Raw genomic sequence first — 57,456 nt, 5'->3', positions numbered from 1 at the left:
ATCGGCTCGATCCTCACCGCCACGGCACCCGGGGGAGAGTGAGGGGATGGCGACGAAGCGTATGGCTCAGGGCTTCTCCGACCAGGTGACGGGCCTGGTCAAAACCCTCCGCGCGGACGCCCCCGACTGTGTGGCCGCGGGCGCGGTCGACATGGCGACGGGCATGCTGCTGTCGTACGAGACCGTGGACAACCACCCGCCGGAGGTGCTCGACCTCCTCGCGGGCGCCACCCTCGACCTGTTCCAGGGGCGCACGGTGGTGATGATCGAGGACGTGTTCAAGGAGCGCCGAGGGGTCAGCGGCGACAACCACTTCTTCCAGGAGATCCTCGTCAACAGCGACCACCTCACCCATCTGTTCGTGCGCATGAACGAGCAGCAGGACGTCGTCGCCGTGGTCGTGTGCCGCAAGTCGGTGAACGTCGGCATGCTCTTCGCCCAGGTCCGCCGGGTGGTGAAGGACTACAGCCTGTGAAGCCGTGAACGGGTGCGGGTCCCCTCCCACCGGGGAGGGGACCCGCACGCCCGGCCCGCGGGTCACTCGGTCCGCAGACCGTCCGCCCGCATCAGCCGCAGCAGCGGCGGCAGGCTGAGCACCGTCACCAGCAGCACGACCGCCGCGCCGAAGCCGGTCATCGCCAGCAGGCTCGCCCAGTCCACGCTCACCGTGGTGCCGACCATCTTCAGCAGGACCGCGCCCAGCGTGAGACCCACGACCGCGGCCAGCAGCAGGCCCAGCGTGATCGGGATCGCGGTCTGCCACAGCACCGACAGGCTCAGCGTGCGGCGCCGGGTGCCGAAGGCGACCAGCGACGACAGCAGCTTCTTGCGCTCGCGCAACTGCTCCAGCTGCGAGACCAGCAGACTCGCCCCGATCAGCGCCAGCACACAGGCCGCGCCCACGGACAGCCCGGTGCGGATGGAGGCGAAGCGCACGGACTCCCGGGAGGTCGCCCAGGTGTTGGGCATGGAGAGCGGAGCGATGCGTGCCGCGGTGTTCCGCACATGGTCCCGGGCGTCGGGCACCGAGGAGTCCACCCCGATGTACAACTGCCCCTCGAACGCCGGCGCCGCCTTCGCGGACAGGGCGCCGCGGGTGACCAGGAAACCGCCGCGCTCCGACCCGGTCGGGTCCTCGCCCGCCCGGACCTGCTTCAGCGTCCGCGGTACCGTCCAGGCGACCTCCTCGCCCTTGTCGCTCTCGGTGTAGGACGGATCGAGGTACAGGGTCCGGCCGGGCTTGGCCAGCTCCGCCGTGCTGGTGTCGAGCTCGGCACCCTGCGCGACGAAGACGTCGCCCTCGTGACACGAAGGGAGCGTCAGCGTCTCGCGGAGGTCCGCGCAGGTTCCCACCGTGACCTGGGTGGTGTTGTCCGGATCCTTGGCCCGGTCACCGACGTAGGATTCCGAGAGCGCTATGACCCGGCTCACGCCCTTGGTGTTCCGCATCTCCCGGGCGGCCGGGTCGAGCGGGGCGCCGCTCGGCAGGGAGACCTGCATCTGGGCCCGCGTCAGGTCGTATCCCGTCGACTTCGTGTAGTCGGCCTCCACACCGGCGAACAGCATCTGCAGCGCGATGGCACCGGCCACCGCCACCGCGACGCCGTTGACCATGCGCGCCGCGGTGCCGCTGCTCAGCTGGAGCCTGCGGACGGCCAGTTGCCACGACACCCCGCCGGCGTCGAGCCGGGCGACGACCGCTTCGACGACCCAGGGCAGCAGTGCGGTGATGCCGACGAGCAGGAACATGACGCCGCCGACGACCAGGTACTGGTTGAAGTTCCCGTTGTCGTTGCCCTGGCCGATCATCGGGTAGAGCATGCCGAGCCCGGCCAGCGGCAGCAGCAGCCGCCACCACAGCCGACGCCGTGCGGGCTTGGCCGTGCGGACCACGCCGAGCGGCTCGATGACCACACCGCGCAGCGCGAGCAGGGTGACGAGCACCGCGGCCGTGGGGACGGCCACCGCGACCAGCAGCGCCAGCGCGGGCGTCGGGTTCAGGTAGCTGGGGAAGACGCTGATGCCGAAGACTTCCACCTGCGCGACGAGCTGCCGTCCGATCAGGAAGAAGCCGGCGCCCAGCAGCAGCCCGAGCAGGGACCCGGCGAGTGCCTCCCCGGCGGCGATCCGCCGGGTCATGCCGCTGTCGGAGCCGACCAGGCGCAGCGCGGCCAGCCGCCGGTCGCGCCGCTCGCCGCCGAACCGCACGGCCGCCGCGATGAAGACCCCGACGGGCATGAGCAGCACCACGAAGACGACCATGACCAGCAGGAGCAGAATGGGATCCCACGGCTCGGAGCCGGGGTCGGCGCCGCCGAAGCTGTTGATACGGGCCACGTACGGGGGCGCGATGTGCGCCGCCAGTCCCTCGGCGCCCGCGTAGTAGGCGAGTTCCTGGGAACCGATGAGGCCGCTCTCCCCGATGGTCCCGGCGATCCGGTACGGCAGCCGCTCCCGCAGCAGCTTCCCGTCTCCGGACGTGAGCAGCTCCTTCAGGGCGGGGGAGACCACCATCTCGCCCGGCGCCGGGAACGATGTCAGCCCCGGCGGCAGGGGTGCCCGGGCGCCCTCCCGCTCCATCATCCGCCCGCGGACGTTCTTCCCGCGGTAGTCGGTGTCGACGTCCGCGATCACCAGGGTGTTGTCCGCTCTGGGCCGCTGCGACTGGGTGAAGGTGTGGTCCGCGCGCGCCTCCTGGTGCACGTCGCGCTGGGACAGGACGTTAGGCAGGGCGGTCGTCAGCAGCAGCAGCGCCACGCCGAGTCCGACGCCGACGGCGGTCAGCAGGACCCGGACCCACCCCTCGCGCCCGCCGGTGAACGCGAACTTGGTCCCCAGGGCCAGGTCCCGGGCCCACCCCCAGGCTCTCGAGTCCGCTCGAGCAGGGAGGTGCCCCCGTGCCGCACTCATACGATGCGCTCCATGTCCCGGGACTTCCCGTCCCGTACGACGATCTCGCGGTCGGAGTACGCGGCCACCCGCGCCTCGTGCGTGACCAGCACGACGGCCGCGTTGGTGGAGCGGGCCGCCTCGGTGAGCAGTTCCATCACGCGCTCGCCGTTGAGGGAGTCGAGGGCGCCGGTGGGCTCGTCGGCGAACAGCACGCGCGGCGAGGTGACCAGCGAGCGGGCGACGGCGACGCGCTGCCCCTGACCGCCGGATATCTCGCCGGGCCGCTTCTTCGCGAGGTCGTCGACCTCGAGCCGCTCCATCCAGGACAGCGCGGTCCGCTCGGCGGTCTTGCGGGGCGTCCCGCCCAGCCGCAGCGGAAGGGCCACGTTCTCGACGCAGGTCAGCTCGGGCACGAGCTGGCCGAACTGGAACACGAAGCCGAACTCGGACCTCCTCAGGAGGCTGCGCTCGGCGTCGCCCATGCCGGCCATCTCACGGCCGTCGTAGAGGATCGAGCCCGAGTCGGGCGGCACGATCCCGGCGAGACAGTGCAGCAGCGTCGACTTGCCGGAGCCGGAGGGGCCCATCACGGCGACGATCTCGCCCGGGTGGATGGAGAACGAGGCGCCGTCGAGGGCGAGGGTCGGCCCGTAGGCCTTGCGCAGGTTCTCGGCGGCGAGCAGGGAGCCGGGAGGATGCGTCATGGGGTCACCGCCTCGGCGAGCCGGTCGAGGCGCGCGGCGGTCAGCTCCAGCCAGCGCAGGTCGGCCTCGAGATGGAAGAGCGCGTGGTCGCAGATCAGCTGGTCGGCCAGGTCGCCCTTGCGCTTGCGGTCGGTGAGGATCCGCATCATGCGCAGGTGCTCGGCGCGCTGGGTGTCGAGGATGTCGGCCGCGTCACGGTGGGTGAGGAGCGCGAGGACGACCTTGGTGTAGAGGGTCGACTGGAGGTACGGCTCGGGCTTCTCGGGCGTCGCGAGCCACCGCTGCACGTCGGTGATCCCGGCCTCGGTGATGGCGTACCGCTTGCGCTCGGGCCCGCCGCCCGCCTCGATGCCGTCGACTTCGACGAGCCCGTTCTTCAGCAGGCGGGACATCGTCGAGTAGACCTGGCCGTAGTGCAGCGGCCGGTCGTGACCGAACTTCTCGTCGAAGGCCCGCTTCAGGTCGTAACCATGTCGGGGCCCGGACTCCAGGAGTCCTAGGAGGGTGTGACCGATGGACATGCCCTCACTCTACACAGGGCGTATACACCCCGCGTATACATGCCGCGTATAGGTCGTGCCGGAAGGTGACTCCTCGCAGGTGAGGCACCTTTGTCACGGTTCTGCTACACGCCAGGGCCCGGCGGTCGAGGGCGGGGACGCCCAGCCCCGCGGGGCTCCCGGGCGCCCCGGCCGGGGGTTTGCCGCGGCAGGAAAATCGGCCGGTCCGACAACCATCCGCCGCCCTCGGGCGTCGGTTCCGGTGGGACAGGTGCTCGATCTCACGTCCGTACAAGGCGTGATCGGCAACCCTTTGTCATACCGTGCGGTGTTAGCTTGCTGAGCTGACCCGAGCCACGAACCTGTGTGACCCACGAGACCGAAGCGGATTGGATCGAGCCATGGGACGAGCGGAAGAGAGACGAGCGCGGCAGCGCGGTGGCCGCCGCGCGGCGCCCAAGCGCTCGCCCGGGACGGCCGGATCCGCGTCGGTGGGCGCGCCGCCCGGCTCCCGGGCCGCCGCGCGGGGCAAGGGCGGCGGCAAGGCCAAGAAGAGCGGCATACGCAGGTTCTTCACCTGGAAGACGGTCCTGGGCTCGATCTTCGGCTTCGTGCTGCTCGGCATGGGCGCCTTCATCGTGCTGTACATGATGATCGGCATTCCCGAGGGCAACGCCGCCGCCAAGCTGCAGAGCAACGTCTACAAGTACAGCGACGGCACGATCCTGGCCCGCACCGGTGAGGTCAACCGGGAGAACGTCGACCTCGCCGAGGTCCCCAAGAACGTCCGGCTCACCTTCGTCGCCGCCGAGAACAAGACCTTCTACCAGGACGCGGGCGTCGACCTGAAGGGCACGGCCCGCGGTCTGATCAACACCCTGTCCGGCAAGGGCAAGCAGGGCGGTTCGGGGATCACCCAGCAGTACGTCAAGAACTACTACCTGAGCCAGGACCAGACCGTCACGCGCAAGCTGAAGGAACTGGTCATCTCGCTGAAGCTGGACCGCCAGAAGTCCAAGGACTACATCCTCGCGGGCTACATCAACACCAGCTACTACGGGCGCGGCGCCTACGGCATCCAGGCCGCCGCACAGGCGTACTACCGCAAGGACGCCAAGGACCTCACGGTCCGGGAGGGCGCGTACCTGGCCGCGCTGCTCCAGGCGCCGAACCAGTACGACTGGGCGATCGCCACCGACACCGGCAAGAGGCTGGCGAAGAACCGCTGGAACTACGTCCTGGACAACATGGTCGAGCAGCACTGGCTGGACGCGGGCAAGCGCCAGGGCATGACGTTCCCGGTGCCGAAGGCACCCAAGGCGGCGCCCGGCATGGAGGGACAGACCGGCTACCTGGTGGACGCGGCCAACGCGGCGCTGGAGAAGCAACTGGTCGCCCAGGGCACCGCCGCCTCCCTCGGTGACGCGGAGGCGCTGGTGAAGCAGGGTGGCTGGACCATCACGCTGACCGTCGACAAGAAGAAGCAGGACCAGCTGGAGCAGGCCGTCAAGGACCGGCTCACCAGCATGCTGAACCCGAAGAAGCGGCCCGTCGACGGCGACGTCCAGGCCGGTGCCGCGTCCGTGGACCCGAGGACGGGCAACGTCCTCGCGCTCTACGGCGGTCAGAACTACACCCAGCACTATGTGAACAACGCGACGCGGCGCGACTACCAGCCCGCCTCCACCTTCAAGCCGTTGATCCTCGCCGCCGCCATGGACAAGGGCGCCCAGACCCAGGACGGCCGGGCGATCGACGCGAACACGATCTACGACGGCACGAGCCGCCGCCCGGTCAAGGGCAGCGCGGTCCCCTTCGCCCCGCCGAACGAGGACGAGCAGGACTACGGCGACATCACCGTCCAGACGGCGATGAACAAGTCCGTGAACTCGGTCTTCGCCCAGATGGGCGTCGACGTCGGCATGGACGAGGTCCTGAAGACCGCGAACTCCCTCGGCATGGACACCAAGGGCCTGCAGGCCGTGCCCGCGCAGACCCTCGGCTCCATGGGCGCGAGCCCGCTGGAGATGGCGGGCGTCTACGCGACCCTCGACAACCACGGCAAGAAGGTCACCCCCGCGATCATCAAGTCGGCCGAGCACAAGGACCGCACGGTCACCCTCCCGGACCCGATCGGCGACCAGGTGATCAGCCGCGAGGCCGCGGACACGGTCACCTCGGTGCTCACCGGCGTGGTCGACGACGGTACGGCCAAGACCTCGGTGCGGGACAACCCGGCCCGCCGCGGCCAGCAGGTCGCCGGCAAGACGGGCACCTCCGACAGCAACAAGTCGGCCTGGTTCACCGGCTACACGCCGAACCTGGTCACCTCGGTCGGCCTGTTCGGCGAGGACGCCAAGACCCACGCCCAGGTGACGCTGAAGGGGGCGACGGGCCGCATCCCGGGCAGCGGACGCATCAACGGCGGTGGCTACCCGGCGCAGATCTGGGCCGCGTACACCTTCGAGGCGATGGACGGCGTCAGCCGGTTCGACCTGGAGACCACGCAGGGCGCGGCCGTCCAGACCAGCGCGCCGCCGACGACCAGCCAGTCGCCCACCGGCACCCCGTCGTCGACGCCGACCAGCCAGCGGCCCACCTCCGCGCCGCCGACGTCCTCGGCCCCGCCGACGCAGTCGCAGACGCCCACCCAGACGCCTCCGACGACGAACCCGCCGACGACGCCGGCCACCACACCCCCGTCGACGCCCAACAACCCGCTGAACCCCAACAACGGCGGGACATGACCGCGAACGCGTAGAACGACAGGGCCGAGGGGTGCCCGGTGTTCCGGGCGCCCCTCGGCGCGTCACGCGGAGCCGCCCGGCCGGCCGGCCGCCCGGCATCAGGCGCCGTTGACGTGGTGGGCGATGCGGTCGCCGATCTCCTTGTCGATGTTGCGCCAGTACTGCAGCGCGCGGTCCAGGACCGGGCGGCTGACGCCGGCCTTCAGATGACCGGTGACGTTGGACACCAGCCGGTCGCGGGCCGCGTCGTCCAGCACGGTGCGGACCAGGGTGCCCGGCTGGCCGAAGTCGTCGTCCTCGGAGTGCAGCCGGTACGCCTCGCGGACCATCTCGCCCGCCGTCTGCCAGCCCGCGATGTCGCCGAACTGCGTCACCGCCGCGGCCGGGCCGCCGTAGGAGTTGGGGGCGTACGGCCTGGCGGTGTCGGCGGGCTCGTAGCGCATCGGCCCGTCCTTGGCGTAGGAGCTGACCCGCGAGCGCGGCCGGTTGGGCGGCAGCTGCGCGTAGTTGGGGCCGATGCGGTAGCGGTGCGTGTCCGGGTAGGAGAAGAGCCGGCCGAGCAGCATCTTGTCCGGCGACGGGCCGATGCCCGGCACCATGTTGGAGGGCTCGAACGCGGCCTGCTCGATGTGGACGAAGTAGTCCTCGGGGTTCTTGTCGAGGGTCATGCGGCCGACCTCGATCAGCGGGTAGTCGCCGTGCGGCCACACCTTGGTCAGGTCGAACGGGTTGAACCGGTAGTCCGGGGCGTCCTCGAACGGCATCACCTGCACATGGACCGTCCAGGACGGGTGCTCGCCGCGCTCGATCGCCTCGTACAGATCGCGGCGGTGCACGTCGGCGTCCTCGCCGGCGAGGCGGTCCGCGTCGGCCTGGGTGAGGAAGTCGATGCCCTGGTCGGTCTTGATGTGGTACTTGACCCAGAACTTCTCGCCGCCACCGTTGATCCACATGTAGGTGTGCGAGGAGTACCCGTTCATGTGGCGGTACGTCTTCGGGACGCCGCGGTCGCCCATGAGCCACGTCACCATGTGTGCGGACTCGGGGGAGAGGGTCCAGAAGTCCCACTGCATGTCGTTGTTGCGCAGCCCGGTGACCGGGTGGCGCTTCTGCGAGCGGATGAAGTCCTGGAACTTCTGCGGGTCCCGGACGAAGAAGACCGGGGTGTTGTTGCCGACCAGGTCGTAGTTGCCGTGCTCCGTGTAGAACTTCAGCGCGAAGCCGCGCGGGTCGCGCCATGTGTCGGGGGAGCCCAGTTCGCCCGCGACCGTCGAGAAGCGTGCGAGCATCTCGGTGCGCCTGCCCGGCTGGAAGAGGGCGGCCTTGGTGAACTGGCTCACGTCGTTGGTCACTTCGAAGGTTCCGTACGCGCCGCTGCCCTTGGCGTGCACCACCCGCTCGGGAACCCGCTCCCGGTTGAACTGGGCCATCTTCTCGATGAGGTAGTGGTCCTGGAGAAGGATCGGGCCGTCGGGTCCCACGGTCAGCGAGTGTTCGTCGCTCTCCACCGGAATGCCGGCGTTCGTCGTGGTGTACGGAACCGACTGGGATGCCTGAGTCACGAGCGTCCCTCCTGTCGAACGAGGTCGTCAGGTCGCTTGGCTCACCTCAGCAGTCAACTCCGCCGACGGGATGTCGGCAACATCTGGACCGAATCCAGGTCCGGTCCTGGTCCAGCTCTGGCCTCGACCGAGGCTGGACCAGGACCGGGGCCGGACAGGGCCGGACAGGGCCGGACCGGGGTCGTCCTTGATCGGGCCGGACCGGGGCCGCGGCCTCGACCGGGGACGCCGGCCGGACCGCTCAGCCCCTGTTCAGCTCGAACCAGACGACCTTCCCCGTGCTCAGCCGGGTCGCCCCCCAGCGCCGGGCCAGCCGGTTGACCAGGTAGAGGCCCCGGCCGCCCTCGTCCGTGGCCCGCGCCTGCCGCAGCCGCGGCAGCTGCGGCACGTCGTCACCGACCTCGCAGCGCAGCACATCGGTGCGTAGCAGCCGCAGCGTGACCGGCCGTGACGCATAGCGCACGGCATTCGTCACCACCTCGCTGACCAGCAGCTCCACCGAGTCCGTCAGTTCGTCCAGGTCCCAGCGGGCGAGCGCCCGGCGCACCAGCCGCCGGGCCCGGCTCGGGGCCGAGTCCTCGGGCTCCAGGAACCAGTAGGCGACGTCCGTCGGCGCGATCCCGTCGAAGCGGGCGGCGAGCAGCGCGATGTCGTCGTCGCGGTCGCCGGGACCGAGCATGTCGAGCACCTCGTCGCACAGCGCCTCCAGCGGCGGCGGGTGATCCGCGCCGGTGAGCTGGGCGGTCGCGGCGAGCTTCTCCCGCAGCTGCTCTATGCCGGTCCACACGTCCCGCAGCCGCGACTCGACCAGACCGTCGGTGTACAGCAGCAGCGTCGCGCCGGCCGGGGCGTCCAGTTCGACCGCCTCGAAGTCCACGCCGCCCACGCCGATGGGAGCGCCCGCGGGCACCCGCAGCACCTCGGCCCGCCCGCCCAGGTGCAGCAGCACCGGCGGCGGATGGCCCGCGTTGGCGATGGTGATCCGGTGCGCGACCGGGTCGTACACCGCGTACAGGCAGGTCGCCATGCGGTCGGTGCCCAGCCGCTGGGCCTGCTCGTCGAGGTGGTGCAGCACCTCCTGAGGCGGCAGGTCGAGCCCGGCGAGCGTCTGCGCCGTGGTGCGCAGCTGACCCATGATCGCCGCGGACGTCATGGAGTGACCCATGACGTCGCCCACGACCAGCGCCACCCGGCTGCCCGGCAGCGGAATGGCGTCGTACCAGTCACCGCCGACCCGCGCGGTCTCCGCGGCCGGCAGATACCGGGACGCCAGCCGCACCCCCGTCGGGTTCGGCAGGGTCTCCGGCAGCATGGTCCGCTGCAGTTCGTCGGCGATGTACGCCTCGCGGCCGTACAGCACCGCCTTGTCGATGCCGAGCGCGCTGTGCGTGGCGAGCTGGGCGGCGACCAGCAGATCGTCCGTCTCGAACGCCATGCGCTCCGGCCGGCGCAGGAACAGGGTGGCGCCGATGACCCGTCGGCGGCCGCGCAGCGGCGCGAGGATCGCACGCTGGCCGGCGGGGATCACGAGATCGTCGCCGAGCAGCTCCGGCAGCGCGGCCCGGGCCGCGGGCGCGTCCGCGAACACGGGGCGCACCCCGCGCAGCACCTCGGCGAGCGGGCCGCCCGGCCGCACCTGGCACAGCTCGTTGCTCAGCGCGGCCATACCCGAGTTCTCCGGCGCCGGAACCGGCAGGATGCCGTCCTCCAGGTCCCGCTCCTGCGGGATCCGGTCGGTACGCCGCAGCCGCAGCACCAGGGGTCCGGTGGGCCGCTCGTCGCCCACGGGCAGGGGGTCGCGCAGATAGACCAGGATCGCGTCCGCGAAGGTCGGCACGGTGGCCCGGCACAGACCCATCACGATCTCGTCGAGGTCGATGCCGCGGGCGATCCGCCGGGTCGCGGCGCCCACGAAGCGCAGCCGGTCCCCGTCGCGCCGCATGGGCATGGGCCCGTTCGGCGGCGACTGGCCGGTGCGCCGGTCCTTGCCCGCCGGCAACGCGGCGGCACGGTCCTGGTCGGCGCCGGGCTGGGCCGGGATGCTCTCCGGAGCGGGGCGCGGCCGGTGCGCGTCGGGCTCCCCGGCGGCCGGCTGGGAGTGTTCGGTGCCGCTCGTCGCCGACGGCGGGGCGGGGGTGCCGCCCGGGGTGCCCGACGGCCCGTGCTGGGCGCAGGGCATCGGCAGCACCGGTGCGTCGCCGGGCCGGGTCTGTGCGGGTAACGCCGAGGCCGGCGGTGCGGACAGCGGCTCCGGGGTACGCAGGAGCGCCCCGCGGGGCTCCGCGGGGCCGACGCCCGGCTGCGGGCGCTCCTGGGAGGTCGGGTGCTCCGTCACGCGTGTCGAATCCATCCGTCCGGGGCTGCACGCCGTGCGTGCAGTTCGTCCCGCAGAAATGCCGATACCCGGAATACGTGCCCCGGGAACGGAATTCCCGCACGGTCACGGGCCGTCCATGGTCCACCGCCCGGGTGGCCCGGAGCCGTCCCGGTGTGGCCCTCGTACCCCTCGCTCACGTCCTGCCGCCCCTCGGTGACGTTCGGTCAAGCCCAGCACATCCTGCGGGAGTTGCTCTTGCATGCCCTTGCGGAGGACGATCCTACGGTTGTACCGCGGGGGCGCAACAAGGGTCTCATGAGGTCATGTACGCGGGGGTACGGTCCCAGTCCTCCGGCAGCGGCGGTACCGGCCAGGACGGATCCGGGCGCCAGTGCTGCCAGCCGTCCGAGAACGGCGGCCCCCAGGTGCGGATCACCTCCTCCGCCGAGCGCCCCGCCTCCCGTACCCGGTCGGCGAGCCGGGCGTCCATGAGGCCGTCCCGCTGGGCCTGCGCGAACTCGTCCTCGTCACGCCAGCCCCAACTGCGGTCCGGGTAGACGCAGATGTCCAGGAAATGGTCCTCGGAGTCGACCCCGCCGCTCCAGCGGACCAGCGGCGCCTCCAGGTTGACGTACCAGTTCTTGAACCGCCAGCCCGGATCCCAGAACAGCCACACCGACCAGGGCACGCCGGGCCGGGCCAGCTTGAGCACCCCGGTGCCGGACCAGCGGTCGAGCTGCACGGTCCGCGGCTTGGTGTAGCGCGACTCCAGCGGCTCCGCGTGCAGCGGAGTGCCGTCGGCGAGGACGGGCCGCACACACGGGGTGCCGGGCGCCATCCACACGGCCAGCACCTCGTCGTCGTCCCGGACGACGGTGACCGGACGGGCGATGTGGAATCGCTCGCCGGCGTTCTCCCGGTACCGCCAGAGGATCCGCTCCCCCGAAGTCCAGTACGCCGTCGGCCCGCCCGCTTCCACTCGTCTCACCGTCCCGTCGTCCGCCATGCACAGATATTAGGTGCCACAGGCATAGGACGCCGTGGCACCCGTCGTGGTTCGCGTCACGAGCGGGCCCCGGGACGGGAGTGGTCACGGATGCGTCATGCGCAGGACGTCGAGTGCCTCGTCCAACTGCTCCGGTGTGAGGTCGCCGCGGTCCACGTACCCCGATTCCAGGACGACCTGACGGATCGTCTTGCGTTCGGCGAGTGCCTTCTTGGCGACCTTGGCGGCCTCCTCGTACCCGATGTACTTGTTGAGCGGGGTGACGACGGAGGGCGACGACTCGGCGTACTCACGGGCGCGTTCGCGGTGGGCGACGATGCCGTCGACGGCGCGGTCGGCCAGCAGCCGCGCGACGTTGGCGAGCAGCCGGACGGACTCCAGGACGTTCTTGGCCATGACCGGCAGCATGACGTTCAGCTCGAAGGTGCCCGAGGCGCCGGCGGTGGCGATGGCCGCGTCGTTCCCGATGACCTGTGCGGCGACCATCAGGACCGCCTCCGGGATGACGGGATTGACCTTGCCGGGCATGATCGAGGACCCCGGCTGCAGATCGGGGAGGCTGATCTCGGCGAGCCCCGTCCGCGGCCCCGAGGCCATCCACCGCAGATCGTTGGCGATCTTGGTCAGTCCCACGGCGATGGTCCTGAGCTGTCCGCTGATCTCGACGACGCCGTCCCGGGCGCCCTGCGCCTCGAAGTGGTTGCGGGCCTCCGTGAAGGGCAGGCCCGTGACCCGGGCGACCTCCGCGATGACGGCGGCGGAGAAGCCCGGCGGGGTGTTGATGCCGGTCCCCACCGCGGTGCCGCCCAGCGGCAGTTCGGCGAGCCGCGGCAGCGAGGCGTGCAGGCGCTCGACGCCGTGGTGCACCTGGGCGGCGTATCCGCCGAACTCCTGACCGAGCGTCACGGGAGTGGCGTCCATGAGATGGGTCCGCCCCGCCTTCACCACGTCGGCGAAGGCCTCCGCCTTGCGTTCGAGCGATGCGGCGAGGTGCTCCAGGGCGGGGACGAGGTCCCGGGTGACGGCGGCGGTCGCGGCGATGTGCAGGGAGGACGGGAAGACGTCGTTGGAGGACTGCGACGCGTTCACGTGGTCGTTGGGATGCACGTCCCGGCCGAGCCGCTCGCTCGCGAGGGTGGCGATGACCTCGTTGGCGTTCATGTTGGACGAGGTCCCGGAGCCGGTCTGGAAGACATCGACCGGGAAGTGCTCGTCCCACCGCCCCTCGGCGACCTCCGCGGCCGCCTCCCGGACGGCCTCGGCGATGTCCTCGGGGAGCACGCCGAGTTCGGCGTTGACCTTGGCGGCGGCGCCCTTGATCCGCGCGAGCGCCTCGATGTGCGCCCGCTCGATCCGCTGCCCGGAGACGGGGAAGTTCTCCACGGCCCGCTGCGTCTGCGCCCGCCACTTGGCGTCGGCGGGGACCCGTACCTCGCCCATGGAGTCGTGCTCGATGCGGTAGTCGCTCATAGGCGGTACAGCGATCGGGGCGACGGGGATGTTCCGGGGTTTGGGCCATGCGGGTGGGCACGTGCGACGACGGTGAGTGGTCGGCCGATTGCGCGGAAGGGTGCCGGACGGACGGTCGCGTACCTTCTGCGCCTGGACGAGTTCGGCCACCTCCGCGGACCGCACAGCCACTCCGCCCGGGAACTACGGGCTCGAACCGTCGGCGATCGCATGGCCGAGCCTGAAAGGCCGGCCCGGGTGCGACGGCTGCCAACCCCGCTCCAAGGCGGTCCGGACAGCGCGCCCGACCACGGCCGGGACAACAGGGGATGCGTGGATCACATCCGCGATCAACAGGGCCCCTTGGGGCTCGACCTGCTGAACCACGAATGCCCTGCCCATCCAGCAGACCGGGCACTCGCTCCTCCCCACCTGCCAGCGGTAGGCAGCACCATCCACGGTCATCGGCCGTGAATGCTTCCTCGACAGCGCCATACGCTCCCTCGCGGACAGCGGGCATCCCTGTTCCCCGCCTTCGCGAAGAGCAGGCAACGGAACAGCAGCAGGCCCCCCGGCGACGCCGGGGGGCCTGCAAGGCTCTCACGGGTGGCTCAGGACAGGCCCGGCCCCCGCACCGGGATGCTGGTGAACGTCGGCTGGGGCGCCGGGTCCTGGAAGAAGTCGTTGCCCTTGTCGTCGACCACGATGAACGCGGGGAAGTCCTCGACCTCGATCTTCCAGACCGCCTCCATGCCGAGCTCCTCGTACTCCACGACCTCGACCTTCTTGATGCAGTCCTGGGCGAGGCGCGCGGCCGGGCCGCCGATGGAGCCGAGGTAGAAGCCGCCGTGGGCCGCGCACGCGTCCGTGACCTGCTTGCTCCGGTTGCCCTTCGCCAGCATGACCTTGGAGCCGCCCGCCGCCTGGAACTGCTCGACGTAGGAGTCCATGCGGCCGGCCGTCGTCGGGCCGAAGGAGCCGGACGCGTACCCCTCGGGAGTCTTGGCGGGGCCCGCGTAGTAGACCGGGTGGTCCTTCAGGTACTGCGGCATCTCCTCGCCGCGGTCCAGCCGCTCCTTGATCTTGGCGTGCGCGATGTCACGCGCCACGACCAGCGGGCCGGACAGCGACAGCCGCGTCTTCACCGGGTGCTCGGCGAGCTCGGCGAGGATCTCGTCCATCGGCTGGTTCAGGTCGATGCGGACGACGTTCCCGTCCTGCTCCAGGTGCTCGTCCGTGGTCTCCGGCAGGAACCGCGCCGGGTCCGTCTCCAGCTGCTCCAGGAACACGCCCTCGGCCGTGATCTTGGCGACCGCCTGCCGGTCCGCGGAGCACGACACGGCGATGGCGACCGGGCAGGACGCCCCGTGCCGCGGCAGCCGGACCACCCGCACGTCGTGGCAGAAGTACTTGCCGCCGAACTGCGCCCCGATCCCGATCTTCTGGGTCAGCTCGAAGACCTTCTCCTCCAGCTCCTTGTCACGGAAGCCGTGCCCCAGTTCGGAGCCCTCGGCCGGCAGCTCGTCCAGGTAGTGCGCGGAGGCGTACTTCGCGGTCTTCAGCGCGTACTCGGCGCTGGTGCCGCCGACGACGATCGCCAGGTGGTACGGCGGGCAGGCGGCCGTGCCCAGCGAACGGATCTTCTCCTCCAGGAACCTCATCATGGAGGACTCGTTCAGAACGGCCTTCGTCTCCTGGTACAGGAAGGACTTGTTGGCGCTTCCGCCGCCCTTCGCCATGAACAGGAACTTGTAGGCGCCGCCGTCCGTCGCGTACAGCTCGATCTGCGCCGGCAGGTTCGAGCCGGTGTTCTTCTCCTCCCACATGGTGAGCGGAGCCATCTGCGAGTACCGCAGGTTGAGCTTCGTGTACGCGTCGTAGATGCCGCGGGAGAGCGCCTTCTCGTCCTGGCCTTCGGTGAGGACGTTCTGGCCGCGCTTGCCCATGACGATCGCCGTGCCGGTGTCCTGGCACATGGGCAGCACGCCCGCCGCCGCGATGTTCGCGTTCTTCAGCAGGTCCAGGGCGACGAACTTGTCGTTCGCCGAGGCCTCCGGGTCGTCGATGATGCGCCGCAGCTGGGCGAGGTGCGCGGGCCGCAGATAGTGCTGGATGTCGTGGATCGCCTCTTCGGCGAGCTTGCGCAGCGCCTCCGGCTCCACCTTGAGGAACGTCCGCCCGTCGGCCTCGAAGGTGGAGACACCCTCGGAGGTCACCAACCGGTAGGGGGTGGTGTCCTCTCCCGTGGGGAGCAGATCGGTGTACGCGAACTCAGGCATCTCGCCCATTCCTCACTCGACAGACAGCGGCTGGCCTCCGTTGGCAGCGCTCACCAGCGTAGAACCTGGCGCGGACGGCGGGTCTGTGAGGTAGGGCTCAGTTCGGGCCCGGTCGTCGTCCTCCGGTCGTCCTCCGATCGTTCTCCGGCCGGCTTCCGGCCGGCTTCCGGCCGTCCTCCGACCGTCTCCCGGTCGTCCACAGGCCCGATCGAGGGGTAGTCGCGATCTATCGCGTTTCGGTACGCTGCTGCCGTGGACCTTCACAAGAGCCCCGCCCCGACGGACCGGCAGCCCGTGACCCCCGCCGAGCTGCGCTGCTCCGACGCCGACCGCGACCGCGTCGCCGACATCCTGCGCGACGCCCTGGCCGAGGGCCGGCTGACCGCGGAGGAGCACGCCGAGCGCGTCGAGGGGGTGCTGAGCGCCAAGACCGTCGGCGATCTGGAGCGGTTCCTCCGTGATCTGCCCATGGGTCATCCGAGCCGCACGGCGGCGGCGTACATGCCCGCGCCCCCTCGCCCCACCCCGGGGGCGATACCGGGCGAAGCCGACGAGAACGTGGTGGCGGTCTTCAGCGGCGCCCTGCGCAGGGGCCGCTGGCGCCCCGGCCGGCGGCTGCACGCCTACGCGGTCTTCGGGTCCGTGGAGATCGACCTCAGCGAGGCGGTGTTCGAGTACCAGCAGGTCCTGATCAAGGCGGTCGCGATCTTCGGCAGCGTGGACATCCGCGTCCCCGAGAACGTCACCCTGCGCGGCACCGGAGGCGGTGTGCTGGGCTCCTTCGAGGTGAGCACGCGGGACTCGGACGAACAGGACGCACCCGTGATCTACGTCGACGGACTGGCCGTCCTCGGAAGCGTCGAGGCACGACCGAAGCGCGGCAAGCTCGTCGCGGACATCCTCGACCGGGTGTCGGACAGGGTGGACAGGGCTTTGCGCAAACACCTGGATCGTTGACGCTCGTGAATTCGGCCGTGCCCAAGTGCACCCCGTGCGCACCGTTGACACCAACAGCCTCTGGAATTCCGGCGGTTCGGGACGCAGCGCATAGGCACGCGCACAGCGGGTAGACCTTGCTGCATCGTCTCTCGCTCGCGAAGCCGTCGTCAGGAGTAGACCGTGCTGCAACCGCCGCATTCGTCCCTGCAGGTCGCTGACGTTCCGCATCAGCGGGTGCCAGTGCGCGACAGGGAACAGGACGCCCCGTGGCACACGGAGGCGGTGTGCCGGCGTGACGAGGCCGGCCTGTTCTTCGCACCCTCGAAGGAGCCCACCGCGGCCCGGTTGTCCCGGGAGGAGGCGGCCAAGCGCGTCTGCGCGCGCTGCCCGGTGATGGTCGAGTGCCGCGAACACGCACTGCTGCAACCGGAGCCGTACGGCGTGTGGGGCGGCCTCACCGCCGCCGAGCGCCGCGTGGTGCTGGCCCGGCGCCGCCGCCGCGACCTGGAGCTCAAGAAGGCCGCGCGGGGGACGATAGCGGCGGCCGGCTGACCGGTGCACACGGGAAGGGGCGCGCTCTCCGCACCGAGGACGCCCCTTACCGGAACGAGTCGTGAGGCGGACCCGCGGGGCGCCCGCCTCGACGCGCGCCCCTCGGATCCACGAAGACCTCGTGGCGCCGTCTACTTGGCGCGTTCGAAATCGATCGTGCTGTACGCACGCAGCTTGCTCAGCCGGTGCACCGAGTCGATCCGCCGGACCGTGCCGGACTTCGAGCGCATGACGATCGAGTCGGTGGTGGCGGTCTCGGAGCGGTAGCGCACCCCGCGCAGCAGCTCGCCGTCGGTGATGCCGGTCGCGACGAAGAAGACGTTCTCGCCGGAGACCAGGTCGTCCGTCATCAGGACGCGGTCGAGGTCGTGGCCCGCGTCGATGGCCCGCTGCCGCTCCGCGGCGTCCTTCGGCCACAGCTTGCCCTGGATGGTGCCGCCGAGGCACTTCACGGCACAGGCGGAGATGATGCCCTCGGGCGTGCCCCCGATGCCGAGCAGCAGGTCGATGCCCGTGCCCTCGCGCAGCGCGAGGATCGAGCCGGCGACGTCGCCGTCCGAGATCAGCTTGATGCGCGCCCCGGTCTCCCGGATCTCCTTGATCAGTCCGTCGTGGCGGGGCCGGTCGAGGATGACGACGGTGACGTCCTCGGGCGCGGAGTTCTTGGCCTTCGCGACACGTCGGATGTTCACGGAGACCGGCGCGTCGATGTCCACGAAGTCGGCGGCCTCGGGGCCGGTGACCAGCTTGTCCATGTAGAAGACGGCGGACGGGTCGAACATGGTGCCGCGGTCGGCGGCGGCCAGCACCGCGATCGCGTTCGGCATGCCCTTGGCGGTGAGCGTGGTGCCGTCGATCGGGTCCACGGCGATGTCGCACTCCGGGCCGGTCCCGTCGCCGATCCGCTCTCCGTTGAAGAGCATCGGGGCTTCGTCCTTCTCCCCTTCCCCGATGACGACGACGCCGTTCATCGACACGGTCGAGACGAGGGTCCGCATGGCGCGTACCGCCGCGCCGTCCGCGCCGTTCTTGTCCCCGCGGCCGACCCAGCGGCCCGCCGCCATCGCGGCGGCCTCGGTGACACGGACCAGCTCCAGGGCGAGGTTGCGGTCGGGAGCCTCCGAGGGGACTTCGAGCTCGGACGGCAGGTGATGATGATTCTCGGTCATCGGAGCGCACCTTTCTGATACGACGACGGCCGGACGAGGGTGATAGCCCCTGACTCTATCCCCGGACAGACAAAATGAGCAGCGGGCCCCACGGATGAGCAGATCCCTGCACCTGCGACGATAGGGGCGTGGCAGGTACGAAAGGCAAGCAGAAGACGGTCCGGGACATGATCCTCTCCCTGGGCCTGATCGGGCTGATGGCGGGCGTCATCTACCTCTTCATCCCGCATGACGACCATGCTCCCGACCTCAAGAGGGTCGACTACCGCGTCGAGTTGCTCACCGCGCGCCGCGCGGCGGGCTACCCGGTGGCGGCGCCCGAGGGGCTGCCCGACACGTGGAAGGCGACGTCGGTGCGCTTCCGGGGCGACCACTTCGACGCCTGGCACCTCGGCTTCCACGACCCCGAGGGCCAGTACGTGGCGATCGAGCAGTCCACTCAGAAGGCGTCCGTCCTCATCGACGAGGCCAGCCAGGGCGCCGAAGCGACGAAGGTCACCCAGCGCATCGGCGGCCGGACGTGGCAGCGCTACACCGGCGGCCGCTACGACGCGCTCGTGCTCGAGGACAAGGGCTCCACGACCGTGGTGACCGGCACGGCGTCGTTCGCACGGCTGACGACGATGGCGGAGGCCCTCAAGACGCGGTGACCCCGGTCACCGCGAGGGCTCCGCGCCCTTCCCGTCCTCCCCCTCCTCCTCGGCCAGCGCGGCGTCGAGCCGCCTGCGCGCGCCCTCCAGCCAGGTGCGGCACACCCGGGCCAGCTCCTCGCCCCGCTCCCACAGCGCCAGGGACTCCTCGAGCGTCGTGCCCCCGGCCTCCAGGCGCCGTACCACCTCGATCAACTCGTCCCGCGCCTGCTCGTACCCGAGTGCCTCGTCCGCCTTGCCGGTCATGCGCCCACCCTAGATCTCGACCCGTACCGTGAACTCGCCCTCGGCGACCCGCGCCCGCAGCGTCTCGTCCGCCGACACCTCCTCCGGCGCGCGGACGACATGCCCGTCGGCCTTCTGCAGCACCGCGTACCCCCGCTGCAGCGTGGCCGCCGGCGACAGGGCCACCACGCGTGCGTGCGTGTGCGTGAGCTCCGACTCGGCGCGGTCGAGCAGATGCCCCAGCGTGCGCCGAGCGCGGTCCACCAGCGCGTCGACCTGGCCGGCCCGCTCGTCGATCATGCGGTGCGGATCCTCTATCGAGGGCCGCGCCAACGCGTGCGCGAGCCCCCGCTCCTCGCGCTCGACGAACGCCAGCACACAGCGCCGCGCCCGGTCCCGCAGCGCCCGCACCCGCTGCAACTCCTCACCGACGTCCGGCACCACCTTCTTGGCGGCGTCCGTCGGGGTGGAGGCGCGCAGATCGGCGACGAGGTCGAGCAGCGGATTGTCCGGCTCGTGGCCGATGGCCGACACCACCGGCGTGCGGCAGGCCGCCACGGCCCGTACGAGCTGCTCGTCCGAGAACGGCAGCAGATCCTCCACGCTGCCGCCGCCGCGCGCGACGATGATCACGTCGACGTCGTCCAGCGCGTCCAGCTCCTTCACGGCCTGGACGACCTGGGGCACGGCGTGCACACCCTGCACCGCGACGTTGCGCACCTCGAAGCGGACGGCGGGCCAGCGATGCCGCGCGTTCTCCAGCACGTCCCGCTCGGCCGCCGAGGCCCGGCCGCAGACGAGTCCGACGAGCTGCGGCAGGAACGGCAGCGGCTTCTTGCGCTCGGGCGCGAACAGCCCCTCGGCGGCCAGGGACTTCTTCAACTGCTCCAGCCGCGCGAGCAGTTCCCCGACCCCCACGGGCCGTATCTCGGCGGCCCGCAGCGACAGCTGCCCCCTGGGCGCGTACCACTCCGGCTTGGCGTGCACCACCACCCGCGCGCCCTCGCTCACGACGCCGGCGACGGCGTCGAACACCTGGCGGTAGCAGGTGACGCCGACGGAGATGTCGTACGACGGATCGCGCAGCGTCAGGAAGACGACGCCGGCGCCGGGCCGCCGCGACAGCTGCGTGATCTGCCCCTCGACCCACACGGCCCCGAGCCGGTCGATCCACCCCCCGATGAGCCGCGACACCTCGCCGACGGGCAGCGGGTTCTCCGCGGACGTGTTCACAGCCATGCGCCCGAGAGTAACGGCCGGTACCGACAGTGCCGTCCAGGCCGGCACGCCACCGGGTGCCGGGGGCCGCGCGGGACCCGCCGTCGCCGCGAGCCGTCCCCGCCCGCCGGGCCCGCCGTCGGCCGGGAAGGCGATCCCGGGGCCGCCCGACGCGGCCTTACGATGGTGCCCATGACCGCTTCGCCTGGCCGCCGTGTTCTGCTCGCCGCCCCCAGGGGCTACTGCGCGGGCGTCGACCGTGCCGTGATCGCCGTCGAGAAGGCCCTGGAGCAGTACGGGGCCCCGATCTACGTCCGCCACGAGATCGTCCACAACAAGTACGTCGTGCAGACCCTGGAGAAGAAGGGCGCGATCTTCGTCGAGCGGACGGAGGAGGTGCCGCCGGGGAACATCGTCATGTTCTCCGCGCACGGTGTCGCACCCGCGGTCCACGGCGAGGCCGAGCGGGGCCGGCTCGCCACCATCGACGCGACCTGCCCGCTGGTCACCAAGGTCCACAAGGAGGCCGTCCGGTTCGCCAAGGAGGACTACGACATCCTCCTGATCGGTCACGAGGGCCATGAGGAGGTCATCGGGACCTCCGGCGAGGCCCCGGACCACATCCAGCTCGTCGACGGCCCCGAGGACGTCGCGGGCGTCGAGGTGCGCGACCAGTCGAAGGTCGTCTGGCTCTCCCAGACCACCCTCTCGGTCGACGAGACCATGGAGACGGTCGACGCCCTCAAGGAGCGGTTCCCGCGGCTGGTCTCCCCGCCCAGCGACGACATCTGCTACGCCACGCAGAACCGCCAGCTCGCCGTGAAGCAGATGGGCGCCGAGGCGGACCTGGTGATCGTGGTCGGCTCGCGGAACTCCTCCAACTCCAAGCGGCTGGTCGAGGTCGCCAAGCTCGCGGGGGCGCGGGAGGCGTACCTCGTGGACTTCGCCGACGAGATCGACGAGGCGTGGCTGGAGGGCGTGTCGACGGTCGGTGTGACCTCCGGCGCCTCCGTCCCCGAGATCCTGGTCGAGCAGGTCCTGGAGTGGCTGGCGCGGCACGGCTTCGAGGACGTGGAGATCGTCAAGGCGGCCGAGGAGTCCATCACCTTCTCACTCCCCAAGGAACTGCGCCGCGACCTGCGCGCCGAGGCGGCGGCACTCGTGGCGGAGCGCACCGGCGGGAAGTGACGCCCCGTCCGGGAGGTGGCGTCCGTCCCGGGGGGTGGCGTTCCGTCCGGCACATGGCCCCAGGGCGTACGTCGTACCGTGGTGCCCATGCAGATCTTCGGCGTGGACATCGGCGGATCCGGAATCAAGGGCGCTCCCGTGGACCTCGACCGGGGCGCCCTGGCGGAGGAGCGCTTCAAGGTGCTCACCCCGCATCCGGCGACGCCCGACCGCGTGGCCGACGGGGTGAGGGACGTCGTTACCCACTTCGGCTGGACGGGGCCGGTCGGCATCACCTTCCCCGGCGTGGTCACCGGCGGCTCCACGATCCGCACCGCGGCGAACGTCGACAGCGGCTGGATCGACACGGACGCCCGCGCCCTGCTCGGCGAGCGCCTGGGCGGCCTCCCGGTGACCGTGGTGAACGACGCGGACGCGGCGGGGGTGGCCGAAATGCAGTTCGGGGCGGGCCGCGACCGCCGCGGCACGGTCATCCTGCTCACCTTCGGCACCGGGATCGGCAGCGCCCTCTTCAGTGACGGTGTCCTGGTCCCGAACACGGAGCTGGGCCATCTGGAGCTGAACGGCCACGACGCGGAGAAGCGCGCCTCCTCCAAGGCCAAGGAGGACGAGGACCTGACGTGGGAGCACTGGGCCCGTCGGGTGCAGAAGTACCTGGCCCATGTGGAGATGCTGTTCTCCCCGGAGCTGTTCATCGTCGGCGGGGGAGTCAGCCGCAAGTCGCACAAGTTCCTGCCGCTGATCCGGGGCATCGAGGCGGAGATCGTCCCGGCCCGGCTGCAGAACAACGCGGGGATCGTCGGGGCGGCGATGAGGGCGGTACAGGCCGGGTAGTGCCCACGACGCACGGCCCACGGCCCACGACGTACAACCCACAACACACGACGTACAACACACGACGTACAACGCACGACGTACAACGCACGACGCACGACGCACGACGCACGACGCACGACGCACGACGCACGACGCACGACGCACGGCACATGGCACACGCCCCACGGCGATGGCCATCCTGGCCGTGCGCCGTAGTGCCGTCCGCGCCGCGACGCACCGCTCAGAGCGCGCCGCGCCGCCGCGCCGCCCGCTCGCGCATCATCCGCACCCTGCGCATGGTGGCGATGGCGCCCGCGACGAGCGTGCCGCCGTACAGCCAGCCCGCCTGGGTGGCGAGCGCGGTGAACAACCCCACCAGACGCCCGGCGAGCCCGCCGTCGCCGTCGGTCACGGTCAGCAGACCGGTGGCGAAGGCGATCGGCACCACCACGGGCGGGGCCACCAGGTCCCCACGCCGCACCCACAGCGCGGTCAGCGCGCACACGGGCAGGAACAGCACCCCGTAGACCGTGAGGGACCCCTCGAACAGCAACCGGTCGAGGCAGCCGAGCACCGCCATGGCGGCGATGCCGAACAGCCCGCCGCCGAGGCCGGTGAGCCGGGGGTTGGGCAGCCGCCGCGCCACGGGGGCGGACGGTGAGGAGGGCGCGCGCTGAGCCGGCGGACGCCGCCGGGGGCCGGTGCTCCCCGCTCTGGCCTGCCGTGCCCCGTCGGCGCCGTCCCGCGCCCCGGGCCGCTCGGGGTCACCGGGCCGGGCGGCCGCACCGGACCGCCCCGCCGCGGCCGCGTCCCTCCGACCCTGCGGGGGAAGGGGCGCACCGCGTCGCTGTCCGTGGTGCGGAAGTCGCGTCCTGTGTTCCTCCACTGGACCAACTTAGGTCGGTTTATGTGCGGAATGACCTCTGAGACACGCCGTTGTTCGCGAGCTTGGCCAAGCGTTCGACACCGCGCGGGTGACCGGGCGCGCACGCCGTAGACTGGGGGATCGGCCCGCACATACTCCTGACGGACCCGGGCCCGCGCAGCCCAGTCCTCCAACCTCATGTACGGGAAGTCGCAACGTGTCGCTCACGATCGGAATCGTCGGTCTGCCCAATGTCGGCAAGTCGACCCTGTTCAACGCCCTGACCAAGAACGACGTACTGGCGGCCAACTACCCGTTCGCCACGATCGAGCCGAACGTCGGCGTCGTCGGCGTCCCCGACGCCCGTCTCACCAAGCTGGCCGAAATCTTCGGCTCGCAGCGGATCCTCCCGGCGACGGTCGACTTCGTCGACATCGCCGGCATCGTGCGCGGCGCGAGCGAGGGCGAGGGCCTGGGCAACAAGTTCCTCGCGCACATCCGTGAGTCCGACGCGATCTGCCAGGTCATCCGCGCCTTCAAGGACGAGAACGTCGTGCACGTGGACGGCAGGGTCTCGCCCAAGGAGGACATCGAGACGATCAACACCGAGCTGATCCTCGCGGACCTGCAGACGATCGAGAAGGTGCTGCCGCGCCTCCAGAAGGAGTCTCGGATCAAGAAGGACGTCGCCCCGAAGGTGAAGGCCGTCGAGGAGGCGAAGGAGATCCTGGAGAAGGGCGACACCCTCTTCGCGCACGGCATCGTCCAGGGCACCGAGCGTGCGGATCCCCTGCACGACCTGCACCTGCTGACCACGAAGCCCTTCCTCTACGTCTTCAACGTCGACGAGGACGAGCTGACGGACGACGCCTTCAAGGACGAGCAGCGCGCCCTGGTCGCCCCCGCCGAGGCGATCTTCCTCAACGCCAAGCTGGAGGCGGACCTCGCCGAGCTGGACGAGGACGAGGCCCTCGAGCTCCTGCAGTCGGTCGGCCAGGACGAGCCGGGCCTGGCGACCCTGGCCCGCGTCGGCTTCGTCACCCTGGGCCTGCAGACGTACCTCACGGCGGGCCCGAAGGAGGCCCGCGCCTGGACGATCAAGAAGGGCGCCACCGCCCCCGAGGCCGCCGGAGTCATCCACACCGACTTCCAGAAGGGCTTCATCAAGGCGGAGGTCATCTCCTTCGAGGACCTGGTCGCCACGGGCTCGGTCGCCGAGGCCCGCGCCAAGGGCAAGGCGCGCATGGAGGGCAAGGAGTACGTGATGCAGGACGGCGATGTGGTGGAGTTCCGCTTCAACGTCTAGCGGGTTCTCCCGCATCGGCGTAGCCGATGTGGCACATGCGCAGGTCAGACGGGGTCGACTTCCTTCGGGGTCGGCCCCGTCGCCGTATTCGGCTCCTAGCCTCCCCGTTTCAGTCGGCTCGGGTTGAGCTGGGCTGGTCGTAATGGCCGCGGCTGTCAGCTGTTTCTCGTCCGGTGGGCATGGGTGGGGCCCGGCGCGTGGTCGGGTGCTCCAGGTCCTCATGTAGGGGGCGGTCAGGGACGAAGCCAATGGTCAGGTGGCCGGTCTGGGCAGGGCCGCGAGGCAGGCGAAAGCGTTCGCCGGTTCGTGCCGCCATGGCCAGGTGGCGGCGATTCGCAGGTGGAGGCGGCGGCCTCCGCGGGTGAGGCGGGCGGCTGCGTGCAGCAGCCGGTAGCGGAGCTTCTTGGGCTCGGCATCGGCGAGTTCGCCGTGCAGGAGCAGGGTGCGGGTCCAGGCGAGCAGGTCGATCGCGGTCAGGGACACCTCCAGCCAGGCCGCATTGATGTGGAAGTGGCGGGAGGGGAAGCGGCCGAAGCCGGTGGTCTTGCCGCAGCGGATGCGGTCTTCGACCCGGGCGTGTGCGCGGTGGCGGACCTCCAGATGCTGCACGGAGCCCTCGCCGTAGGGGGTGTCGGTAAGGAAGACCTGATGGCGCATGCCTTCATCGAGGTCGAACAGGGAGAGCTGGGCGCCGGGGTGCGGTCGCTCGCGGCGGACGATGATCCGGGTGCCGTCGGGATGTCCGGTCAGGTCGACCATGCCGGTCAGCTCGGCGACCTCGGCCGTGCCGCGCAGGGAGCCGTCCTGTTCCAGGGCCGGGTGCCAGACCTGCCGGGGCAGGGCCCGGATCGCGCGGCGGACCGGTTCGGTGACGGGGTGTCCGACAGAGAACCGCGTCTGGATGCCCTGTTGGCGCAGGTTGCGCAGGTGGGTCAGGAATGCTTTGGCGCCGCCTGCGCTGTCGGTGCGGATGAGGATGTCGGTGCCGTGGCGGTGGGCATCCGGGATCTGGGCGAGCGCGGCGTCCAGGACGGTGATGTGGTCGCTCGCCGTGTTCGCGCCGGCGTTGCCCGGCCGCAGCAGGCCGGCCAGAGCCTCGCCGGTGTTGTCCAGGAAGCACAGCAGCGGATGGAAGCCGAAGCCGTGTTTGTAGGTGGCGGCTGCCTGTTCCTTCTCGGAGTGGCAGGTGACGAGGGTGGCGTCGAGGTCCAGGACCAGGCCGGGCAGGTCACGCCCGCCCGCGCGGGAGGTCGGTATCCCGCTCCGGGTCTCGGCGGCCTGCAGCCAGGCGGTCTCCCGGGCAGCGGCGCGGGCCGTGCGCAGTGCCGCGAGTGTGGTGGTGCCGATGTCAGCCAGGAGACGCCAAGCGGTGGGAGTGGAGGCCACTGGACCGAACACCTCGCGCTGATCGCGCAGGAGGGCCAGGTCGGCGATTGCCTCGCCGCCGTCGGCGAGCATCACCGCCGGGTCGACCGCCACCCGGCCCGGATCGTGGCCGGTGCCACGCGGCCGCAGCAGGCGCAGCGCGTCGGTGAAGGAGCTGGTCAGGCCCGTGGCGTCGGCGAGATCGGCCAGCAGGCGGGATCCGGCGTGGCTGACCACTCCGCGACCGTCGGACGAGACGACGAGCTTGGGACGCGACCCGGTAGTGTGCACGCAGAAAGTGCCTTCCTGCTGTGGTGACGGAAGCCCTAGACAAGCCTCATCATCCCAGCTCAGAAGGCACTTTCGTCTTTCCGCTCAAGATCCGGACACCGACCCAACTGAAACGCGCAGGCTAGCGCCCGCCTGCAGTCAGCCCTGGCAGCCGGGAACAGGGCCGGCACTGCCCTCGCAGTTCGTGTCGTTGTTGTTTCGCACGTCGCTGTCGACGAGGGACACGGTACTTGCCGGCGTGTTCCCGTTGTCGATACCACCGGGTGCGGCGAGGGACCTGTTGTCCATCACCTTGGTCCTGGTGAGCTGAAGGGTGGCGAAGTTCCTGATGCCGCCGGCGCTCGTACCGGATCCCTCGCTCGTGTTGTTGCTCACGGAGCTGTCCTCGGCCCGCACCGCGCCACCGCTGAAGTTGAAGAGCCCGCCACCGCCGCTGAAAACGCCAAGGCCGACACCGAGGACGTTGTTGAAACGGACCTCGCTGTTGTACATCCGCAGACTTCCGGTGTTCGGCCCGACGCCCAGGTTGACGATGCCGCCGCCGTAATCCTGTGCGTTGTTGCCCCGGACGTCGGCCTTCTTGAGGGTCAGGCTTCCGCCGCTGTTGAGGATGCCTCCGCCGGCGTCCGCGGTATTGAAGGTGATCCGGCTGTCGGTGACGGTCGTGGACCGGCCCTCGGCTGCCAGACCTCCTGCAACGCCGGTGGTGGTGTTGCCGCTGATCTTGCTCTGCTCGATGGACGCAGTGCCGTTCTCCGCGATCGTGACACCGCCACCGCCTCCGCGTCCGGCGGTGTTGCCGGTCACGGTGACGTGTTCGAGCCCCAGATGTCCGGCGGAATAGATGCCTCCGCCACTTGAGAAGGCAGGTGCCCCGCCGCCGTTGGCGTCACCTTTGGTGATGGTGAGGTTCTGCAGTTGGAGATTTCCGGAGTTCTCGACATAAAAGATGCGGAAATTGATGCTGCCCTCTGACCGGGCGATGGTGGCGTCGTGTCCATGGATGACGATCGTGTTGCTGATCGGTGGAAGACCAACCGTGTCGGAGGACGCCTCGGTGAGTACATAGCGACAGCGAGGAGCCAGGTCGAGAACTCCCCCTTCGTTGTTGGCTCTGCTGATCGCGGCTGTCAGAGCGTCGGCGCTGCACCGCACGTGGGTGACGGGAGCGGCAGCGACGGCGGGGATCGGAACGGCTGTGATGCCGGCGGCGAGGGCGGCCGTGCCGGCCGAGGCCCGCAGCATGGGAATACGTCGCATGACGCCTCCTTGCGGATTGTGGCGCGCTCCCTGAGTCGGACGGGGCGGCACCCTGCAAACGAATGGACTGCATTCAAATCGGTACGTTGCCCGGAAAGGGTCGGCTCGCTGGTGGTTCACTCGAAAGCCGTGGGGGTTCGGCCCGATGGGTCACGCCTGTGAGCCGCTCCGCCGGGGAGTGCGGTGTCACCCCGCCGTCGAAGGGGATCCGTCACGCAGTACCGGGGTTCACCGTGATCGTTCGGCCGCGGCGACCCGGGCGCGACGGGTGACCAGGAACTCGGCGAACTCGGCAAGCAGGTCGAGCCGTTCGGCCTCGACCGCCGGTTCGGGGACCACCGACCGGGAGATGACCTCTCCGTCGAAGAGGTTACGGACGGTCGAGACCAGCAGGTGCCGGTCCTCGTCGGACAGCCCGCGCAGGGCCGGGACGTCTCGCGCGACCGTGGAGATCGTTTCGAAGAACCGTTCGGCGACGGGGGTCAACTGCTTGCGAAGGTCGGAGTCGGTGCGCGCTGCCACCAGCAGTTCGAACCAGACGACGTTGGCCTCGTGGCGGTGCCGCTCCCGCATCAGCAGAAGGGTTTCGCGCAGGTCCCGCTCGGGCTCTTGGGCCAGCCGCCGCCGCACTACCGCCAAGTGCTGTACGGCCACCTCCTCGGCCGCGGCGACGACCAGGCTCAGCCGTGAGTCGAAGTGGCGGAACAGGCCCCCGCGCGACACCCCGGACCGTCGGCAGATCTCCCCGACCGAGGTGTTCGCATAGCCGACCTCGGCGATGGAATCGATCGTCGATTCGATCAGCCGTGCGATGGTCGACTGCTTGCGCTCCTGCTGCGTCCGCCGTTTCGGGGGTGCCGGTTCCTTGCTCACTCAGGCAAGCGTAGTCTCGCGCCCGCCGATGGTGCCGGGGTCGACCGTCCCGCGCGCCTCTCCGACCCGCAGGAACCGTCCGGTGCGCCGTCGGCCGAAGTCGGCGCCGAAGCGTCCCGCGCCGTAGACCGGGTTGCCCGCGACGAAGGTGGCAAGAACGGTGGCGTCATTGCGGTTGACCATGCGCCGCATACCGCCGAACGCCTCGACCGGCGCCTCGTCGATCCGGTCCAGGGAGGAGTCGAGCCGGTCGGGATCGATGATGACGAGGTCGGCGCGGTCGCCCTCGCCCAGGAAGCCTGCGTCGATGTCGTACCAGGCGGCCAGTTCTCCGGTCAGGCGGTGGACAGCGCGCTCCACGGTCATGAAGCCCTCCCGGCGGGCGCGGCGGAGCAGGCGCAGCGGGAAGTTGTAGAAGGCCATGTTGCGCAGGTGGGCGCCGGCGTCGGAGAAGCCCATCTGCACCTCGGGCAGTGAGCTGAGCTTGTTCAGCGCCTCGGGGCGGTGTCCGGAGATGGTGGTGTGCCAGCGCACCGCGGGCCCGTAGGCGACGACCATGTCGAGGAACGCGTCGACGGGGTGGAGCCCACGCTCGTCGCCGACCTGGCCGAACGTCTTGCCGACGACCGAGGGGTCCGGGCATGCCACGATGTGGGCGTCATAGAAGTCGCGGTGCCAGATCCTGGGCGACCACTTGCGCTCGTAGTCGCGGCGGAACCGGCGACGGTACGCCTCGTCCTGGAGCAGCGCGTTGCGTTCGACCTGGTCCTTCAGGTGCAGGGCGGCGGCGCCCGCGCCGAACTCCTCGAAGATCACCAGGTCGATGCCGTCGGCGAAGACCTGGAACGGCACCGGCAGGTGCTGCCACCGGAAGTCGCCGCCGAGCAGGTTCGCCATCCGCGCCAGTGGGCCCATGAGGTGCATGAGGAGGGGGTTGGCCTTGACGTCCGCCGCGGTGAGGTAGCTGGTCTTCAACGGTTTGCGGCCCCGCAGGCCGACCGACTCCCACAGGGCGGGGAACAGTGCGATCGGCACGGTGAGGTCGGGGATGGACTGCACGACCCGGCCGGCGCTGCGGACGAGACGGTGCAGCCTGCGCCGTTCGGTGCGGGTCGCGAAGGTCGAGGGGAGCGTGCGTGACCGGTACCGCTCCCCGTCGAGCTTGTCCCAGGGGTTGAGCATCTCCGACAGTCCGAGCATCCCGGCCCGCAAGGCGTCGGCGAGCAGCAGCTCCATCTGCCGCAACTCGTCCTCGCTCGGCTTGACCCGCCTGTCCGTCGCCCTGCCCAGCCCCATCACAGCGGCCCGCAGGTCCGACTGCCCCAGGAACATGGCGACGTTCGGTCCGAGCGGGAGCCGCTCCAGCGCGTCGACATACTCCTCTGCGGTGGACCAGGACTTCCTCTGCTCCAGCACCCCGATGACGTGCTCGCGTGGAATGGCCTCGACCCGGCTGAACAGATCGGCGGCGTCCAGCGGATCCACGTGCACGGTGCTCAGCGAGCACGACCCGAAGATCGCGGTGGTCACTCCGTGCCGTACGGACTCCCCGAGCCCCGGCGCCGCCAGGACCTCCACGTCGTAGTGCGTGTGGATGTCGATGAATCCCGGCATCACCCAGGCGCCGGCGGCGTCGAAGAGCTGTGCCCCGTCCGTGTCGAGTTCGGCCGCCGAGACGATGGCCACCCGGCCGTCCCGCAGACCCAGGTGCCGGATTGCCGAAGGCCCGCCTGTCCCGTCGAACCAGCGACCGTTGGTGATGACGATGTCGAAGGCCATGCCGCGCAACATAGAGACCGTTCGGTCTCTATGTCAACGGTTCGCACCGCGTAGGCCGACGGGGCCGAGGCGCAACCGTGGGCGGGGTGAAGCTCGGGAGGTCTGGCGGCCGTGCGTCGGTCACGCGGACGGCAGGGCTTCCCTCTCCGCTGTCCTTCTGTTAGAAACGAGTGGTCTACACCAGTAGTGGTGTAGACCATAGGATGTCTGGGAGATCCCTGGGTCGCACGGTGCGGCAGCGGCGGCCCGACGTCGGGGAGCCCGTGCGGTCGGCTCGTCGATCCATCAAGTCTGGAAGGCTTCACATGACCACCATCGTCACGTCCCCGCTGGCAGGACGCGCCGTCGGACTGGCAGCCGTGCCGGATCCGGTCTTCTCCCAGGCCATGGTCGGCCCGGGCACCGCGATCGACCCGGTGCGCGAGCCGTCCGAGGCGGTGTCCCCCGTGGACGGAGTCATTGTCTCCCTCCATCCCCACGCCTTCGTCGTCGTCGACGACCACGGGCACGGTGTGCTGACCCACCTCGGCATCGACACCGTCGAACTCCACGGCGACGGCTTCGAGTTGCTCGTGAACAAGGGCGACACCGTGACGCGCGGTCAGGCCGTCGTGCGCTGGAATCCCGCCGCGGTCGAAGCGGCCGGCAAGTCTCCGGTCTGCCCGATCGTGGCCCTCGAAGCCACGGCAGAGGCGCTTTCCGAACTGCGCGACGACGGCGAAGTGAAGGCGGGCGACAGCCTCTTCCTCGTGAAGTGACCTCGCTGCCGTCGAGTGACGGCGAGCGGAACCACCACTGCGGCGGTGCCTGCCGCACGATTCGGAGACGGGTGAGATGGAGAAAACGCTGCGTGGCGTGGGTGTGAGTCATGGTGTGGCGATCGGCGTGGTTCGGCACATGGGTGCTGCGGTGCTCGAGCCGCCTGCGAGGCGGATCCCTGCGGAGGATGCGGAGGGTGAGCAGGAGCGTGCGCGTAAGGCGGTGGAGGTGGTGGCGGCGGATCTGGTGGCGCGTGGTGGTCTGGCGGGGGGTGAGGCGCAGGCGGTGTTGGAGGCTCAGGCGTTGATGGCTCGGGATCCTGAGTTGATGGTGGATGTGGAGCGGCGGATCGCTGTGGGGAGTTCGGCTGAGCGGGCGGTGTTCGACGCGTTTGCTGCTTATCGGGAGTTGCTTGCGGGGGCGGGTGGGTATCTGGCGGGTCGGGTGGCGGATCTCGATGATGTGCGGAATCGGATCGTTGCCCGTCTGTTGGGGGTGTCGATGCCGGGGGTGCCGGACAGTGAGGTGCCGTTTGTGCTGGTGGCGCGTGATCTGGCGCCTGCGGACACGGCGTTGCTTGATCCGTCGCTGGTGTTGGGGTTGGTGACGCAGGAGGGTGGTCCGACCAGTCACAGTGCGATTTTGGCGCGGGCTCTTGGTGTTCCTGCTGTGGTGGCGTTGGCGGGTGCGGGTGGGCTTGCCGAGGGCACGGTGATCGCTGTGGACGGCAGCACGGGTGAGGTGTTCGTGGATCCGGGTGAGGAGAGGAAGGCGCGGCTGGTGGCTGCGGGGGTCGAGCGCAGGAGCGCTCTTGCCGCTTCCAGCGGGCCGGGGGCCACGGCTGACGGGCACAGGGTGCCGCTGCTGGCGAATGTGGGTGGTCCGTGCGATGTCCCGGCTGCTGTGGAGGCGGGGGCCGAGGGTGTGGGTTTGTTTCGTACGGAGTTCTTGTTCCTGGACGGTGGTGGGCGGGCGCCGTCGGTGGAGGGTCAGGTTGCGGCGTACCGGGAGGTGTTGGGGGCTTTTCCGGGGGGTCGGGTGGTGGTGCGGGTGCTGGATGCGGGTGCGGACAAGCCGCTGGAGTTCCTGACGCCCGGCGATGAGCCGAATCCGGCGTTGGGGGTGCGTGGTCTGCGGGCGTTGCTGGAGCATCCGGAGGTGCTGGGTGTCCAGCTGAGCGCGTTGGCGCAGGCGGCCGAGGGGGTGCCGGTCCATCTGGAGGTGATGGCGCCGATGGTGGCGGACCGGGGTGATGCGAAGGCGTTCGCGGACGCCTGCCGTCGGGCGGGGCTGCGGGCCGGGGTCGGTGCCATGGTGGAGATCCCCTCGGCCGCGCTGCGGGCGCGTTCGATCCTGCGGGAGGTCGATTTCCTGTCGCTGGGGACGAACGATCTGGCGCAGTACACGTTCGCGGCGGACCGTCAGGTCGGTGCCCTCTCGCGTTTTCAGGATCCGTGGCAGCCGGCGCTGCTGGACCTGGTTGCGCTGGCCGCCGAGGCGGCCGGCGCCGAGGGCAAGAGCTGCGGCGTCTGCGGCGAGGCGGCCTCCGACCCGCTCCTGGCCTGCGTACTGACCGGCCTGGGCGTCACCTCCCTGTCCATGGCAGCCGCATCGATCCCCTACGTCCGGGCCGCACTGGCCAAGCACACGCTCGCGCAGTGCCGACGCGCCGCCGCCGCCGCACGCACCACCGACACCGCCCACGACGCCCGCACGGCGGCACAGACGGTGCTCGGGTGTGAGCAGGCGTAGGCGGTCTGGTCGGTGGTGACGTGGAACTCGCGGCAGCGGCCTGCCGCGCAGGCGGAGCGAGCGGTGATCAGTTACCGGCCGGCATCACCTGAACGGTGTCTCCCACCGCCCGCTCGCCGGAAGGTTCGGACGGCTGGTTGATCAGCTTTCCCCCGACTGCCATCGCCGTGGAACCGCCGCCGTCGAGGTTCATCGCCTGCACTGCGCCGAGGGACTTCATGAATGCGGCGGCCTCGTAGATGGTGAACCCTTCGCTGCCGCCCTTCAGCCTGCCGTCGACCGTGGCAAGTATGAGCCTGCCGTCGCTGTCGACGCCCGCCATGGTGCGGGGCTGGCGGACGTTGGCCCATGCGTAGCCGAAGTGCGGGTACTCGGTATCGACGATTCCCTCGGCGGCGGCGTCGATGTCGATACGTCCGTCCTTCACCAGGGTCGGTGCGGCACTGACGACGGAGTCGCCGCGATCGAGGTCGACGTCTCTTCCCTCGCTGTCGCGGACGGTCTCGGTCACCTTGATCCGCCGGCCCGGCTTCGCGTGGTCCCTCAGCCAGTTCGCGGCGCGGTCGATGCCCTGCAGCACATGCCCGTTCGCCGGGACGCGACCGCCGCGGGCTCCGGCTGTGACGACTCGGCCGGACGCGTCCAGGACCACCTGAGTGCCCGGCCCGGTGGGCAGGGCCGCCTTGAAGGCGGGCGTGAACTCGACCATGTCGTCGGCCAGTCGGCACGTCACGTCCTGCCAGGGAAGCTCACTCGGTCTGGCGCCCGGCCGGCCGCAGTCGCGGACCGTCCCGGGCGTGCGGTTGATGCCCTGAACGGAGAAGGAGACATTGTCGGCCTGCACGGTGACGCCGGTCGTCAGATCCGCGGTCCGGAACGTGCGCCCGTCGTCGATGATCAGCGCCGACCGCGCGCCGACCGCCATCGACTCGAGTTCGCCGTCATAGGCACCGACGCCGGACATCGTGCCCTGCACACCGTCGCCCGGTGAGAGGACGAAGAAGCCACCGTTGACGCCGACCAGAGATGCGAGCTTCTTGGACACGGCGGATGTCGTTTCCCGGTCGGTGACGTTGCCGTTGTGCGTGGCCTCGACCGTGCCGCTGAACTTCTTGGGGTCGACGACCGCGACATGGACGTTCTCGCGGTCGGCCTCCTCCTGAACGTCGTAGCCGGTCCAGGAGAGAGTGGCGTGGAGGCCGAGCGCATTGATCGCCGACAGTGTGCTCTGTGCCTTGTCCTGCGCCGCGAAGTGCCCGACGCGAACCCGGTACCCCATGAGTCCACGAGGGGCGTCGGCGTACCCGGGCCAGTCGACGCCCTCGACTCGCGGCTGCAGACCGGCCGCCGTCAGCTTCTGCGCCGTGGCGTCGGCCCAATCCCGGTCGGAGACCTCGGACCAGCTGGAGGGGGCGTCGGGATCGTTCGTGGTCAGTCTCAGCACGCTCGGCACTTGAACCGTGACGGTCCACGAGTGGGTGACATCCGTGGTCAGGACGCCGGTACGGACGGTGACGCCGGGAGCGAGGGTCTGTGTCGACCAGCGCTCCGTGACGGCGGGGTTCGGTGTGCGGGGCGAGCCGGCCTCGGCCGCGGCGGGCACAAGCGCGGGGGCTGTGACCGCGAGCAGGGCGGTGACGGCGAGTCGGGCACGGCGGTGCGGGAGGCGTGGAGCAATGCCTCGGCTGCGAACGAGAAGCATGGAGTTCCACCTCATGGGGGGTTGGGCGGCAACTGGCCCGGCGCACCGGTTCAGCCGCCTGACCCGCGACATGGTAGTAGTGGTCTACTCCAGTTGACAGGTCTGGAAGTTATTGCCTTCAGGTGAATTCAGGTGCAGGGCCCCGGAGTTGCGGTGCTGGTCGAGGCTCGCCTCCGGTGGTCTGAACCTTTCGGTGGCGTCTGGAGCGTAGAGTCGGGTCATGCCCGAGCTGAAGCAGCTGCACATCAGCCATGCCTCGGCGGTGTGGGACTTCGAGCTGGCGAACCGCGCCTACTTCGCCGCCTCGATCACCGACCGCGGCGACGACTTCTTCGACCGGTTCACCGAGCGGTACCACGCCTTGCCGGCCGAGCAGGAGGCCGGCATCTGCGCCTTCCATGTGCTCGTCGCCGAGGACGGCTCGGTCCTGGGGAGGTTCAACCTGGTCGACATCGAGGACGGCACCGCACAGCTCGGCTACCGGGTCGCGCAGCACGTCGCCGGCCGCGGCGTGGCGACCGCGACCGTCCGGGAGCTCTGCCGGCTGGCGCCGGCGCGGCACGGACTGCGCACACTGCGGGCGGCCACCGCCCGCGAGAACCTCGCGTCCCAGAAGGTGCTGACCAAGGCCGGGTTCGTCCTGGTCGGCCCGGCCGACCCGGCCGATCTCGGCGGTAGGCCAGGTGCCTGGTACCAGCGCGATGTCACACTCCATCGGTAGGCCGCGACCTCCCCCTGGCCCGGCACCGGGTGAGGGACCGGGTGCCGGGGCCGCTGTCGGGGGCACCTGCTACGCGGCGGGGTCGGCGGGGTCGGCGAGGTCGGCGGACAGGAGCCTGGCGAGCCAGTCGGTGCGGGTCCGGCGGGCCGTGGCCGATATGGGGGCCTGCGGGAACAGGGCGTCGAACCCGTGGAAGCCGCCCGCCCAGACGTGGAGTTCGGCCTGGCCGCCGGCCGCCCAGATGCGGGTGGCGTAGTCGGTGTCCTCGTCGCGGAAGACTTCGGCGGAGCCGGTGTCGATGTAGGTGGTCGGCAGGCCCGAGAGGTCGTCGGCCAGCGCCGGTGAGACATATGCGGGCACCTCGTCCGCGGTGAGGTCGCCGAGGACGGCGCGCCATCCGAACGCGTTCATCTCACCGGTCCACACCCCGGGCACGCCGGAGTACTGGCGGCTGGAGGTACTGGTGTTGCGGTGGTCCAGCATCGGGCAGATCAGCATCTGACCGGCGATCGCCGGCATGCCGCGGTCGCGCGCCAGCAGGGTGACGCCGGCCGCCAGGCCGCCGCCCGCGCTGGCCCCGGCGACGACGATCCGGGCGGGGTCGATGCCCAGTTCCTCGGCGTGTTCGGCGATCCGGAGCAGGCCCTGGTAGCAGTCGTCGACGAGGGCGGTGCCGGTGGCCTCGGGAGCGAGCCGGTAGTCCACGGAGACCACGACCGCGCCGAACTCGTCCAGCCATTCCAGTGGGATGTCGATCTGCGAGAACCGGTCGCCCATGACCATCCCGCCGCCGTGCATCCAGTAGACGCAGGGTGCGGCGGCAGCGCGGTCGGTGCGCGCGGGGCCGAAGACCGACAGGGGGATCGCGGTGCCGTCCCCGGCGGGCACCGTGATCTCGCGCCGGTCGACCGGGCGGTGTGCGAGCAGGGACTCGACGGGCGTCGGGGGGAGGCGGCGCAGGTGCGCGAGTATCTCCGGGCTGAGCCGGGACATCAGGGGCATGTCGGCGAGGAGTTCACGAAGTCCGGGGTCCAGGGCGGGGCGTGCCGTGGGCATGGTCGCTGCCTTTCGTGGGTGGTGTTCGGCGTCGGACGAGGGCGGGGTCGGCCCATGGCCTCAGGAAGCGGCCTCAGAAAGCGGCCTTGCCGCGGACCGGGACGTAGTCGGTGTACTCGGGCTCCTTGGCCAGCAGTCCGTCGATCTGCCCCACGATGGCCTGGGCGGCCTCGCCGGCGAAGATCCGGTGGTGGTCCTCCTCGCTGGTCCAGCCCTCGGTGACGTGGACGACGTCGGGGTCGGACGCGGAGCGGGAGACCAGATAGACGACGCAGTGTTCGCTCGCGCCGGGGCTGCCGTCGTCGAGACCGGTCAGCAGCAGGGCGACCAGTCGGTCGCCCATTCCCGGCCCGGCGGTCAGGGTGGCGTTGAAGCCGTAGGTCACGGTCATGGATTCCTTCTTCTCGGTGGGGGAGTGAAGTGTTTCCATTCAACTGGTCTGACCTGCGGCAACGTTAGAACGATGCTCGCTTGTACTTGCATGATCCTCGCAAGCTCGGGAGCCGTGGCGTCGCACGGTGCTGCAATGGACGCATGTACCTCGACGAGTTGCGCACCCTGCTGGCCCGGCACGCGCGTCCCGACGGGACCACGGCCGTCGACGGCGTCCTCATCTCGAGGGTCGACCGGCCGGATCCGCCGGAGCCCTCCATGTCCGGCACGGTGCTCGCGGTCATCGCCCAGGGCGCCAAACGGCTCGCCCTGGGCGACCGCGTCTACGCGTACGGTCCTGGGCAGTACCTGGTCGCCTCCGTCGACCTGCCCGTCACCGGACAGTTCACCCAGGCCGCCCCCGAGCAGCCCGCCCTCGGCTTCGGTCTCACGCTGGAACCGTCCGCCGTCGCCGAACTGCTGCTCCAGGCCGGTCCCGGCGACACGCCCCGCGCGGGCGGCGGCACACCGTCGGGCATCGCCGTCAGCGACGCCCCGCCCGCACTGCTCGACGCGGCGGTCCGGCTGCTGCGCCTCCTCGACGAACCCCGCGACCGGACCGTGCTGGCGCCTCTGATCAAGCGCGAGATCCTGTGGCGCCTGATCACCGGCGAACAGGGCGCCGCGGTAAGCCAGTTGGGTCTGGCCGACAGTGGGCTCAGCCATGTCTCCCGGGCCGTGCGCTGGATCCGCGAGCACTACGCGGAATCCTTCCGGGTCGAGGACGTGGCGCGGATGTCCGGCATGAGCGTCTCCGCCTTCTACCGCAACTTCCAGGCGGTGACCGCGATGAGCCCGATCCAGTTCCAGAAGCAGATCCGGCTCCAGGAGGCCCGGCTGCTCCTCGCCACCCACCCCGGCGACGTCACCGGGGTCGGCCACCGCGTCGGCTACGACAACCCGTCGCAGTTCAGCCGGGAGTACCGCCGCCAGTTCGGCGCACCCCCGAGCCAGGACGCGGCCCGCCTGCGGAGCACCGTGCGCACTCCCGCGGACGGCAAAAGGAAAAGGCAAGGAGACCCACTCCCTGCCACTCTCAACCTATAGCGCACCCGGGGGCTTGCGGCAAGACCCGGGCCGTGCCGCAAGATGGGCGGCCGACACCAGAACCTGGGGAAACGAGGGCTTTGCGGCATGCGTGTGCTGTTGTCGACATGGGGATCGCGCGGGGACGTCGAACCGCTGGCGGGACTCGCGGTGCGGTTACGGGAACGGGGCGCGGAGGTGCAGGTGTGCGCGCCGCCGGACGAGGAGTTCGCCGCGCTGCTGGCCGGTGTGGGGGTGCCGCTGGTGCCGCTCGGCCCGTCGGTGCGTTCGGTGGTGACCGGCGGGAGGGCGCCGACGACGGCGGACGCGTTCCGGGTCGCGGCCGAGTTGGTCGCCGCACGGTTCGAGACCCTCACCGCGGCGGCCGAGGGATGTGATGTGCTGCTGGCGACCGGCTTGATGCCGGCAGGTGCCCGCTCGGTGGCCGAGAAACTGGGCGTCCACTACAGGCTCGCCTGCTTCCACACGTTCGGACTGCCCTCGCGGCACTTCCCTCCGGGAGCGCGGCCGGGCAAGCAGTCCTCGCCGGAGGAGACCGACCTCAAGGTGCTGTGGGACGAGGACGCCCGGCGTGTGAACGCGTTGTACGGCGAGGCGCTCAACCGCCACCGGGCGGCGATCGGCCTGCCACCGGTGGACAACGTCCGCGACCACGTCCTCACCGACCGGGCGTTGCTCGCGGCGGATCCCGTCCTGGCACCGTGGCGGAGCCTGACGAATCTCGACCTCGTGCAGACCGGGGCGTGGATCCTGCCGGACGAACGCCCGCTCCCGGAAGAGCTGGAGGCGTTCCTGGACGCCGGCCCACCGCCGGTGTACGTGGGCTTCGGCAGCGTGGCCATGCGCCTCTCGCCGGACCTCGCCAGGGTGGTCGTCGAGGCGGTCCGGGCGCACGGCCGCCGTGTCCTGCTCTCCCGTGGCTGGGCCGACCTGGCCCTGATCGACGACCGGGACGACTGCTTCGCCGTCGGCGAGACCAACCATCAGGCGCTGTTCGGCCGGGTGGCCGCCGTCGTGCACCACGGTGGTGCCGGCACCACGACGAAGGCCGCCCTGGCCGGTGTGCCCCAGGTGGTGGTACCCCAGTTCGTGGACCAGCCGCACTGGGCCGCCCGGGTGGACGAACTGGGCATCGGCGCCGCCCACGAGGGCCCGAGCCCGACCGTCGAGTCCCTGTCGGCCGCGCTCGGCAGGGCCCTGACCCCCGAGACCCGCGCACGGGCGAGGGCCGTGGCCGGTGCCATCCGCACCGACGGGGCGGACGTGGCCGCGCGACTGCTGCTCGACGAGGCCGACCGGGAAGGGCGGCCCGTGCCGGCGTGAACCGCGGGCGCGGGCGCGGGCGGGGCGTCGGGCCGGGCGTTGTCCCGGGCGCGGCCCGGCCAGGGGCGGATGGTCCCGGGCCGGGGCGGACGCGTCCGTCGGTCAGTCGAGGGCGGCGGCGAACATGCCGGGCTCGTAGGAGCCTCCCTTCTGGCGCACGATCACGGCGAGCCGGTTGGCCGCGTTGATGAGGGCGACCAGGGCGACCAGCGCGCCGATCCCTTCGTCGTCGTAGTGCTTGCGCACCTCGGCCCAGGTCTCGTCGGACACGCCGTCGTGGGCGTCGGCGAGCCGGGTGCCCTCCTCCGCGAGTGCCAGCGCCGCCCGCTCGGCCTCGGTGAACACGGTGGACTCGCGCCAGGCGGCGACCAGGTTGAGCCGGACCGAGGTCTCACCGGCGGCCGCGGCGTCCTTGGTGTGCATGTCGACGCACCAGCCGCAGCCGTTGATCTGGCTGGCGCGCAGCGACACCAGCTCCTGCGTGGACCGGGGCAGCGACGACTGGTGGATCACCAGGGCGGCGTTGGCGAACCGCTTGGCGAACCTGGTGGCGGTCTCGTCGGCGAACATGTCGAATCGGGCGTCCATGACGTCGTCCTCACTCACTCGGGGTCGTGCAGGTGACGACCACGAGATGCCGGCGCCCCGCCCCCCGTGACGGGACGGCCGTGTGACGTGCGCCACCGCTCGCGTGTGTCACAAGGCCGCGGGGACCGGCGTCTTGTGCGCGTGGCATCGTCGGGAGCGGACAGGCAGGAGCAGCCGGTGAAGAGCCAGCGCAGCGATCGCACACGGGACACGGCCGGTCGACGTGCCGACGCCGACGCCGACGCCGGCGCCGACCCCGACCTCGACCTCGGCGCCGGGCACACGGACCCCGCCACCCAGACGTTCGTCCTGCACCGCAACCTGCTGTTCACCGTCGCCTACGAGATGCTCGGCTCGGCCGCCGACGCGGAGGACGTCCTGCAGGAGACCTGGTTGCGGTGGGCGGCCGTCGACCTCGGCACGGTGCGGGACCGGCGTGCGTACCTGGTCCGGATCGCCACGCGCCAGGCGCTGAGCCGACTGCGTACGCTCGGCCGCCGCAGGGAGTCGTACGTCGGTTCCTGGTTGCCCGAGCCGTTGCTGACCACCCCGGACGTGGCCGAGGACGTCGAACTGGCCGACAGCGTGTCGATGGCGATGCTGCTGGTGCTGGAGACGCTCACCCCCACCGAGCGGGCGGTGTTCGTGCTGCGCGACGTGTTCGACCTCGGGTACGGCGAGATCGCCGAAGCGGTCGGCAAGAGCCCGGCCGCGGTGCGGCAGATCGCGCACCGGGCACGGGCGCACGTCGCCGCGCGCCGGCCGCGTGGAGCCGTTTCGCCGGGCGAGACGCAGGACGCGCTCGACGCGTTCCGGCGGGCGGTCGAAACGGGCGATCTGCAGAGCCTGCTCGACATCCTCGCACCGGACGTCGTCCTCCTGGGTGACGGCGGCGGAGTCAAGCAGGCGGTCCTGCGGCCCGTCGTGGGGGCCGACAAGGTCGCCCGCCTGCTGGCCGCCGGGCTGGGCCGGGTGAGCGCCGCGCTGTCCCTGCGGACGGCGCAGGTCAACGGCCACCCGGCGCTGATGCTCCGGCTCGACGGCGCGCTCGACACCGTCGTGGCCGTGCACGTCGACGACGGCCTCATCACCGGGCTCTACGCCGTGCGCAACCCCGAGAAGCTCTCGCACATGCGGCACGAGACGGCCCTGCGCCGCTGACGCCCGTGCCCCCGGAAGCGCGCCGCCGTCCCTGGTCAGCCGACCTTGCCGACCGGGCCGGCGGTGTCGCGGCGAGGCCCGGCGGCGGTTCCTGACCTTCCTGGAGCTCGCCCGCCGACACGGCCTGCGGGTGCACGTCACCCAGGTGCTGTGGCAACTCGCGGCGATCGCCGAGGAGACGGGCGACCCCGGCGAGGCCCGATGCCCGGCGACGGATGCCCGGCGAGGGACGTCCGGCGAGGGACGCCCGGCGAGGGACGTCCGGCGACGGTGCCGCCGCCGGGCGCGAGCGGGCCCGCTTCAGCGGCAGTTGACCCACTTGTTCGACTGGACGGGGTAGCCGGCCACGTTCCCGTCGATGGCGCCGCGCTTCGCGATGCCGATGTAGGAGCGGTAGTTGGTCTTGCGGTAGAGCGCGGCGTCGCAGCTGCGGCCGTGGTTCACGCCCGACCGGACACCGTTCCTGAAGGCCCCGCCGTACTGGGCGAGGTTGCGGTTGTTGGCCTTGACCTTCTGCATGTGGCCCTTGAAGTTCTTCTTCGGCCACACGCACAGGTAACCCGCCGGGCAGCCGTGCCAGTTGGTGGCCCGGGTGCCGACGGCACCCTGGTCGGCCGCCGCCGCGATGCCGCTCGTCGTTCCGCCCAGCAGGGCGAGGGTTGCGATGCCGATGCCGATGCGCCTGCGTGCGTTCATGAGGTGTCGTCTCCGTCGGTCCTGGGAGCGGCCCGGTGCTCTGCCGTACCGCCCGGCCTGCGCTGTCGTGCACCAGGGTGCGGACGGCGAGAGGGCCGGTACAGGACCACCGGCGGAGTGACGACATCGCGGGACGTCCCACGCTCTGACGTGCGGGAACGCCGGTCGCGCTGAGGCGCTGCGGGGACGGCCCGGTGGGCGGTCCCCGCAGCAGCGGTGCGGCTCAGTGTCCGGCGCGCAGAGCCTTGCCCGAGACGGGCCGGCCCGCCAGCCCGGCGATCAGACAGACGTCCAGGACGGCCGTCGCCAGCGGAAGCAGGCCCACCGCCGCCAGGGCCCACCAGGCCCCGCCGAGCGTGGCGCCGATGACGATGAAGGCCACGCCCAGGATCGCCCGCACCGCGCGGCCGTTCTGGCTGCCGAGGAAATTCAGCATGCTCGTCTCACTCTCCCTGTCACAACGGGCGTCGGATCCCCCTCGGCCACCGGAAGCACATGGCCGCAGCCGCTCCATCAGCCTCGTGGGACACGCTCCCTCCTCGGCAGGGCGGACGACAGGGGCCGGACGGCCCCACTCCGAGGACATCGGTCCCGGACGCACCGGCCGTGCCCCGGTCCTCCCCTGGTTGATTGCGCACCGGCCCGGGGCGACGCTGGAGTGATGAAGGAGCCCCACGTCGCGCCGCCGGGCGAGGCGGACCGGCGCGGCGCGAGTCCGGTCACGCCGCTGGCCGTGGCGGACGCGCGGGGGTACGTCGTGGCGTGGAGCGCCGCCGCGGCCCTGCTCACCGGCTGCGATGCCACGGGGGCCGTCGGCCGCCCGGCCGCCGATCTGCTGGGGGTGCGGGCCGACTGGTCGGCCGGCCCGGAGGAGTGGCACGGCAGTGCCGAGGTGCGGGACCGGGACGGCCGGCGTCTGCGGGTGCCGGTCATGGCCTGCCGATGCACGGGCGGTGACCGCTCGGGACCGCTGTGGCTGCTGTTCCGGGAGCGCGACGAGCGGGGTGCGACGGAGCGGGCACTGGCCGACTGGGTCCTGTCCGGGTGCCCCGTGGCCGTGACGGTCTACGACACGGGCCTGCGGTTCGTACGGCAGAACGAGACGATGCGGCGCATGACCGGCGTGCCCGACGAGGAGCGGATCGGGCGGGGCCTGTCCGCCGTTCTCAGCGGGGACGACGTCCCGGAGTGGGAGGCGCGGATGCGCCGGGTGCTGGAGACGGGGCGGGCGGAGGAGGGCGTCCCCGTCCGTGGGCGTACCAAGGGCGATCCCGAGCACGACCGGTGCTTCACCGCCTCCGCCTCGCCGCTGCGCGACGGTTCCGGCCGGCTGGTCGGCCTGTGCAACACGGTGATCGACGCGACCGAGCAGTACAGCGCCCGGGAGCGGCTGGCCCTGCTGAACGAGGCCAGCACCCGCATCGGCAGCACCTTGGACGTCAGGCGCACCGGACAGGAACTGGCCGACCTGGCCGTGCCCCGCCTCGCCGACTTCGTGAGCGTCGACCTCGTGGAGGCGCTGCTCAGCGGTGAGGTGCCGCCGCCGGGGCCGGTCACCGGGGCCGTGCTGCGCCGGGTGGCGCACCGGTCCGTGCGGACGGGCGAGCCGGAGGCCGTGGTCAGGGTCGGCGACGTGGACACCTGCACGGTGAACTCGGCGCAGGCCCGCTGCCTGGCCACCGGGCGTTCCGAGCTGTACCGGACCATGTCCGAGGCCAGGTCCTGGGTGGCCGAGGATCCGATGCGCCTCGCCAAGGCGGAGGAGTACGGATTCCACTCCTGGATCGTCGTTCCGGTGAACGCCCGCGGCACGACGCTGGGCGTGGTGGTCTTCATCCGGTCCCGGCACCCCGAGCCCTTCGAGAGGGAGGACCTGTCCCTCGCCGAGGAACTGGTCGCCCGGGCCGCCGTCTGCCTGGACAACGCCCGGCGCTTCACGCGCGAGCACACGGCGGCCCTGACGCTGCAGCGCACCCTCCTGCCGCAGCGGCTGCCCGACCAGTCCGCGGTGCAGGCCGCCTTCCGCTACCTCCCGGGCGCCCCGGCGCTCGGCGTGGGCGGCGACTGGTTCGACGTGATACCGCTGTCGGGGGCGCGGGTGGCGCTCGTCGTGGGCGACGTGGTCGGCCACGGTCTCCAGGCATCGGCGACCATGGGCCGGCTGCGCAGCGCGGTCCGGACCCTCGCGGACGTCGATCTGGCTCCCGACGAGCTGCTCACCCGGCTCGACGACCTCGTCATCAGGCTGACCTTCGAGTCGGAGACCGGCGCGGAGGCGATCGCGCCGGGGGACCTCGGCGCCACCTGCCTGTACGCGGTCTACGACCCGGTCACCGGCCTCTGCTGCCTCGCCCGTGCCGGGCACCCGCCCCCCGCGGTGGTCCGGCCGGACGGGACGGCGGCCTTCCTGGAGCTGCCCCCGGGGCCCCCGCTGGGACTGGGCGGACTGCCGTTCGAGTCACTCGAGGTGGAGCTGCCGGAGGGCAGCCTCCTCGCGCTCTACACCGACGGCCTGATCCAGTCCCGGGAGCACGACATGGGTGTGGGGCTCAAGCGGCTGCTGCACGAGCTGGCGGGCGGGGAGGCATCGCCCGACGCCCTGAGCGACCGGGTGATCGAGGCGCTGCTGCCCGGTCGTCCGGACCAGCCGGCCGACGACGCCGCCCTGCTCCTGGCCCGGGTCCGGCGTCTCGACTCCGACCAGGTCGCCACCTGGGACGTGCCCGCCGACCCCGAGGCGGTGTCCGGGATCCGCGCGCAGGCCGTGAGCCGGCTGCGCCAGTGGGGACTGGAGGGGGCGTCGTTCGTCACCGAGCTGGTGGTCAGCGAGCTGGTCACCAACGCCGTCCGCTACGGCGACGCCCCGATCCGGCTGCGGCTCGTCCGGGACCGGACGCTGATCTGCGAGGTGTTCGACGGCTGCGGCACCGCGCCGCACATGCGTCGGGCCCGGGTGTTCGACGAGGGGGGCCGCGGCCTGCTGCTCGTCGCACAGCTCACCCAGCGCTGGGGCACCCGGCAGACCCCGGGCGGCAAGGTCATCTGGTGCGAGCAGGCACTCCCGGGGCCGTCCGGAGAGCCCGGACGGATCTGACGCGCAGGGTCCGAGGAACCTGATAGGCCGTCAACTTCCATGGCCGCAGAGGTGTTGACCATCAGGATTGTGGCAGTCCCGCGCGGGGCGCGGACCTCGGGACAAAGGAATAAAATAGATCAAAACACCCTGAGAGGCCGTCTGGAGGAGGGAACGAGATGTCGCTCTTCGGGCACCTGGCTCCTGCCATGGGCAACAACAGGCGCAACACGGACACGACGCGCAGAGGAACGAACACCGACCACCACAACCGCGGTAACCGCCGTACCGACACCAGGTCGGACCACCGGTGACACCAGCGCCTCCGGGCCCGGAGGGCCGGTCGGTCTCCGGCCGCCCGGGGGCCCGGGGCGTGCGGTCCGCCGTGCGACGGCTTCTCGTCGTCGCCGAAGTGGCGGACGAACAGCTCGTCGCCGCCGCACCGCCCGTGCCACCGCGGGAGGTGTTCCGGCGTTTCTGGCCCTACACCCGCGGCGGGCGGCGCTGGCTCGTGCTGATCCTGGCCTTCTGCGTGATCGGCCCTGCCGTCGACGCCGCCGAGATCTGGCTGTTCAAGGTGGTGGTGGACGACGTACTCGTCCCGCGCGACCTGGGCCCCTTCCTGCCCATCGCGGCGGCATACGTGGGGCTCAGCCTCGTGTCGGGCCTCCTCTCGTTCGCCGACGACGTGACGACCACCTGGGTCGGTGAGCGTTTCCTGCTCTCCTTGCGGTCGGACGTGTTCCGGCACGTCCAGGGCCTCCCGCTGGGCTTCTTCGAGCGGCGGCGGCTCGGCGACGTGCTCTCCCGGGTCACCGGCGACGTCGACACCGTGGAGACCTTCCTGCTCTCGGGGGTGTCCAGGGCCCTCTGGTACGTCATGCGGCTCGTCGTCTTCTTGGGGCTGTTGTTCTATCTGAGCTGGGAGCTGACGCTCTACGCCCTCGTCGTCGTGCCCTTGTTCTGGTGGGCGGCCCGGCACTTCGCCCGGCTCGCCAAGGCCGCGTCCCGCGAACGCCGCCGGCGCAGCGGCGCGGTCAGCGCGGTCGCGGAGGAGACGCTCGGCAATGTCGCGCTCGTGCAGGCGTACAACCAACAGGAGCGGGAGCACCACCGGTTCCACCAGGAGAACCTCGGTCGCTACCACGCCACCATGGCCTCGACCAGGATCCGGGCCGTGTTCGGGCCGCTGGTCGACTTCATCGAGGTGGCCGGAGCCCTGTCGGTCCTGGGCCTGGGCACCTGGGAGCTCACGCGGGGCCGCCTGACCCTCGGCGGACTGCTGGTCTTCGTGGGACTGCTGAGCAAGCTCTACGGACCGATCCGTGGCATCTCCCGCTTGAACAACACCTTCTACTCGGCGTCCGCCTCCGCGGAACGCATCATCGAACTGCTCGACCAGCGTCCGCAGGTGGTCGAACCCGTCGCCGCCGTGCCGTTGGAACGCGCCCGTGGCGAGGTGGAGTTCGACCGGATCGGCTTCAGCTATCCGGAAAGCGACCGGCCCGCGCTGTGCGACGTGTCGTTCCGCGTGTCGCCCGGCCAGGTCCTCGCGGTGGTCGGGGCCAGCGGAGCGGGAAAGACCACGGCCGTGAAACTGCTGCTGCGCTTCTACGACCCGGCACGCGGCACCGTCCGGCTCGACGGCACGGACCTGAGGGAGCTGCGGTCGGCCGATGTCCGCGCCAACGTGGCCGTGGTGCTGCAGGAGACGCTCGTCCTGCACGGCACTGTGCGGGAGAACATCCTCTACGGCCGTCCCGACGCGAGCGAGGACGAGATGATCGCGGCGGCCCGGGCCGCGGACGCACACGACTTCGTCACCCGACTCTCGGACGGCTACGACACCGTCGTGGGCCAGCGCGGCCGACTGCTGTCCGGTGGCCAGCGCCAGCGTCTGGCGATCGCCCGGGCCATGATCCGCGACGCGCCCGTGCTCGTCCTCGACGAGCCGACCACCGGGCTGGACGCCGAGTCGGGCCGACGCGTCATGGAGCCGCTGCGCCGGCTGATGAACGGACGCACCACGATCGTCATCTCCCACAACCTGCTCACGGCCCGGGACGCCACCGAGATCCTGGTGCTGGATCACGGCCGGGTCGTCGAGCGCGGAACGCACGACGAACTGCTGGCCCGGGGTGCCGCCTACGCCCAGCTGTACCGGTTGCAGGCCGTCACGGCCGGGACACCCGCGGTGGAGGCCGTCCCGTGAGCCGACCGCGTCCGAGGGCGGCCCCGTCCCCGCCCCTGCCCCCGGGGCCGGCCCCCGCCCCCGGCTACGACGTCCTGGCGCACCTCACCCGGACCGGCTGGCTCGACGTGTACGACGCATGGAGCCATGAACGCGAGTGCCGGTGCGTGGTCAAGGTGCTGCGCCCGGACCGCCGGCACGAACGGCGGCTGCGGGAACGGTTGCTGCGCGAGGGCCGCTGGCTCCAGTCGTTCACCCACCCGCACCTGGTCCGCGCCTACGAAACCGTCGAGGCCCCCGAGCCGCTGGTGGTCCTGGAGACCCTGGCCGGAGAGACCGTCGCGCACCTCATCGACCGCCTGCGGCACCGGCTGTCCGCCACCGACCTCGCGTTCCTCGGCCTCCACCTGTGCTCCGCACTGCACTACCTGCACGGCCGCGGCCTGCTGCACCTGGATGTGAAGCCGTCCAACGTCGTCGTCGACTGCCGGCGGGCCAAGCTGCTCGACCTCAGCGTCGCCCGTCCGCCCGGCCCCGCGAACGCCGGGATCGGCACGCCCTGCTACCTCGCCCCCGAGCAGGCGCGGGGCGGGACGCTCTCCGCCGCCGCAGACGTGTGGGGCCTGGGCGTGACCCTGTACGAGGCCGCCACCGGCGGCATTCCCTTCTCCATCGGTGGCGCGTACGGCTCCACGGATTCTGCGAGTCGCCGCGGCACCCCCGGTGGCGTGCGCCGGTACCCGCAGCTGGAGGGCCGCGCCCCGCGCGTGGGCACCCGGCGTCGGCTGCCGGATGCGCTCGCCGCCGTCATCGACGCCTGCCTCGAACCCGACCCGGCCGCCCGGCCGGCGATCGGCCGCATCGCCGAGATCTTCGACTCGCTGCTGCCCGCGCGCCGCCGGTGAGCGCCCCGCCGAACGCCGGGCCCGCCGTGGCCGTCTCGCGGTCGGCGTTCCAGAAGCGGAAGAAAGCGATAGAAAGGGAGCATGAGGGGAGATTCAGGTCGATTCGGGCGCCCGGTGTCCGGTGCGCCGGGGGAGACCCGGCGGCGCCTGCGCTTCCTGCTGAGCATGCGCACCCTCGCCGGCCAGGTCTTCCTGCTCCAGCTGGCGGTCGTGGCGCTGATCGTCACCGCGGCGCTGGTGGCCCTGGTGGTGCAGGCCCGGCGGGACACCATGGCGGACGCCCGGAGCCGGACGCTCGCCGCGGCGCAGACGTTCGCGAACGCCCCGGGAATCGTGGCGGCGCTGCGCGGCCCCGATCCGAGCGCGGTGCTGCAGCCGCACGCCGAGGCGGCCCGGAAGGCCGCGGGCGTCGACGCCATCATCGTGTACGGCCTGGACGGCATCACCCTCACCCACAGCGACCCGCGGCAGATCGGCAGGCGCGTCATCGGCCCCTACGCGGAGGCGGCGGCCGGCAAGGCGTTCACCAGGACCTTCAAGGGGACCCTGGGGCTCTCCGTGGTGTCGGCCGTCCCCGTCAAGGACACCCACGACTCGGTCGTCGCCATCGTCTCCGCCCCCGTCCGGGTCGAGAAGGTGCAGCACCGGCTCGACCGGCAGCTGCCCGTCCTGTTCGGCGGCGCGGCCGGGGCGCTCCTCATCGCCGCGGGCGGGGCCGGTCTGGTCAGCAGTCGGCTGCGGCGGCAGACCCATGGCCTGGGCCCCACCGAGATGACACGGATGTACGAGCACCACGACGCGGTCCTGCACGCCGTGCGGGAAGGGGTGCTGATCGTCGGGGGTGACGGCCGGCTGCTGCTGGCCAACGACGAGGCGCGACGACTGCTGGACCTGCCGGCGGACGCGGAGGGGCGCCAGGTCACCGGTCTGGGGCTGGAGGCGGACCTCGCCGGGCTGCTGGCCTCCGACCGCCCGGCCACGGACGAGGTCCACCTGGCGGGCGACCGGCTCCTGGCGGTCAACAAGCGGCTCACCGCACCGCACGGGCCCCGCGGCAGCGTGGTGACGCTCCGGGACACCACCGAGCTGCGGGCCCTCACCGGACGGGCCGAGGGAGCCCGCGAACGGCTCAAGCTGCTCTACGACGCCGGGGTGGAGATCGGCACCACGCTGGATGTGCGGCGCACGGCCGGGGAACTGGCGGAGGTGGCGGTGCCCCGGTTCGCCGACGTCGTCACCGTCGAGCTCCTGGACCCGGTCCTGCACGGCGAGGAGTCCGCCGGCGGGACCGCCGGGATGCGCCTGGCCGCCGTCGCCGGTCCCGGCGCGGGCCCGCCGCTGCATCCCGTCGGAGAGCTGATCGGCTCCGTCACCCCCCACGCCGTCGGCGAGGGCACGGCGGAGAGCGGGGCGGTGCTGGTCAAGGACCTGCGCACCGCCGGCGGCCCGGGGGACCAGGACCCGGAACGGGTCCGGCGCATCCTGGAGCGCGGCTTCCACTCCCTGCTGGTGGTCCCGCTGCGGGCGCGCGGGGTGGTCCTGGGGACGGCGGCCTTCTGGCGGACGGGCGCCTCCCCGCCGTTCGAGGGCGAGGACGTGTCCCTCGCCGAGGAACTGGCCGCCCGCGCGGCGGTGTGCATCGACAACGCCCGCCGCTACACCCGCGAACACACCATGGCCGTCACGCTGCAGCACAGCCTGCTGCCGCGCGAGCTGCCCGAGCAGGGTGCCCTGGAGGTGGCCTACCGCTATCTGCCCGCGCAGGCCGGCGTGGGCGGCGACTGGTTCGACGTCATCCCGCTGTCCGGGGCGAGGGTGGCGCTGGTGGTCGGGGACGTGGTCGGTCACGGGCTGCACGCCGCGGCGACCATGGGCCGGCTGCGCACCGCCGTGCACAACTTCGCCGGCCTGGACATGCCCCTGGAGGAACTGCTGACCCGGCTGGACGAACTGGTGGCCCAGATCGACGCCGACGAGGCCGCCGCCGGGGAGGACGGGCAGGGGATCACCGGCGCCACGTGTCTGTACGCCGTCTACGACCCCACCTCCGGGCGGCTGGCCATCGCCACCGCGGGCCATCCGGGACCGGCGGTGGTCCGTCCCGACGGCACCGTGGACTTCCCCCCGGTGCCCGTGTCGCCGCCCCTGGGACTGGGCATCGGCCTGCCCGTGGAGAGCACCGAGCTGACCGTGCCGGAGGGGTCCCGGCTGGTGCTGTACACCGACGGCCTGATCGAGGACCGCCACCGCGACCCGGACGCCGGCCTTCGGGCCCTGCGCGATGCTCTGACCGGGCCCGACCGCGCGCCGGAGGCCACCTGCGCGGCGGTGATGGAGGCCATGCTGTCCGACCGGCCCAGGGACGACATCGCGCTGCTGGTGGCCCGCACCCGCAGGCTGGACCCGGCGCAGATCGCCGAGTGGCAGGTGCCGGGCGACCCCGCGGCGGTGGCCCCGGTGCGCGGGGCCTGTGCGCGCCGGCTGACGGAGTGGGGCCTGGAGGAGAACGCCTTCACCGCCGAACTCATCCTCAGCGAGCTGATCACCAACGCCATCCGCTACGGTGCCGAGCCCATCACGGTGCGGCTGATCCGCACCGAGCCGGTCAGCGGGTCCGCCGCGGGCACCCTGATCTTCGAGGTCGCCGACGGCAGCAGCACCTCGCCGCGGCTGCGCCGGGCGGGCGTCACCGACGAGGGCGGCCGCGGCCTCTTCCTGGTCGCCCAGTTCGCCGAACGCTGGGGCACCCGCTACACGCCCACCGGAAAGGTCATCTGGGCCGAGCAGCCCCTGCACGGCGGTGCCGCGCCGTCGGCGGAGCAACTCGGCGGGATCCTGCTCGGTGAGGGTGCGGCGCTCGGCGGAGCCTGGGAGAGCGACGACATCGCACCGTGAGCGGCACGTGCGGGATCCGGCAAAGGCGCAGCTCGCGGGCTTCACGGGTCGGCCCCATGATCGGGGCGGCCGGGTACGCTGGCCTGGACGACCACTTCGTCGACGCAGAAGGCCAGGAGGCCAGGAGGCACAGCGGAGGGCTGACCGCCCTCGTCCCACCACCCCACTCCGTGGAGTCGTCGTGACAGCACCCCGTGCCCGAGCAGCAGCCCTCGCCGGCTGCCTCGCCCTCGCGGCACTGGGCGTGAACGCCTGCGAGGGCCCACCGCCCGCCGGACCCGAGAAGCCGTCGGTGGCCACCTCGGCCCGCGACGCGGGCGGCATGGGCGCGCTGGTCGCCGCGGCGAAGCGGGAAGGCGCGCTCCGGGCGATCGCGCTCCCCCGTGACTGGGCCAACTACGGCGGACTCATCGACGGCTTCGAGAAGAAGTACGGGATCAAGGTCACGGTCGTCGATCCGCAGGCCCACAGCGAGGACGAGCTCGACGCCGTGCGGAAGAGCGGGAAGCGGCCGACGGCACCCGACGTGATCGACGTGGGGGACACGTTCGCGCGGGCCGCGGCCCGGCAGCACCTGCTCGCGCCGTACCGGGTCGCCGCGTTCGACTCGATCCCCGACGGCCAGAAGGACCGCAAGGCCCGCTGGGCCAACAACTACGGGGGCTACATCTCCATCGGCTGCGACGCCGACCGCGTCAAGCCCTGCCCCGACACCTTCGCCGATCTGCTGAAGCCCGGCTACCGGGGCAAGGTCGCGCTCGAGGGCGACCCGACCCGGGCGAACTCCGCCTTCGCCGCCGTCTACGCGGCAGCGCTGGCGAACGGCGGGTCGTTCGACGACATCCGGCCAGGTCTCGACTTCTTCGCCGAGCTGAAGAAGCGCGGCAACCTCAACCCCGTCGCGTCCACCGCGACGGCGGTCCTGGACGGCCGGACGCCGATCAGCATCAACTGGGACTACCTCAACCTCGGCTACGCCGACCAGCTCCGCGACAGGGGCGAGAACTGGCGGGTCGCGATCCCCTTCGACGGCAGCTTCGCCCAGTACTACGCGCAGGCGGTCAACAAGAACGCCCCCCACCCGGCGGCCGCTCGCCTGTGGCAGGAGTACCTCTTCGGCGTGGCGGGCCAGAACCTCCGGCTGTACGGGTACGCCCGCCCGGTGCTCCTGGACACCATGAAGGAGGACGGCACCCTCGACGAGGCCGCCGCCGCACGGTTGCCGACGGTCGAGGGCACACCGCAGTTCCCCACGGACGCACAGCTGGAGAAGGCGCAGCGGACGGTCGCCCGGGGCTGGGCGAAGGCCGTCTCGGGCTGACCGGGCCCCGCGGCCGGCGGGCCCGGCGGCCCGGGCACCGCCCGCCGACGGCGACGCGGGTCCCCGGGCCGGGGCGTCGTGCCGGGCCCTCGGGCCGGGCCGTCCGTCCGGGTCCTCGGGCCGGGCCGTCCGTCCGGGCCGTCCGTCCGGGTCCTCGGGCCGGGCCGTCCGTCCGGGCCGTCCGTCCGGGTCCTCGGGCCAGGTCGTCCGTCCGGGTCCTCGGGCCGGGCCGTCCGTCCGGGTCCTCGGGCCGGGCCGTCCGTCCGGGTCCTCGGGCCAGGTCGTCCGTCCGGGTCCTCGGGCCGGGCCGTCCGTCCGGGTCCTCCGTCCGGGCCGTCCGTCCGGGTCCTCGGGCCAGGTCGTCCGTCCGGGTCCTCGGGCCAGGTCGTCCGTCCGGGTCCTCGGGCCGGGCCGTCCGTCCGGGCCGTCCGTCCGGGTCCTCCGGCCAGGTCGTCCGTCCGGGTCCTCCGGCCGGGATGTCGGCCGGGACGTCGGCCGGGACGTCGGCCGGGCTCTCAGGCCGGGACGTCGGCCGGGACGTCGGCCGGGAGGGGCGTCGGGGCCGTCGGTGTCGGCGGAGGCGTGCGGTGGATGGCGGCCCCGGTGGCCGACAGCGGGACGCCCGTGCCGCCGTGCCGTGCCGCCACGATCTCCGCGGCGATGGAGAGCGCCGTCTCCTGAGGGGTTCTCGCCCCCAGGTCGAGGCCGATCGGGGAGCGCAGCCGGGCGAGTGCCTCGTCGGGGACGCCCGTCGCCCGCAGGCGCGCCAGGCGGTCGTGATGGGTGCGCCGGGAGCCCATGGCACCGACGTAGCCGACCGGAAGGCGCAGCGCCAGGCCGAGCAGGGGCACGTCGAACTTCGGATCGTGGGTCAGCACGCACAGCGCCGTCCGCCCGTCCAGCCGGCCCGCCCGCGCCTCCGCGTCGAGGTACCGGTGCGGCCAGTCCACCACGATCTCGTCCGCGTCCGGGAAGCGTGCCGCGGTGGTGAACACGGGGCGGGCGTCGCACACGGTGACGTGGAACCCCAGGAACCGCCCCGCGTGCACCAGCGCGGCGGCGAAGTCGACGGCGCCGAACACGAGCATTCTGGGCGGCGCCCCCGCGGACTCGACGAACAGCGTCACCGGCTCGCCGCACAGCCCGCCCTCGGCGCCCACGCGCACGGTCGCGGTGCGCCCCTGCGCGAGCAGGACCGCCGCCTCGGCCGCGGCCGTGGTGTCGAGCGCGGCGGTGCCGTGCAGACTGCCCTCGTACGCCCCGTCGGCACGGACGGCGAGAGCGCCGCGCCCCAGCAGACCGGCCGGCCCCTCCACGACGCGGACCAGCGCCGTGGAGCGTCCCCGAGCCGCGGCGTCCAGCGCTGCCGACACCGCGGGCCGCGAGGCGTCCGTGCGCCGCACCGGCACGACGAGGACGTCGAGCACACCGCCGCAGGTGAGCCCCACGGCGAAGGCGTCGTCGTCGCTGTAGCCGAAGCGGTGCAGCACCGGCACGCCGGTCTCCAGCACTTCCAGGCACAGTTCGTACACGGCGCCCTCGACGCAGCCGCCCGAGACGCTGCCGAGGGCCGCGCCCGTCTCGTCCACGGCCAGCGCCGCACCGGGGGACCGGGGAGCGCTGCCGGCCACCGACACCACGGTGGCGAGCGCGAAGTCGCGCTCCCGCAGGCACCATTCACGCAGCTCGGACGCGATGTCCAGCATGGTTCCACCTGACCTTCGTGGGAGTTCCGGACCGGCTGGGGCTCAGGGCGTGAACTCGCGCAGCAGGGGCATCCGGATGACGGCGGTCGAGGCGGGCCCGGCCAGCGGGCCGGTCCGTTCCAGCCGCCCCGACTGCCGCTCCCGACCCGCCCGGTGGGTCTCTTCGATTCTCTCCCCGCCGATCGGGCCGACGCCGCCCGTGCCGACGCGGCCGGGGCGGCGCAGCCTCCCGGCACCGCCGACCCGCGCCGGCGCGCCGTCGACCCGTGCCGGCGCACCGCCGACCCGTGCCGACGCGCCCTCGACGGGTGCCGGCGTACCCCCGACCCGGGCCGCCGGATGCGGTGACGTCCGCGGCCTGGAGGCGAGCAGCGTGGCCGCATGGGCCACGCTGGCGAGGGTCATGTGGTGGTGCCAGCCCCGGAAGGACCGGCCCTCGAAGTCCCGGATGCCCACCGCCTCGCACACGTCGTCGAAGTCGAGTGCCACCCGGTCCGTGAGCTTCGCCAGCAGGAACAGCTGGGCCAGCGGCATGTCCTGGATGTTGGTGACCCAGAACTCGGACGGCAGCGGATTCGCCGCCCCGGCCCAGGCCCCGAAGAGCACCAGCGGCTGCGCCGAGGCGGCCGTGCGGTCCTCGCCCGGCGTCGCGTGCACGGCCGCCGCCGCGAGGGGCGTGACGGCGCCGTCGGCCCGGCCGTGCCTCGGCCACTCGACCAGGCGCCGCTGCGACCGCAGGGAGTCGATCAGCTCACGCGCGGACGTCGTGTACAGGGCGGGCTTGTGGCTTCCCGGAGTGGCGAGCGCGACGGGCAGCGACCCGTCGACCTTCAGCACGAAGGGGATGCCGTACAGCATGAACGTCTCCATCGTCTGCGGAAGGTCCGCGTTGGAGACCTCCATGACGACCGGACGCCGCTGCAACTGCCACGCCTCCGCCATGCGCAGCACGGTGTGGACGGCGTCCTGGGCCGGCGTGCGCGACCGCGCGGTGTCAGGGATGCCGGCCCTGCGCCGGCGCAGCAGCTCCGACGTCCAGGGCCCCGGCAGGGTCAGGCTCCACTCGACGGGGAAGCCGGCCTCGCTGGAGGCGAGCCAGACCCCGGTGGCCTGCTGGCAGTTGGCCATGCGGCCGAGCTGCGGAACGAACTGCCGGCCCACGCCGACCGAGCGGTCCCCGGCCTTCTCGATGATCACCGGTTGGACCACCCAGGCCAAGGGGCGCTGCACGCTGCGTTCGAGGTGCTGGGCCAGCGAACGGCGCACCGGCGTCCAGTCCCAGGGCGACTTGCTGATGAACTGCTGCAGACTCTGCTCGACCGAACCTGCGTCCGCGCCGGCGATATTCCGGATCGTTTTTTTACCCGCCGTTGACACAAGGCCGTTCAGATAGACCCGGGCCCACCTTCTCTGATCTCGCCTGGGTAATGATTCGAAGAACAGGGAAATCATCTCGTCCAGGAGCGCGGAGAGTTCTCTGGTCGAGTTTATCCGGAGCGTATCGCTCGGCATGTACGCCTCCCCCGCTAACGGCTTGATTGGTTACCCTACTTGACCAAATGCCACGGCTGTAGGCCGCTGCATATACTTCATGAGGTCACCGGTCCCGTCCGGTTTTCACCCATCTCGCAAGATGTTCGGGACTGAACTGCTTACGGAGGCCGGAAACGGCCCGGGTGCGTGAGGTGATCTTTCCGGGCGTGGCCGACCAGCGGTGATGCGGGTGCGGGTTGCGTATGCGCGGCCCGGGAACTGCCCGGGATGTCACGGAAATCGGCGCGCCGGTGCCGGACGCTGCGGCGTGTGCGGCGCGAACCGGGGCGGCCGCATCGCGTCAGCGCGTCCGAAGACGTGCGGCGCTGGCCGAAAACGCCCCGTTGACGCGGTCAGGGCACGGCGGTCACGTGCCCCTCGGCTTCCTCCTCCGTCCCGTCGTCGTCGCCGTCGCCGCTGGGGCCGTCGTTGACCAGCGGGATCGGGATCTGGTTCGCCGCGTAGTACAGGGCGATCAAGCCGTGGGCGGCCAGGGTCAGCGGGGCGGAGAAGAAGGCGAGCGCGAGGGTGCAGGGGTAGGCGATGCAGCCGAGGCCGAAGCGCAGCCGTGTGGCGCGGGCACCGTCCCGGTCGACGTGGTCGTGGAAGAGGTGGCCGACGTGGGTGATGTACCACCAGAAACCCAGGAACGCGACGGCGTAGACGACCGTGAGGGAGCTGTAGAGGATCGCCGCGACCTTCGCCGACCCCGGGTCCCGCAGATGGTCGGCGAGGACGGCGGTGGTCCAGGGAATCACCGACACCACCATCAACACCACGAGATTCAGAAAGAGAAGCGTTCGGTTCACTCTCTTCAGATGGCCGAAAATGGTGTGGTGATTGACCCACATGACGCCGATGACAAGAAAGCTCACCACGTACGCGGCGTAATGCGGCCATTGCTCGGCGAGCCCGTGCCAGAGGTGCGATCCTTCGTCCTTGGGAACCTTGATCTCCAGGACGAGAATGGTGATGACGATGGCGAAGACGCCGTCGCTGAACGCCTCGACCCGCCCGGTTTCCTTTTCCACGACTTCTCCCTCAGTTCCTCGTGGAGTCACCGACACGCACGGAGAGGCCGGTCGAAGCCTCTCCGTGCACGGTACCGGAGACGGTTCCCTCTGTTGCCGGATCCGGGCAGCCGCCGAATCCGGTGGATCAGCTTCCGAATCCGGCCGTCTGCCGCCAGATACGGCCGTCCTTCACGACCAGCGTGCCGAACGCGTGCTCCGGCTCGCCGTTCAGGTTCATGATCGCGCGGTAGAAGATGGTGTCGTCGGTCTCGACGTACTCCTGGAGTTCCACCAGGGCCGGCTTCAGCGTGAGATATCCGGTGAAGGTCTCCCGCACCGCCTCGATGCCCTCCGAGACGCCCTCGAAGCGGAGCAGTACCGCGTCGTCGGTGTAGTTCTTCATGACCGCGTCGATGTCGAGCGCGGCCAGCGCCTCCATCTGGCGCTGGAAGACCGGGTGCAGCGTGGAGATGTCGTACGTGGACATGGCCGACTCCTTTTCGGTGATGGGCTGTTCACTGTTCGGTACCTGCGCAGGCGGCACCGTCCGTGGTGCCGCCCAGCGGAAGCCGGACGATCATGCGGGTGTCGCCCGGCACGGAGCGTGTGGTGATCGAGCCCCGATGGCGCTGGGTCACGATCCGGTAGCTGAGGTGCAGACCGAGACCGGTCCCCCTGCCCACGTCCTTCGTGGTGTAGAAGGGCTCGAAGATGCGGGGGAGCGTCTCGGCCGGGATGCCGTGGCCGGTGTCCGCGACCTCGACCACCAGGCAGCTGCCCTCGGCGTGGGCGCGCAGCGTGAGCGTGCCCGCGCCGTCCATGGCGTCGACGGCGTTGTCGACGAGGTTCGTCCACACCTGGTTGAGCTCGCTGGGGTAGCCCCTCAGCTGCGGCAGGTGCGGGGCGTACTCGCGGACGATCCGCACCCGGCCCAGCTTGGACCGCAGCATGGTGAGCGTGTTGTCGATGCCCTCGGTGACCGAGAACTGCTGCTCGGGCGCCCGGTCGAGGTTGGCGTAGTCGCGGGTGGCCGCGACGAGCTGGGAGATCCGGGGCCCGGCCGCACGCAGTTCCGCGGTGAGCGCCCGGGTCTCCAGGACGGCCGCCAGATGGTCCAGGGCGGCCGGCAGGGCCTGTTGCCCCACCGCCGCCAGGCGTCTGCCCAGCCAGTCGAGGTCCAGGCCCAGGTCGGCGACGGCCGCCGCGAGCGTGTCGGGGCGCCGGGCACCCGCCCGGTCGGCCCAGTCGCCGATCTCGTCCTCGGCGTCGGCCTGGTCGAGCGGGTCGATGCCGGTGGGCGGCGGCACGCCGTCCAGGTCGGCGACGAGGCGGTCGAAGGCGGTGCGTTCCCCGGGGGCCGCGGCGGCACCCCAGTCCTGCGCCCCGGCGACGAGGCGCTCGACGGCCGTGCCGAGTTCCTGGGCCGCGCGGGCCACCGCCGCCGCGGGATTGTTGAGTTCGTGGGCGAGTCCCGCGGCCAGCGTGCCCAGCGCCTCCACGGTCGCGCGGTTGCGCGCCTGCACCTCGGAGGACTTGATGCGCCACGCGAGCACCGGCAGCAGCACGGCGGCGACGCCCTGGCAGCGGGCGACCATCTCGAAGAACACCGCCTTGGGATAGGCCAGCACGG

Annotated in this window: 47 protein-coding genes (2 of these 47 running past the window's edge); 20 read left to right on the top strand and 27 right to left on the bottom strand. The window is 71.5% G+C overall.

The features are described from left to right. Both ACFYMU_RS07075 and ACFYMU_RS07070 read left to right on the top strand, forming a co-directional pair. Positions 1-42, top strand: partial view of a roadblock/LC7 domain-containing protein gene (locus ACFYMU_RS07075; RefSeq protein ID WP_388369039.1) — the 3' end only. The gene continues 345 nt to the left of window position 1, outside the view; only the last 42 of its 387 coding nucleotides appear in the window; the start codon falls outside the window, past its left edge; the stop codon is at positions 40-42. 4 nt (positions 43-46) lie between these two features. Further along, positions 47-475 carry a hypothetical protein gene (locus ACFYMU_RS07070; protein WP_388369036.1) on the top strand — a complete coding sequence of 143 codons (429 nt, stop codon included), beginning with the start codon at positions 47-49 and terminating at the stop codon, positions 473-475. A gap of 62 nt (positions 476-537) precedes the next feature. Here the strand turns inward: ACFYMU_RS07070 and ACFYMU_RS07065 are convergent, their stop codons facing one another. From ACFYMU_RS07065 to ACFYMU_RS07055, 3 genes are read right to left on the bottom strand one after another with little or no spacing between them, the layout of a single operon-like run. Next, a complete protein-coding gene (locus tag ACFYMU_RS07065; protein ID WP_388369033.1) occupies positions 538-2,910 on the bottom strand; it encodes an ABC transporter permease in 2,373 nt (790 codons plus the stop codon). Next, positions 2,907-3,596 (bottom strand): ABC transporter ATP-binding protein, encoded by a 690-nt coding sequence (locus tag ACFYMU_RS07060; RefSeq protein ID WP_388369030.1) that lies wholly within the window; start codon positions 3,594-3,596, stop codon positions 2,907-2,909. The genes ACFYMU_RS07065 and ACFYMU_RS07060 overlap by 4 nt, the downstream gene beginning before the upstream one ends. Then, on the bottom strand, positions 3,593-4,117 hold the full coding sequence (locus ACFYMU_RS07055) for a PadR family transcriptional regulator (RefSeq protein ID WP_388369027.1): 525 nt from the start codon (positions 4,115-4,117) through the stop codon (positions 3,593-3,595). The genes ACFYMU_RS07060 and ACFYMU_RS07055 overlap by 4 nt, the downstream gene beginning before the upstream one ends. 380 nt (positions 4,118-4,497) lie before the next feature. On the opposite strand from ACFYMU_RS07055, the gene ACFYMU_RS07050 reads away from it, so the two are divergent. Further along, on the top strand, positions 4,498-6,843 hold the full coding sequence (locus ACFYMU_RS07050) for a transglycosylase domain-containing protein (RefSeq protein ID WP_388369024.1): 2,346 nt from the start codon (positions 4,498-4,500) through the stop codon (positions 6,841-6,843). Between the two features lie 98 nt (positions 6,844-6,941). Here the strand turns inward: ACFYMU_RS07050 and ACFYMU_RS07045 are convergent, their stop codons facing one another. From ACFYMU_RS07045 to ACFYMU_RS07025, 5 genes are all read right to left on the bottom strand, one after another. Beyond that, entirely contained in the window at positions 6,942-8,405 is a 1,464-nt protein-coding gene (locus ACFYMU_RS07045; protein ID WP_388369021.1) for a catalase, read from the bottom strand. A gap of 241 nt (positions 8,406-8,646) precedes the next feature. Then, positions 8,647-10,755, bottom strand: coding sequence for a SpoIIE family protein phosphatase (locus ACFYMU_RS07040; protein WP_388369018.1), 2,109 nt, complete (start codon positions 10,753-10,755; stop codon positions 8,647-8,649). A 280-nt stretch (positions 10,756-11,035) separates the two neighbouring features. Continuing rightward, positions 11,036-11,728: a DUF402 domain-containing protein gene (locus ACFYMU_RS07035; RefSeq protein WP_388369015.1), complete on the bottom strand. Its 693-nt coding sequence runs from the start codon at positions 11,726-11,728 to the stop codon at positions 11,036-11,038. A gap of 84 nt (positions 11,729-11,812) precedes the next feature. Next, complete coding sequence (locus tag ACFYMU_RS07030; RefSeq protein ID WP_388369012.1) at positions 11,813-13,198, bottom strand: class II fumarate hydratase; 1,386 nt, start codon at positions 13,196-13,198, stop codon at positions 11,813-11,815. A 590-nt stretch (positions 13,199-13,788) separates the two neighbouring features. Then, a complete protein-coding gene (locus ACFYMU_RS07025) occupies positions 13,789-15,456 on the bottom strand; it encodes a fumarate hydratase (protein ID WP_388369009.1) in 1,668 nt (555 codons plus the stop codon). A 252-nt stretch (positions 15,457-15,708) separates the two neighbouring features. Between ACFYMU_RS07025 and ACFYMU_RS07020 the strand changes: the two genes are divergently transcribed. Then, positions 15,709-16,413, top strand: a complete 705-nt coding sequence (locus ACFYMU_RS07020; protein WP_388369006.1) for a DUF1707 domain-containing protein — start codon at positions 15,709-15,711, stop codon at positions 16,411-16,413. 162 nt (positions 16,414-16,575) lie between these two features. Continuing rightward, positions 16,576-16,947 carry a WhiB family transcriptional regulator gene (locus ACFYMU_RS07015; RefSeq protein ID WP_388369003.1) on the top strand — a complete coding sequence of 124 codons (372 nt, stop codon included), beginning with the start codon at positions 16,576-16,578 and terminating at the stop codon, positions 16,945-16,947. Between the two features lie 131 nt (positions 16,948-17,078). On the opposite strand, the gene glpX is transcribed toward ACFYMU_RS07015, so the two are convergent. Beyond that, positions 17,079-18,116 (bottom strand): class II fructose-bisphosphatase, encoded by a 1,038-nt coding sequence (gene glpX / locus ACFYMU_RS07010; RefSeq protein ID WP_388369000.1) that lies wholly within the window; start codon positions 18,114-18,116, stop codon positions 17,079-17,081. A 128-nt stretch (positions 18,117-18,244) separates the two neighbouring features. Here glpX and ACFYMU_RS07005 point away from each other — a divergent pair, with 128 nt between their 5' ends. Then, entirely contained in the window at positions 18,245-18,766 is a 522-nt protein-coding gene (locus tag ACFYMU_RS07005) for a DUF4245 domain-containing protein (RefSeq protein ID WP_388368998.1), read from the top strand. A 6-nt stretch (positions 18,767-18,772) separates the two neighbouring features. On the opposite strand, the gene ACFYMU_RS07000 is transcribed toward ACFYMU_RS07005, so the two are convergent. Both ACFYMU_RS07000 and xseA read right to left on the bottom strand, forming a co-directional pair. Then, entirely contained in the window at positions 18,773-19,012 is a 240-nt protein-coding gene (locus ACFYMU_RS07000; RefSeq protein WP_388368995.1) for an exodeoxyribonuclease VII small subunit, read from the bottom strand. Between the two features lie 9 nt (positions 19,013-19,021). Next, positions 19,022-20,230 (bottom strand): exodeoxyribonuclease VII large subunit, encoded by a 1,209-nt coding sequence (gene xseA, locus ACFYMU_RS06995; RefSeq protein WP_388368992.1) that lies wholly within the window; start codon positions 20,228-20,230, stop codon positions 19,022-19,024. Positions 20,231-20,401: 171 nt separating this feature from the next. On the opposite strand from xseA, the gene ACFYMU_RS06990 reads away from it, so the two are divergent. Both ACFYMU_RS06990 and ppgK read left to right on the top strand, forming a co-directional pair. Next, positions 20,402-21,397, top strand: coding sequence for a 4-hydroxy-3-methylbut-2-enyl diphosphate reductase (locus tag ACFYMU_RS06990; RefSeq protein WP_388368989.1), 996 nt, complete (start codon positions 20,402-20,404; stop codon positions 21,395-21,397). A gap of 87 nt (positions 21,398-21,484) precedes the next feature. Further along, positions 21,485-22,231 carry a polyphosphate--glucose phosphotransferase gene (gene ppgK / locus ACFYMU_RS06985; protein ID WP_388368986.1) on the top strand — a complete coding sequence of 249 codons (747 nt, stop codon included), beginning with the start codon at positions 21,485-21,487 and terminating at the stop codon, positions 22,229-22,231. Positions 22,232-22,454: 223 nt separating this feature from the next. On the opposite strand, the gene ACFYMU_RS06980 is transcribed toward ppgK, so the two are convergent. After that, entirely contained in the window at positions 22,455-22,859 is a 405-nt protein-coding gene (locus ACFYMU_RS06980) for a DUF6542 domain-containing protein (RefSeq protein WP_388368983.1), read from the bottom strand. A 436-nt stretch (positions 22,860-23,295) separates the two neighbouring features. On the opposite strand from ACFYMU_RS06980, the gene ychF reads away from it, so the two are divergent. Further along, on the top strand, positions 23,296-24,384 hold the full coding sequence (gene ychF, locus ACFYMU_RS06975) for a redox-regulated ATPase YchF (protein WP_388368980.1): 1,089 nt from the start codon (positions 23,296-23,298) through the stop codon (positions 24,382-24,384). 252 nt (positions 24,385-24,636) lie between these two features. On the opposite strand, the gene ACFYMU_RS06970 is transcribed toward ychF, so the two are convergent. The 4 genes from ACFYMU_RS06970 to ACFYMU_RS06955 form a co-directional block, all read right to left on the bottom strand. Beyond that, complete coding sequence (locus ACFYMU_RS06970) at positions 24,637-26,040, bottom strand: IS1380 family transposase (protein ID WP_388368977.1); 1,404 nt, start codon at positions 26,038-26,040, stop codon at positions 24,637-24,639. A gap of 138 nt (positions 26,041-26,178) precedes the next feature. Beyond that, positions 26,179-27,300, bottom strand: a complete 1,122-nt coding sequence (locus tag ACFYMU_RS06965; RefSeq protein WP_388368974.1) for a right-handed parallel beta-helix repeat-containing protein — start codon at positions 27,298-27,300, stop codon at positions 26,179-26,181. A 228-nt stretch (positions 27,301-27,528) separates the two neighbouring features. Next, positions 27,529-28,173, bottom strand: a complete 645-nt coding sequence (locus tag ACFYMU_RS06960; RefSeq protein WP_388368971.1) for a TetR/AcrR family transcriptional regulator — start codon at positions 28,171-28,173, stop codon at positions 27,529-27,531. After that, positions 28,174-29,952 carry an amidohydrolase family protein gene (locus ACFYMU_RS06955; protein WP_388368969.1) on the bottom strand — a complete coding sequence of 593 codons (1,779 nt, stop codon included), beginning with the start codon at positions 29,950-29,952 and terminating at the stop codon, positions 28,174-28,176. It abuts the gene before it with no gap. Between the two features lie 305 nt (positions 29,953-30,257). Here ACFYMU_RS06955 and ACFYMU_RS06950 point away from each other — a divergent pair, with 305 nt between their 5' ends. Beyond that, positions 30,258-30,710, top strand: a complete 453-nt coding sequence (locus ACFYMU_RS06950; RefSeq protein ID WP_388368967.1) for a PTS glucose transporter subunit IIA — start codon at positions 30,258-30,260, stop codon at positions 30,708-30,710. A 76-nt stretch (positions 30,711-30,786) separates the two neighbouring features. Then, positions 30,787-32,463 carry a phosphoenolpyruvate--protein phosphotransferase gene (ptsP, locus tag ACFYMU_RS06945; RefSeq protein WP_388368965.1) on the top strand — a complete coding sequence of 559 codons (1,677 nt, stop codon included), beginning with the start codon at positions 30,787-30,789 and terminating at the stop codon, positions 32,461-32,463. Positions 32,464-32,530: 67 nt separating this feature from the next. On the opposite strand, the gene ACFYMU_RS06940 is transcribed toward ptsP, so the two are convergent. Continuing rightward, entirely contained in the window at positions 32,531-34,165 is a 1,635-nt protein-coding gene (locus ACFYMU_RS06940) for a phosphodiester glycosidase family protein (protein WP_388368963.1), read from the bottom strand. 220 nt (positions 34,166-34,385) lie between these two features. Between ACFYMU_RS06940 and ACFYMU_RS06935 the strand changes: the two genes are divergently transcribed. After that, positions 34,386-34,886 (top strand): GNAT family N-acetyltransferase, encoded by a 501-nt coding sequence (locus tag ACFYMU_RS06935; protein ID WP_388368959.1) that lies wholly within the window; start codon positions 34,386-34,388, stop codon positions 34,884-34,886. A gap of 69 nt (positions 34,887-34,955) precedes the next feature. On the opposite strand, the gene ACFYMU_RS06930 is transcribed toward ACFYMU_RS06935, so the two are convergent. Both ACFYMU_RS06930 and ACFYMU_RS06925 read right to left on the bottom strand, forming a co-directional pair. Then, a complete protein-coding gene (locus ACFYMU_RS06930; protein ID WP_388368956.1) occupies positions 34,956-35,942 on the bottom strand; it encodes an alpha/beta hydrolase in 987 nt (328 codons plus the stop codon). A gap of 73 nt (positions 35,943-36,015) precedes the next feature. Then, the gene (locus tag ACFYMU_RS06925; RefSeq protein WP_388368953.1) at positions 36,016-36,333 is read right to left on the bottom strand and encodes a putative quinol monooxygenase; all 318 of its coding nucleotides are present in this window, start codon (positions 36,331-36,333) and stop codon (positions 36,016-36,018) included. Positions 36,334-36,476: 143 nt separating this feature from the next. Between ACFYMU_RS06925 and ACFYMU_RS06920 the strand changes: the two genes are divergently transcribed. Then, entirely contained in the window at positions 36,477-37,421 is a 945-nt protein-coding gene (locus ACFYMU_RS06920; RefSeq protein WP_388368950.1) for an AraC family transcriptional regulator N-terminal domain-containing protein, read from the top strand. Between the two features lie 87 nt (positions 37,422-37,508). Further along, on the top strand, positions 37,509-38,744 hold the full coding sequence (locus tag ACFYMU_RS06915; RefSeq protein ID WP_388368947.1) for a glycosyltransferase: 1,236 nt from the start codon (positions 37,509-37,511) through the stop codon (positions 38,742-38,744). Positions 38,745-38,846: 102 nt separating this feature from the next. Here the strand turns inward: ACFYMU_RS06915 and ACFYMU_RS06910 are convergent, their stop codons facing one another. Further along, positions 38,847-39,332: a carboxymuconolactone decarboxylase family protein gene (locus ACFYMU_RS06910; RefSeq protein WP_388368944.1), complete on the bottom strand. Its 486-nt coding sequence runs from the start codon at positions 39,330-39,332 to the stop codon at positions 38,847-38,849. Positions 39,333-39,509: 177 nt separating this feature from the next. Between ACFYMU_RS06910 and ACFYMU_RS06905 the strand changes: the two genes are divergently transcribed. Beyond that, positions 39,510-40,493 carry an RNA polymerase sigma-70 factor gene (locus ACFYMU_RS06905; protein WP_388368941.1) on the top strand — a complete coding sequence of 328 codons (984 nt, stop codon included), beginning with the start codon at positions 39,510-39,512 and terminating at the stop codon, positions 40,491-40,493. 300 nt (positions 40,494-40,793) lie between these two features. Here the strand turns inward: ACFYMU_RS06905 and ACFYMU_RS06900 are convergent, their stop codons facing one another. Both ACFYMU_RS06900 and ACFYMU_RS06895 read right to left on the bottom strand, forming a co-directional pair. Further along, entirely contained in the window at positions 40,794-41,189 is a 396-nt protein-coding gene (locus tag ACFYMU_RS06900) for a peptidase inhibitor family I36 protein (RefSeq protein ID WP_388368938.1), read from the bottom strand. A gap of 223 nt (positions 41,190-41,412) precedes the next feature. Continuing rightward, positions 41,413-41,625: a DUF2892 domain-containing protein gene (locus ACFYMU_RS06895; protein ID WP_388368935.1), complete on the bottom strand. Its 213-nt coding sequence runs from the start codon at positions 41,623-41,625 to the stop codon at positions 41,413-41,415. Positions 41,626-41,850: 225 nt separating this feature from the next. Here ACFYMU_RS06895 and ACFYMU_RS06890 point away from each other — a divergent pair, with 225 nt between their 5' ends. The 5 genes from ACFYMU_RS06890 (at position 41,851) to ACFYMU_RS06870 (ending at position 51,574) form a co-directional block, all read left to right on the top strand. Then, positions 41,851-44,283 carry a SpoIIE family protein phosphatase gene (locus ACFYMU_RS06890; protein ID WP_388368932.1) on the top strand — a complete coding sequence of 811 codons (2,433 nt, stop codon included), beginning with the start codon at positions 41,851-41,853 and terminating at the stop codon, positions 44,281-44,283. 364 nt (positions 44,284-44,647) lie between these two features. Continuing rightward, positions 44,648-46,474, top strand: coding sequence for an ABC transporter ATP-binding protein (locus ACFYMU_RS06885; RefSeq protein ID WP_388368930.1), 1,827 nt, complete (start codon positions 44,648-44,650; stop codon positions 46,472-46,474). Continuing rightward, positions 46,471-47,358: a serine/threonine-protein kinase gene (locus ACFYMU_RS06880; protein ID WP_388368928.1), complete on the top strand. Its 888-nt coding sequence runs from the start codon at positions 46,471-46,473 to the stop codon at positions 47,356-47,358. Before ACFYMU_RS06885 ends, ACFYMU_RS06880 begins: the two co-directional genes overlap by 4 nt. Positions 47,359-47,439: 81 nt before the next feature. Then, entirely contained in the window at positions 47,440-50,253 is a 2,814-nt protein-coding gene (locus tag ACFYMU_RS06875) for a SpoIIE family protein phosphatase (protein WP_388368925.1), read from the top strand. 181 nt (positions 50,254-50,434) lie between these two features. Then, entirely contained in the window at positions 50,435-51,574 is a 1,140-nt protein-coding gene (locus tag ACFYMU_RS06870; RefSeq protein WP_388368922.1) for an ABC transporter substrate-binding protein, read from the top strand. A 515-nt stretch (positions 51,575-52,089) separates the two neighbouring features. On the opposite strand, the gene ACFYMU_RS06865 is transcribed toward ACFYMU_RS06870, so the two are convergent. From ACFYMU_RS06865 to ACFYMU_RS06845, 5 genes are all read right to left on the bottom strand, one after another. Next, positions 52,090-53,280, bottom strand: coding sequence for an XdhC family protein (locus ACFYMU_RS06865; protein ID WP_388368919.1), 1,191 nt, complete (start codon positions 53,278-53,280; stop codon positions 52,090-52,092). Between the two features lie 42 nt (positions 53,281-53,322). Then, positions 53,323-54,732: an IS701 family transposase gene (locus ACFYMU_RS06860; protein WP_388369161.1), complete on the bottom strand. Its 1,410-nt coding sequence runs from the start codon at positions 54,730-54,732 to the stop codon at positions 53,323-53,325. Between the two features lie 434 nt (positions 54,733-55,166). Then, on the bottom strand, positions 55,167-55,844 hold the full coding sequence (locus tag ACFYMU_RS06855) for a TMEM175 family protein (RefSeq protein WP_388368916.1): 678 nt from the start codon (positions 55,842-55,844) through the stop codon (positions 55,167-55,169). 127 nt (positions 55,845-55,971) lie between these two features. Beyond that, entirely contained in the window at positions 55,972-56,313 is a 342-nt protein-coding gene (locus ACFYMU_RS06850; RefSeq protein ID WP_388368913.1) for a nuclear transport factor 2 family protein, read from the bottom strand. Between the two features lie 28 nt (positions 56,314-56,341). Continuing rightward, positions 56,342-57,456: the 3' portion of an ATP-binding protein gene (locus tag ACFYMU_RS06845; protein WP_388368910.1), read on the bottom strand. 367 nt of this gene lie beyond the right edge of the window; 1,115 of the gene's 1,482 nt are visible here — the last part of the coding sequence; its start codon lies off the right edge, out of view — the gene reads right to left on this strand; its stop codon occupies positions 56,342-56,344.

The sequence above is a fragment of the Streptomyces sp. NPDC007264 genome, assembly GCF_042869095.1.
Lineage (GTDB): Bacteria > Actinomycetota > Actinomycetes > Streptomycetales > Streptomycetaceae > Streptomyces.
This window is presented reverse-complemented; position numbering and strand designations above follow the sequence as displayed.

Bases quoted from the DNA above. Each gene is read 5' to 3' on its own strand.
- ACFYMU_RS06915 (WP_388368947.1), top strand. From the start codon at position 37,509: ATGCGTGTGCTGTTGTCGACATGGGGATCGCGCGGGGACGTCGAACCG.
- ACFYMU_RS06930 (WP_388368956.1), bottom strand. From the start codon at position 35,942: ATGCCCACGGCACGCCCCGCCCTGGACCCCGGACTTCGTGAACTCCTC.
- ACFYMU_RS06940 (WP_388368963.1), bottom strand. From the start codon at position 34,165: ATGCTTCTCGTTCGCAGCCGAGGCATTGCTCCACGCCTCCCGCACCGC.
- xseA (WP_388368992.1), bottom strand. From the start codon at position 20,230: ATGGCTGTGAACACGTCCGCGGAGAACCCGCTGCCCGTCGGCGAGGTG.
- ACFYMU_RS06950 (WP_388368967.1), top strand. From the start codon at position 30,258: ATGACCACCATCGTCACGTCCCCGCTGGCAGGACGCGCCGTCGGACTG.
- ACFYMU_RS07065 (WP_388369033.1), bottom strand. From the start codon at position 2,910: ATGAGTGCGGCACGGGGGCACCTCCCTGCTCGAGCGGACTCGAGAGCC.
- ACFYMU_RS07050 (WP_388369024.1), top strand. From the start codon at position 4,498: ATGGGACGAGCGGAAGAGAGACGAGCGCGGCAGCGCGGTGGCCGCCGC.
- ACFYMU_RS07040 (WP_388369018.1), bottom strand. From the start codon at position 10,755: ATGGATTCGACACGCGTGACGGAGCACCCGACCTCCCAGGAGCGCCCG.
- ACFYMU_RS06890 (WP_388368932.1), top strand. From the start codon at position 41,851: ATGAAGGAGCCCCACGTCGCGCCGCCGGGCGAGGCGGACCGGCGCGGC.
- ACFYMU_RS07035 (WP_388369015.1), bottom strand. From the start codon at position 11,728: ATGGCGGACGACGGGACGGTGAGACGAGTGGAAGCGGGCGGGCCGACG.
- glpX (WP_388369000.1), bottom strand. From the start codon at position 18,116: ATGACCGAGAATCATCATCACCTGCCGTCCGAGCTCGAAGTCCCCTCG.
- ACFYMU_RS06850 (WP_388368913.1), bottom strand. From the start codon at position 56,313: ATGTCCACGTACGACATCTCCACGCTGCACCCGGTCTTCCAGCGCCAG.
- ACFYMU_RS06875 (WP_388368925.1), top strand. From the start codon at position 47,440: ATGAGGGGAGATTCAGGTCGATTCGGGCGCCCGGTGTCCGGTGCGCCG.
- ACFYMU_RS06900 (WP_388368938.1), bottom strand. From the start codon at position 41,189: ATGAACGCACGCAGGCGCATCGGCATCGGCATCGCAACCCTCGCCCTG.
- ACFYMU_RS07055 (WP_388369027.1), bottom strand. From the start codon at position 4,117: ATGTCCATCGGTCACACCCTCCTAGGACTCCTGGAGTCCGGGCCCCGA.
- ACFYMU_RS06860 (WP_388369161.1), bottom strand. From the start codon at position 54,732: ATGATTTCCCTGTTCTTCGAATCATTACCCAGGCGAGATCAGAGAAGG.
- ACFYMU_RS07000 (WP_388368995.1), bottom strand. From the start codon at position 19,012: ATGACCGGCAAGGCGGACGAGGCACTCGGGTACGAGCAGGCGCGGGAC.
- ACFYMU_RS07060 (WP_388369030.1), bottom strand. From the start codon at position 3,596: ATGACGCATCCTCCCGGCTCCCTGCTCGCCGCCGAGAACCTGCGCAAG.
- ACFYMU_RS06895 (WP_388368935.1), bottom strand. From the start codon at position 41,625: ATGCTGAATTTCCTCGGCAGCCAGAACGGCCGCGCGGTGCGGGCGATC.
- ACFYMU_RS07025 (WP_388369009.1), bottom strand. From the start codon at position 15,456: ATGCCTGAGTTCGCGTACACCGATCTGCTCCCCACGGGAGAGGACACC.
- ACFYMU_RS06910 (WP_388368944.1), bottom strand. From the start codon at position 39,332: ATGGACGCCCGATTCGACATGTTCGCCGACGAGACCGCCACCAGGTTC.
- ACFYMU_RS06920 (WP_388368950.1), top strand. From the start codon at position 36,477: ATGTACCTCGACGAGTTGCGCACCCTGCTGGCCCGGCACGCGCGTCCC.
- ACFYMU_RS06865 (WP_388368919.1), bottom strand. From the start codon at position 53,280: ATGCTGGACATCGCGTCCGAGCTGCGTGAATGGTGCCTGCGGGAGCGC.
- ACFYMU_RS06935 (WP_388368959.1), top strand. From the start codon at position 34,386: ATGCCCGAGCTGAAGCAGCTGCACATCAGCCATGCCTCGGCGGTGTGG.
- ACFYMU_RS06955 (WP_388368969.1), bottom strand. From the start codon at position 29,952: ATGGCCTTCGACATCGTCATCACCAACGGTCGCTGGTTCGACGGGACA.
- ptsP (WP_388368965.1), top strand. From the start codon at position 30,787: ATGGAGAAAACGCTGCGTGGCGTGGGTGTGAGTCATGGTGTGGCGATC.
- ACFYMU_RS06925 (WP_388368953.1), bottom strand. From the start codon at position 36,333: ATGACCGTGACCTACGGCTTCAACGCCACCCTGACCGCCGGGCCGGGA.
- ACFYMU_RS07070 (WP_388369036.1), top strand. From the start codon at position 47: ATGGCGACGAAGCGTATGGCTCAGGGCTTCTCCGACCAGGTGACGGGC.
- ACFYMU_RS07030 (WP_388369012.1), bottom strand. From the start codon at position 13,198: ATGAGCGACTACCGCATCGAGCACGACTCCATGGGCGAGGTACGGGTC.
- ppgK (WP_388368986.1), top strand. From the start codon at position 21,485: ATGCAGATCTTCGGCGTGGACATCGGCGGATCCGGAATCAAGGGCGCT.
- ACFYMU_RS06990 (WP_388368989.1), top strand. From the start codon at position 20,402: ATGACCGCTTCGCCTGGCCGCCGTGTTCTGCTCGCCGCCCCCAGGGGC.
- ACFYMU_RS06965 (WP_388368974.1), bottom strand. From the start codon at position 27,300: ATGCGACGTATTCCCATGCTGCGGGCCTCGGCCGGCACGGCCGCCCTC.